Source organism: Silanimonas sp. (assembly GCF_027531545.1).
In the GTDB taxonomy this organism is placed as follows: Bacteria; Pseudomonadota; Gammaproteobacteria; order Xanthomonadales; family Xanthomonadaceae; genus Silanimonas.
Window position 1 is genome coordinate 56,512 of sequence record NZ_JAPZSC010000007.1, and the last position, 41,045, is coordinate 97,556.

The 41,045-nt window shown below is 68.7% G+C and carries 40 protein-coding genes and 1 pseudogene (1 of these 41 running past the window's edge); 22 read left to right on the top strand and 19 right to left on the bottom strand.

The window, feature by feature from the left end:
- The 3 genes in view from O9280_RS07380 to O9280_RS07390 are tightly spaced (at most 7 nt apart) and all read right to left on the bottom strand, a layout consistent with a single transcriptional unit that may run on beyond the window.
- A protein-coding gene (locus O9280_RS07380; RefSeq protein ID WP_298340725.1) for a DUF2189 domain-containing protein crosses the window boundary here: on the bottom strand, positions 1 to 95 show its 5' portion. Its footprint begins 697 nt before the window's first position; the window shows 95 of its 792 coding nt (coding positions 1-95); its start codon is at positions 93 to 95; the stop codon falls past the left edge of the window.
- A complete protein-coding gene (locus O9280_RS07385) occupies positions 92 to 385 on the bottom strand; it encodes a GNAT family N-acetyltransferase (RefSeq protein ID WP_298340727.1) in 294 nt (97 codons plus the stop codon). Before O9280_RS07385 ends, O9280_RS07380 begins: the two co-directional genes overlap by 4 nt.
- Positions 386 to 392: 7 nt before the next feature.
- Positions 393 to 899: a hypothetical protein gene (locus tag O9280_RS07390; protein ID WP_298340729.1), complete on the bottom strand. Its 507-nt coding sequence runs from the start codon at positions 897 to 899 to the stop codon at positions 393 to 395.
- A gap of 168 nt (positions 900 to 1,067) precedes the next feature.
- Between O9280_RS07390 and O9280_RS07395 the strand changes: the two genes are divergently transcribed.
- A complete protein-coding gene (locus O9280_RS07395) occupies positions 1,068 to 1,463 on the top strand; it encodes a hypothetical protein (RefSeq protein WP_298340731.1) in 396 nt (131 codons plus the stop codon).
- Here the strand turns inward: O9280_RS07395 and O9280_RS07400 are convergent.
- The 4 genes from O9280_RS07400 to O9280_RS07415 form a co-directional block, all read right to left on the bottom strand.
- Entirely contained in the window at positions 1,428 to 2,063 is a 636-nt protein-coding gene (locus tag O9280_RS07400; protein ID WP_298340734.1) for a hypothetical protein, read from the bottom strand. The two genes, O9280_RS07395 and O9280_RS07400, sit on opposite strands and share 36 nt — an antisense overlap.
- 53 nt (positions 2,064 to 2,116) lie before the next feature.
- Positions 2,117 to 2,830 carry a fused MFS/spermidine synthase gene (locus O9280_RS07405; RefSeq protein ID WP_298340736.1) on the bottom strand — a complete coding sequence of 238 codons (714 nt, stop codon included), beginning with the start codon at positions 2,828 to 2,830 and terminating at the stop codon, positions 2,117 to 2,119.
- A complete protein-coding gene (locus tag O9280_RS07410) occupies positions 2,823 to 3,326 on the bottom strand; it encodes a hypothetical protein (protein WP_298340738.1) in 504 nt (167 codons plus the stop codon). Before O9280_RS07410 ends, O9280_RS07405 begins: the two co-directional genes overlap by 8 nt.
- An 80-nt stretch (positions 3,327 to 3,406) precedes the next feature.
- Positions 3,407 to 3,682: a SemiSWEET transporter gene (locus O9280_RS07415; RefSeq protein WP_298340740.1), complete on the bottom strand. Its 276-nt coding sequence runs from the start codon at positions 3,680 to 3,682 to the stop codon at positions 3,407 to 3,409.
- A 110-nt stretch (positions 3,683 to 3,792) separates the two neighbouring features.
- Here O9280_RS07415 and O9280_RS07420 point away from each other — a divergent pair, with 110 nt between their 5' ends.
- Entirely contained in the window at positions 3,793 to 4,386 is a 594-nt protein-coding gene (locus tag O9280_RS07420; RefSeq protein WP_298340742.1) for a lipocalin family protein, read from the top strand.
- On the opposite strand, the gene O9280_RS07425 is transcribed toward O9280_RS07420, so the two are convergent.
- Complete coding sequence (locus O9280_RS07425) at positions 4,326 to 5,207, bottom strand: DUF4105 domain-containing protein (protein ID WP_298340744.1); 882 nt, start codon at positions 5,205 to 5,207, stop codon at positions 4,326 to 4,328. The two genes, O9280_RS07420 and O9280_RS07425, sit on opposite strands and share 61 nt — an antisense overlap.
- Before the next feature lie 57 nt (positions 5,208 to 5,264).
- Between O9280_RS07425 and O9280_RS07430 the strand changes: the two genes are divergently transcribed.
- The gene (locus O9280_RS07430) at positions 5,265 to 7,322 is read left to right on the top strand and encodes an amidohydrolase family protein (RefSeq protein WP_298340746.1); all 2,058 of its coding nucleotides are present in this window, start codon (positions 5,265 to 5,267) and stop codon (positions 7,320 to 7,322) included.
- Between the two features lie 70 nt (positions 7,323 to 7,392).
- On the opposite strand, the gene O9280_RS07435 is transcribed toward O9280_RS07430, so the two are convergent.
- Positions 7,393 to 8,310 (bottom strand): nuclear transport factor 2 family protein, encoded by a 918-nt coding sequence (locus tag O9280_RS07435; protein ID WP_298340750.1) that lies wholly within the window; start codon positions 8,308 to 8,310, stop codon positions 7,393 to 7,395.
- A gap of 94 nt (positions 8,311 to 8,404) precedes the next feature.
- Between O9280_RS07435 and O9280_RS07440 the strand changes: the two genes are divergently transcribed.
- Entirely contained in the window at positions 8,405 to 9,355 is a 951-nt protein-coding gene (locus O9280_RS07440; RefSeq protein WP_298340752.1) for a LysR family transcriptional regulator, read from the top strand.
- 22 nt (positions 9,356 to 9,377) lie between these two features.
- Here O9280_RS07440 and O9280_RS07445 read toward each other — a convergent pair whose 3' ends face one another.
- From O9280_RS07445 to O9280_RS07455, 3 genes are read right to left on the bottom strand one after another with little or no spacing between them, the layout of a single operon-like run.
- Positions 9,378 to 9,896: a YciI family protein gene (locus tag O9280_RS07445; RefSeq protein ID WP_298340754.1), complete on the bottom strand. Its 519-nt coding sequence runs from the start codon at positions 9,894 to 9,896 to the stop codon at positions 9,378 to 9,380.
- An 11-nt stretch (positions 9,897 to 9,907) separates the two neighbouring features.
- Positions 9,908 to 10,738: an S-formylglutathione hydrolase gene (gene fghA / locus O9280_RS07450; protein WP_298340807.1), complete on the bottom strand. Its 831-nt coding sequence runs from the start codon at positions 10,736 to 10,738 to the stop codon at positions 9,908 to 9,910.
- A gap of 38 nt (positions 10,739 to 10,776) precedes the next feature.
- Positions 10,777 to 11,898, bottom strand: a complete 1,122-nt coding sequence (locus tag O9280_RS07455) for an S-(hydroxymethyl)glutathione dehydrogenase/class III alcohol dehydrogenase (protein ID WP_298340756.1) — start codon at positions 11,896 to 11,898, stop codon at positions 10,777 to 10,779.
- 276 nt (positions 11,899 to 12,174) lie between these two features.
- Between O9280_RS07455 and O9280_RS07460 the strand changes: the two genes are divergently transcribed.
- The 3 genes from O9280_RS07460 to O9280_RS07470 are packed head-to-tail and all read left to right on the top strand — an operon-like array spanning position 12,175 to position 13,761.
- Positions 12,175 to 12,516, top strand: coding sequence for a zinc ribbon domain-containing protein YjdM (locus O9280_RS07460; RefSeq protein WP_298340758.1), 342 nt, complete (start codon positions 12,175 to 12,177; stop codon positions 12,514 to 12,516).
- Between the two features lie 59 nt (positions 12,517 to 12,575).
- A complete protein-coding gene (locus O9280_RS07465) occupies positions 12,576 to 12,812 on the top strand; it encodes a DUF3297 family protein (protein WP_297866445.1) in 237 nt (78 codons plus the stop codon).
- A gap of 40 nt (positions 12,813 to 12,852) precedes the next feature.
- Positions 12,853 to 13,761: an SAM-dependent methyltransferase gene (locus tag O9280_RS07470; RefSeq protein ID WP_298340760.1), complete on the top strand. Its 909-nt coding sequence runs from the start codon at positions 12,853 to 12,855 to the stop codon at positions 13,759 to 13,761.
- Positions 13,762 to 13,791: 30 nt separating this feature from the next.
- On the opposite strand, the gene O9280_RS07475 is transcribed toward O9280_RS07470, so the two are convergent.
- Positions 13,792 to 16,827, bottom strand: coding sequence for a hypothetical protein (locus O9280_RS07475; RefSeq protein ID WP_298340762.1), 3,036 nt, complete (start codon positions 16,825 to 16,827; stop codon positions 13,792 to 13,794).
- A 149-nt stretch (positions 16,828 to 16,976) separates the two neighbouring features.
- Here O9280_RS07475 and O9280_RS07480 point away from each other — a divergent pair, with 149 nt between their 5' ends.
- Positions 16,977 to 18,905, top strand: coding sequence for a TonB-dependent receptor (locus tag O9280_RS07480; protein WP_298340764.1), 1,929 nt, complete (start codon positions 16,977 to 16,979; stop codon positions 18,903 to 18,905).
- A 15-nt stretch (positions 18,906 to 18,920) separates the two neighbouring features.
- Here O9280_RS07480 and O9280_RS07485 read toward each other — a convergent pair whose 3' ends face one another.
- Positions 18,921 to 19,694 (bottom strand): TSUP family transporter, encoded by a 774-nt coding sequence (locus O9280_RS07485; protein WP_298340766.1) that lies wholly within the window; start codon positions 19,692 to 19,694, stop codon positions 18,921 to 18,923.
- Positions 19,695 to 19,843: 149 nt separating this feature from the next.
- On the opposite strand from O9280_RS07485, the gene O9280_RS07490 reads away from it, so the two are divergent.
- From O9280_RS07490 to O9280_RS07500, 3 genes are read left to right on the top strand one after another with little or no spacing between them, the layout of a single operon-like run.
- The gene (locus tag O9280_RS07490; protein ID WP_298340768.1) at positions 19,844 to 20,584 is read left to right on the top strand and encodes a hypothetical protein; all 741 of its coding nucleotides are present in this window, start codon (positions 19,844 to 19,846) and stop codon (positions 20,582 to 20,584) included.
- 14 nt (positions 20,585 to 20,598) lie between these two features.
- The gene (locus O9280_RS07495; RefSeq protein WP_298340770.1) at positions 20,599 to 23,805 is read left to right on the top strand and encodes a hypothetical protein; all 3,207 of its coding nucleotides are present in this window, start codon (positions 20,599 to 20,601) and stop codon (positions 23,803 to 23,805) included.
- Positions 23,806 to 23,856: 51 nt separating this feature from the next.
- The gene (locus O9280_RS07500) at positions 23,857 to 24,537 is read left to right on the top strand and encodes an SOS response-associated peptidase (protein ID WP_298340772.1); all 681 of its coding nucleotides are present in this window, start codon (positions 23,857 to 23,859) and stop codon (positions 24,535 to 24,537) included.
- Positions 24,538 to 24,571: 34 nt separating this feature from the next.
- Here the strand turns inward: O9280_RS07500 and O9280_RS07505 are convergent, their stop codons facing one another.
- From O9280_RS07505 to O9280_RS07515, 3 genes are read right to left on the bottom strand one after another with little or no spacing between them, the layout of a single operon-like run.
- Positions 24,572 to 25,168: a hypothetical protein gene (locus O9280_RS07505; RefSeq protein WP_298340774.1), complete on the bottom strand. Its 597-nt coding sequence runs from the start codon at positions 25,166 to 25,168 to the stop codon at positions 24,572 to 24,574.
- A 60-nt stretch (positions 25,169 to 25,228) separates the two neighbouring features.
- Entirely contained in the window at positions 25,229 to 26,152 is a 924-nt protein-coding gene (locus tag O9280_RS07510) for a M14 family metallocarboxypeptidase (RefSeq protein ID WP_298340776.1), read from the bottom strand.
- Positions 26,153 to 26,206: 54 nt separating this feature from the next.
- Positions 26,207 to 27,064: a PA4780 family RIO1-like protein kinase gene (locus O9280_RS07515; RefSeq protein WP_298340778.1), complete on the bottom strand. Its 858-nt coding sequence runs from the start codon at positions 27,062 to 27,064 to the stop codon at positions 26,207 to 26,209.
- Positions 27,065 to 27,157: 93 nt separating this feature from the next.
- Here O9280_RS07515 and O9280_RS07520 point away from each other — a divergent pair, with 93 nt between their 5' ends.
- Positions 27,158 to 27,895 (top strand): rRNA pseudouridine synthase, encoded by a 738-nt coding sequence (locus O9280_RS07520; protein WP_298340780.1) that lies wholly within the window; start codon positions 27,158 to 27,160, stop codon positions 27,893 to 27,895.
- On the opposite strand, the gene O9280_RS07525 is transcribed toward O9280_RS07520, so the two are convergent.
- The gene (locus O9280_RS07525; RefSeq protein WP_298340782.1) at positions 27,892 to 28,725 is read right to left on the bottom strand and encodes an AraC family transcriptional regulator; all 834 of its coding nucleotides are present in this window, start codon (positions 28,723 to 28,725) and stop codon (positions 27,892 to 27,894) included. The two genes, O9280_RS07520 and O9280_RS07525, sit on opposite strands and share 4 nt — an antisense overlap.
- Before the next feature lie 104 nt (positions 28,726 to 28,829).
- On the opposite strand from O9280_RS07525, the gene O9280_RS07530 reads away from it, so the two are divergent.
- From O9280_RS07530 to O9280_RS07555, 6 genes are read left to right on the top strand one after another with little or no spacing between them, the layout of a single operon-like run.
- A complete protein-coding gene (locus O9280_RS07530; RefSeq protein ID WP_298340784.1) occupies positions 28,830 to 30,497 on the top strand; it encodes an alpha-amylase family glycosyl hydrolase in 1,668 nt (555 codons plus the stop codon).
- On the top strand, positions 30,497 to 31,303 hold the full coding sequence (locus tag O9280_RS07535; RefSeq protein ID WP_298340786.1) for a phytanoyl-CoA dioxygenase family protein: 807 nt from the start codon (positions 30,497 to 30,499) through the stop codon (positions 31,301 to 31,303). Before O9280_RS07530 ends, O9280_RS07535 begins: the two co-directional genes overlap by 1 nt.
- Complete coding sequence (locus tag O9280_RS07540) at positions 31,300 to 32,166, top strand: hypothetical protein (protein WP_298340788.1); 867 nt, start codon at positions 31,300 to 31,302, stop codon at positions 32,164 to 32,166. The genes O9280_RS07535 and O9280_RS07540 overlap by 4 nt, the downstream gene beginning before the upstream one ends.
- Complete coding sequence (locus tag O9280_RS07545; RefSeq protein WP_298340791.1) at positions 32,163 to 34,340, top strand: GH92 family glycosyl hydrolase; 2,178 nt, start codon at positions 32,163 to 32,165, stop codon at positions 34,338 to 34,340. Before O9280_RS07540 ends, O9280_RS07545 begins: the two co-directional genes overlap by 4 nt.
- 9 nt (positions 34,341 to 34,349) lie before the next feature.
- Positions 34,350 to 35,843 carry an MFS transporter gene (locus O9280_RS07550; RefSeq protein WP_298340793.1) on the top strand — a complete coding sequence of 498 codons (1,494 nt, stop codon included), beginning with the start codon at positions 34,350 to 34,352 and terminating at the stop codon, positions 35,841 to 35,843.
- Positions 35,843 to 37,708 (top strand): alpha-amylase family glycosyl hydrolase, encoded by a 1,866-nt coding sequence (locus tag O9280_RS07555; RefSeq protein ID WP_298340795.1) that lies wholly within the window; start codon positions 35,843 to 35,845, stop codon positions 37,706 to 37,708. The genes O9280_RS07550 and O9280_RS07555 overlap by 1 nt, the downstream gene beginning before the upstream one ends.
- Positions 37,709 to 37,723: 15 nt before the next feature.
- Here the strand turns inward: O9280_RS07555 and O9280_RS07560 are convergent.
- A pseudogene (locus tag O9280_RS07560) lies at positions 37,724 to 37,954 on the bottom strand (DUF3228 family protein); the annotation flags it as partial.
- Between the two features lie 234 nt (positions 37,955 to 38,188).
- Between O9280_RS07560 and O9280_RS07565 the strand changes: the two are divergent.
- From O9280_RS07565 to O9280_RS07580, 4 genes are all read left to right on the top strand, one after another.
- Positions 38,189 to 39,289: a methylated-DNA--[protein]-cysteine S-methyltransferase gene (locus O9280_RS07565; RefSeq protein ID WP_298340797.1), complete on the top strand. Its 1,101-nt coding sequence runs from the start codon at positions 38,189 to 38,191 to the stop codon at positions 39,287 to 39,289.
- A complete protein-coding gene (locus O9280_RS07570) occupies positions 39,286 to 40,068 on the top strand; it encodes an isocitrate lyase/phosphoenolpyruvate mutase family protein (RefSeq protein ID WP_298340799.1) in 783 nt (260 codons plus the stop codon). The genes O9280_RS07565 and O9280_RS07570 overlap by 4 nt, the downstream gene beginning before the upstream one ends.
- Before the next feature lie 95 nt (positions 40,069 to 40,163).
- A complete protein-coding gene (locus O9280_RS07575) occupies positions 40,164 to 40,505 on the top strand; it encodes a hypothetical protein (RefSeq protein WP_298340801.1) in 342 nt (113 codons plus the stop codon).
- Positions 40,498 to 40,911 (top strand): hypothetical protein, encoded by a 414-nt coding sequence (locus O9280_RS07580; protein WP_298340804.1) that lies wholly within the window; start codon positions 40,498 to 40,500, stop codon positions 40,909 to 40,911. The genes O9280_RS07575 and O9280_RS07580 overlap by 8 nt, the downstream gene beginning before the upstream one ends.
- Positions 40,912 to 41,045: the final 134 nt, after the last annotated feature.

The window sequence follows — 41,045 nt, forward strand, 5'->3', positions numbered from 1 at the left end:
CGCACGAGATCGCGCCAGCCTGCGGCCAGCCAACGCAGCGGCGCGGACAGCGGCAGGTCGCGGCAAGGCACGACGAAAGGCGCGGCCTCGTTCATGCGCGCAGTCCGTTGAACTCGGGATGGCGGCGCATCCACGCGTCGACGTAGGGGCAGACCGGCTCGACGCGCAGTCCTTGCGCCCCGGCCCACTCGAGGGCCGCCCGCGTGAGCGCGCTGGCCACGCCGCGGCCCTCGATCGCGCGTTCGACGACCACCGAAGGAATCACCATCACCGACCGGCCCTCGACTTCGCGACGCATGTAGCGCAGTTCGCCGCGATGCCCCTCGAGCCGGGCTTCGAAGCGACCTTCGGCATCCCGGTGGAGGATTTCCGGCGGCGCAGCCATGGGCGCCTCAGTACTCGACCGAGACGGACATCAGCCGCAGCCGGCCGGGAAAGCCGCCCTGCTCGCCCCCGAGACGCTGTGCTTCGATGTACCACCACGCTCCGTCGCTCCAGCCGTTGCCCGGAGGGATCGTCACCGACGAAGCCAGCACGGTGCTGGTGTTCTCCGGCGCCGCTCGCGTGGCCGTGCCGCGGGCGCCGTAGGTCTCGAAGCTGTTGCCGCTGTTGAAGGTCATCGGCGTCACGCTGAAGCCCAAGGTGCCACTCTCGTCCGAGACGACCTGGTAGGCGTAGGTCACGCGAACCCGCCCACCGGCGTAGTCCTTCGGCTTGCGCAGGGTGAACGTGACCGTGCCGTTGGCCCCCAGCCAGTCGAGCCCGCGCGCATGCATGGCGAATGCCGATTCCGGGCTGCGCGACAGCGCATTCGCCGGGATGCTGATCTGGTGGGCGTAGCGCGCGAGGCCCGGTGCGATCGCCGCGGCCGAGGGGCGGGCACCGGACACGGTTGCCATCGATGGAACGGAAACGATGGCCAAGACCACCGCAACGACAACGCGCACGAACGACGGGGATGTCCTGACCATGTCGGCACTCCGGGGGAAGGCTGCGACACCGCAGCCCGGCTATTGAACACCCATCCTCGCGCTTATGCTGCCGGCCTGCCCTGAACCCTACCGTCCATGCCGCCACGCCGTCGCGCCGCCCCGCTCGTCCTCGCCCTCGCCGCGCTCGGCATGGCGCTGTGCAGCCTGCCCCATGCCCTCGGGGCGTGGCCGCATTTCCGCGAGGGTTTGGTGGCGCTTGGGGCGGAGCCGCACCTCATCGGCGCCATCGGCAGCGCCTGGGCCTTCGGCACGGTGATGATGCTGGCCAGTGGCGCCATCGTCGGCGCGCAGGCTTGGCGGGCGTGGCGCGACCAGCCGCTGCACGCGGCGACACTGCTACCCCTCAGCCTCGCTTGGGCGAGCTACGGCCTCGTGGCCTTCGCGCTCCGCGACTTCAACACCCACTACCTCGCCTTCGTGGCCTGCGGTGCGGCCTTACTCGTCGCGCTCGCCCTGCCGCGGGTCCGCTGAGGGGCTCTGCGCCATCAAATCGATCTGCAGCAGGCGCGCCGAGACCTCGTGGTCGTCGAGCGAGCCCTGCCGCTGCAGCCACAGCACGCGATGGCGCTGCTGCTCGGGGCTTTCGTCCGGGCTGAGGTAGTCGAAGCGATCGCGCAGCTGGGCCGCACGCCGCCGGTCGATCTCGGCCAGGATGCCGCCCGCCGAGGCGTCGTCGATCACCAGCACGTTCGCGCGCGGCGACGGCACGACAATGTAGCGGCGGATGCGCAGCGCATACCAGGCGAGGCAGGCCGCACCCAGCGGCAGCCAGATCGACAATCCGAACACCTGGGTCTTCGCCCAGTCCATCGACGTGAGCACCGCGCCAAGCACGACCCAGATCGCGCCGACGTTGCGCCACCAGGTGTTGCGCTCGACGAAGCGCTCGCGATCCACGGCGAGTTCGGCGTACTCGATCGTCCAGGTCCGCGAGGCGTTGCCGTCATCCAAGCCGTAGCGCAGCGACTCCTCGCCGAAATCGAAGAACGTCTTCGCACCCGCGCGCTTCTGTTCCAGCCGCAGGGCTTCGGGCTTCGGGGGTTCGGGCTGGGGCACCAGGGGCGTGTTCACGGCGGTTCCTCGATTCGACCCTCCGCCGGGGAACCCGGCGGCGGGCGCGCAGTTTAGCGCCCTTGAACCCGGACCCGCACCGCGGCGAGCGCCTCGCGAAGCTCGCGCTGCCCGGCCGACGACAGCGCGGACACCACGCCGGTGGCCGCGAGGGGCCCCATCCACGCGAAGGCCACGCGGTTGCTCTGCCGGGCCTCCTCGACCACCGCCACGTTGGCGGCGCCGAACGCCACCTGCAGCCGGTGCCGATGCTCGGCGTGCGCGGTGTCGTACAGGTTGAACGCGGCCACGCCGCCAGGTCGGAGGGCGGCGCGGCAGTCGTTGTAGAAGCGCTGGGTCGACAGCGCGGCCGGGATGCCACTGGTGTCGTAGCCGTCGACGAGCAGCAGGTCGATCGACGCCGGCTGCGTCTTCAGCCACTCGGCGGCGTCCGCTTCGACCACGCGGAACCGGGCGTCGTCGTCAGGGATGCGGAACTGGCGCCGCAGGGCGATGACCGCCGGATTGATCTCGATGGCCTCGAGCGCCGCGGCCGGCAGGTGGCGGTGCAGGAACTTCGCCTGCGAGCCGCCGCCCAAGCCGACCATCGCGATGCGCGCGGGTGCCGGCACCAGGGCCAGCGCGCCGAGCATCGTCCGCGTGTAGTCGACGACGAGGCGGTCCGGCGCCCAGCGCGACATGCGGCTCTGGGCGGTGCCCTTGGCGAAACGCAGTTCCCGAGTGCGCCAGCCTTGCAGGATGAACGGGGTGCCTGCCTTCTCAGCCACGCTGCAGGAAGACCACGCCCTTGCCGTCGACCTGGTTGAACAGCAGGCGGAACGTGAGGCTGGTGGCCTGCGGCTGCTCGCGACCGCCCTGACAGCTCATGCCAGCGGCTTCCTTCGCGGTCTTGCTGCGGAAAGTGCAGACGATGGCCGGCTCGAAGCGCCAGGTCGACAGCGCCGCCACCGAAACGTCGACGAACTGCTTGCTCAGTTCCGTCACCGCCGGGCACTCGGGCTCGCGGACCAGCGGGCCGGTGTAGCTGACCGCGCCTTCCTCATCGATGTCGACGCGCATGCAGATGGCGCGCGACGGCACCTGCTGCTGCGCCAGGACCTCGGCCGGGTACTCCGGCAGGCGGTTGCCCGGTTCGTCGATCGGCAGCAGGAAGGTCTGCTTGTCGGTGAGCTGCAGCGTTCCCTCGGCAGCCTCTTCGGCGAAAGCGGCGGCCGGCAGCACGGCGAGCAGGGCGGCGGCAAGGGCAAGACGGGTGATGCGCATCGAAGGCTCCTCCAGGGGACTCAGGGTGCGGAGCGTACCGCCTGCGGGCGACTTTCGTCGTGCGCGGTGTCGCTGTGGCGTCAAGTCGCTGAAAGGGCCGGCTTGCGGTAGGCCCACATCTGCCAGAGGTTCAGGCCGTTCACCCCGAGGGTGAAGACGTTCGCGAGGATGATCGGCAGGCTGTCGATCATCAGGCCGTACACCAGCCAGAGCAGCACGCCGAGCGTGAAGGTGCCGAAGGTCGAGAACGACAGGTCGTCGACGTGCTTGCGGCGGAAGTTCCGGATCACCTGAGGCACGAAGGCGACGCTGGTGAGGAAGGCGGCGCCGAGGCCGAAGGCGGTGGGAGTGTCCATGGGCGAACGATGCCCGAAGCCCCCGCCCCGGCTCAATCACCCGCCACGCCTGCACGGCATTTGAACGCGCGCAAGCGCAGGCTCGAACCTCCGCCCCAAGGCCGCGCCCGATGCTCCGACGCCCTGTTCTCCCGGCCGCGATCCTCGCGCTGGGCCTGACTTTTGCCGCGCATGCCGAGGCCGCGGCGGAGGCCCTGCCCGCCGCCCTGCCCGACGGCACCCCGAACACGCCGGTGCCGGCGCTGGACCTCGACCGCTACACCGGCCACTGGCACGAGGTGGCGCGGTTGCCGATGTTCTTCCAGCGGAACTGCATTGGCGACACCACCGCCACGTACACGTCGCTCGATGACGGCAGCATCGAAGTCCGCAACGCCTGCCGCACCGACGACGGAATGATCGAATCGACCGGCGCCGCGCGTCGGGCCGGCGATGGAGGGGCGCTGGAAGTGCGCTTTGCCCCCGGTTGGCTGGGCTGGGTGCCGATGGTCTGGGCCGACTACTGGGTGGTGGACCTCGACCCGGGCTACGGCTGGGCGGTCGTGGGCGGGCCGAAGCAGGGCGCGATGTGGATCCTCGCGCGCGAAACCACGCTCGATCCCGCCCTGTTCGAACGCATCCGCCAACGGGCCGAAGCCCGCGGCTACCGGCTGGCCGAACTCGTGGTCGATCCCGCCCAGCGCGACCGGATCGCCGCGGAGTAGGCCTTGCCCTCGAGGCCCGCGGCCTCGGCGTCGCGGGCGAGGCCGTCGATGCGGTGCACCTCGCGGTAGCCGTCGCGCGGCAGGTCGGTGTCGATGAGGCCGAGGTCGAAAGCGAGGTCGTCGCTGTAGCCGGGCAGACGCGTCCGCCAGCTCATCGGGATCGTGCCGGGCGCCAGCGCATCGACGGCATCGACGATGGTCGTGGTGCAGTTCGCCGACAGCGTGTTGTAGAACGCCGGTCGCTCGGCGAGCGCATTGGCTTTCTCCAGCAGCGCCAGCAGCAACGCCCGCGCCTGCGCCGGCGTGGCCCGCAGGCGGTACAGGTGGACCGGGTCGCGTCGATGCGCCGCCCGCAAGCCGATCAGGTCGCGCTCGTCGCCCAGCACGAGCATCAGTTCGTACTGCCGGAACAGCCCGGCCAGCGGGGAATAGGTTTCGCCCACTTCCTTGCGTACTTCGGCGGAGATCGCGAGATGGCGGCCGTCGCGGAAGCCGAAGCTCACGAAGGTGTGCGCCGGGCCGCGCCAATCCGCGAAGGGCTCGACGATGAACCAGGCGCTGTCCACCTCGTCGAGGCGGTACTCGCGGCTCTCCCAGCGAAGGTCGAAATCGGACGTGCTGCGGTAGCGGGCGTTGCGGACGTTCACCAGCCGCAGGCCATCGCCCGCCATCGTGGCGACCGGCATGCGGGCCTGCTCGGGCACCCAGTCGCGGTCACCCGAGGGCCGCACGAGGAGCACCAAGGCGCCCCATCCCATCGCGACGACGGCCATGATCAGGAGACCGACGCGCAGCGCGGGGAAGCTCGTTGGAATGGGCATGGCGCGCGTCATCGGCGGCAAGGGTACAGTGCGGCCTCCACGGGAGGACACCACGCCATGCGATCGACCCTGCTGTTCGCCGCGCTCGCCGCAGCACTCGGCACCGCCGAAGCCGCCGAGACCCAGCGCTACGTCGTGCTGACGCCGGAGGCCACCATCGGCCACCTGCACGCCACGGTGGACGGCGACACGGTCAGCGTCGACTACGACGTCAAGGACAACGGCCGCGGCCCGACGATGAAGGAAACGCTGCGCCTCTCCGAGGCCGGGCTTCCGGTCGAATGGTCGATCACCGGCGCGACGACGTTTGGCAGCAAGGTCGATGAGCGCTTCGCCGTCGCCGACGGCAAGGCCACGTGGAAGGACGCCGTGGGCACCGGCGAGGCGGCCAACGCCACCGGCGCGCTGTACATCGGGCAGAGCGGCACGCCCTGGGCCCTGGGCGTCTATGCCCGCGCGCTGATGGCCGATGCCGACGGCCGCATCGCCACCCTCCCCGGCGGCGAACTGCGCTTGGAGAAGGGCGACACGCTGGAAGTGGGCAGCGGCGATGACAAGCAGACCGTCCAGCGCGTCACGCTCTCGGGCCTCGACCTCGATCCGACGAACCTGCTGGTCGAAGCCGACGGCGACCTGTTCGCCGTGCTGTCCGGCGGCCGCAACCTCGTGCTCCGCGAAGGCTACGAGGCCGATGCCGAACGCCTGCGCCAGCTGGCCATCGAACTCGGTGAACAGCGCTTCATCGCGATGCAGGCCGAGGTGGCCCATCGCTACGAGCACCCCGTGCGCATCCGCAACGTGCGCGTGTTCGATCCGAAGACCGGCACGCGCTCCGAGCCGGTCAGCGTGGTCGTCTACCGCAACCGCATCAGCGGCATCCAGCCGCTCGACGCCACCGGCACCGGCCCGGAAGTCGTCGTCGAGGGCGAAGGCGGCACGCTGGTGCCCGGCATGTACGAGATGCACGGCCACATCGGCCAGAACCGCACCGTGCTCAACCTCGCCGCCGGCATCACCTCGGTGCGCGACATGGGCAACGATAACGACGTCCTCGATCGCCTGATCCAGAGCATCGAGTCCGGCAAGCTCGCCGGCCCGCGCATCACCCGCGCCGGGTTCATCGAGGGCCGCAGCCCGTTCAATTCCAACAACGGCTACCTCGTCAGCAGCCAGGCGCAGGCGCTCGAGGCGGTGCGCTGGTACGCGGCGCGCGGCTTCCCGCAGATCAAGCTCTACAACAGCATGAACCCGGCTTGGTCGGCCGCCGCCGCGGCCGAAGCGCATCGCCTCGGCCTGCGCGTTTCCGGCCACATCCCGGCCTTCACCAATGCCGACGCGATGATCGAGGCCGGATACGATGAGCTCACCCACATCAACCAGGTGATGCTGGGCTGGGTGCTGACGCCGGAAGAAGACACCCGCACCCTCCTCCGCCTGACCGCGCTGAAGCGCCTCGACCAGCTGGACCTCGCTTCGCCGCGCGTTCGCAAGACCATGGACGCGATCGTCGAGAATAAGGTTGCCGTCGAGCCCACGCTCGCCATCCACGAGAACCTGCTGCTCAACCAGGACGGCCAGGTGCCCAGCGGCCAGGCCGAATGGATCGCGAACCTGCCGATCGGCGCCCAGCGCAACGCCAAGCGCGCGTGGAGCGACATGAGCGCGCCCGGCGACCGCGAGGCCTACGCCGGCGCCTACCGCAAGATCATCGAAGGTGTGCGCGAGATGCACGAGCGCGGCGTGTTCCTGATCCCCGGCACCGACCTCGGCGGCGGCCTCGCCTTCCATCGCGAGCTGCAGCTGTTCCAGGCCGTCGGCTTCACGCCGGCGCAAGCCCTGCGCCGCGCGACGATCGACATGGCCGAATACCTCGGCGAGGACCAGCAGCTCGGAAGCATCGAGCGCGGCAAGCTGGCCGACTTCTTCCTCGTTCCCGGTGACCCGACGGAATCCTTGAGCGAGCTGAAGAACGCCCGCATGGTGATGAAGGACGGCGTCGTCTACTTCCCGAGCGAACTCTACCCGCGCTTCGGCATCCAGCCGTTCTCGACGGCGCCCGCGGTGCAGGTGCCGCAGGCGGTGGAGACGCCGATCGGCGCCACGCCCTCAAGGTGAAGTTGCCGCCATCGCGCATCCCGGGTGGACTCCGACGACCTTCAGACGAAGCGGTACGCACGATGAAGCCCTAGCGTGAGGGTGTGTACGACTTGTAGGCGATCTTCCATAGGCCGTCGATGCGCAACAGCAGGAGCTGCTCATCAAGCGCTTGTGCGGGGCTGAACCGTAGTCTCAACTGTACCGTGGCGCTGTCGCCGTGCGTCAGAACGCGGATGATCGTTCGTTCGACCTGATCTGCGCCTGATGCAGGCGTGCCGTTGAAGAACCGGATGTACTCGTCGAATGACCAGGTGCCGAGTCGTCCTCCCCTCAAGCCCTCGATTCTTGCCGTCGGAAGAAAGGCTTCGCGGATCAACTCCGGGCTTCCGGTGATGCCCGCTTCGAAGTACTTGCCAACGACTTCCCGGATCGCGGATTCATCGCGGGAATCGGCATCCGATGCGGCGCCTTCAGCCGGGTTGCCTGCGGCGACGACGTTGACGAAAGGCGCACGCTCGAAGAACTCGCGACTCTCGACCACGCGACCGAGATCGGCTTGCTTGGCGCCATCGATGAGCACTTCACGATGGGCGGCCTTGATCCCGGCCCATTCCTGCTCGATGCCGGCGAACCCCTGCGCGTCGCGGTACGTCACCATCACGACGGCATTCCATGGGCCGTCGTCCGAACCCGTGTCGAGCCACAGGTAGCTGACGAAGAGTCCCCGTTCGACGGCGATCTTGTCCATCGCGAACCAGTTGGCACGGACATAGCGCTCAAGCTGTCCCAGTTTCCCGGGAGCGGACTTCAGGTAGGTCATCGTCACGACACGCGCGTCGGGGCCCTCGGTCGTGGGGCCGAGGGTGGCCGGATCCGATGCCGCCAGCGTCACGGTGGGCCATGCCAGGAGACACAACGACGCGCAAAACACCTGCTTGCGCCACAATCTTCCGATCGCAGCCATAGCCAGTGCCGCGACAACTGTTGTTCCGATCTTGCACGTCATGGGTTCACCTCTTGGAAAGTCCCGGAACCATAGGAGCGTGCATTCGCATTGAAAAGCGAGCCGAATTGAACACCGCCCCCAAATTCCTTGAACCATGAGCCCACGCCCCCACCTCTCGCTCGACGCGATCTACGTCGTCGATGCCATTGCGCGGCACGGATCGTTCGCGAAGGCGGCGGCCGAGCTCCACAAAGTGCCATCAGCCTTGAGCTACACGGTCGGGCAGCTTGAGAGAGAACTGGGCATCAAGCTGTTCGAGCGGACCAAGCAGCAGACGCGGTTGACGCCTGGAGGCAAGGACCTGCTCGAGGAAGGGCGACGGCTGCTGCAGCTGGCCGCCGCTGCGGAGCGCCGACTTGGTCGAATCGCCACCGGCTGGGAGACCGATCTGTGCATCGTCGTCGACTCGCTGCTTGGAACGCAGCGGATCTTCCCCGCACTCGAAGGCTTTTATGCGCTGGGTTCCGGCACGCGGGTCCGCGTTGCCGAGGAGTCGTTGGAAGGCTGCTGGGAAGCGCTGGTCGAGCATCGCGCTGACCTCGTCATCGCCGGGCTGGGCGCCGGCGGCATTCCCTCCGGCGGCGGGTATGCCGTCGCACCGCTGGGGGCCGTGGCGTTTGACTTTGCCGTCGCGCCCGGCCACCCCCTGGCGATCCACGCCGAGGCGCTTGGTGCGCCGTTGCCCGAGTCGGCTGTGCTGCCGCATCGCGCGGTGCGAGTCGCCGACAGCTCGCGTGCCCGTCCTGCGAAAACATATGGATTGCTGGCCGGCCAGGAGACGCTGACGGTTGCAAGCATGGCGGCGAAGCTCGACGCGCAGCGCGCCGGCCTCGGCGTCGGCTTCCTTCCCCGCTTCCTAGCGACGCCTGAGTTCGAGCGGGGCACCCTTCTTCGACTGGACGTGCAGCAGCCGCGCCCGGACGCCGTGTTCGCACTCGCGTATCGCTCCAATGAACTGGGTCGGGCGGGGCAGTGGTTCGCCGAACGTTTGACGCGCGAGCCTCTGCTGGATGGATGGGCCGCGCCACCCGCCTCGGCGCCCTGAGCCTCCCGGCGCGAGGGCGGACTCAGTCCGCCTTCGCTGCCGTAGGCGGCACCATCCGCTCATGCAGCTCGGCAGTGGCCATCAGCGCCGCCGAGCCGTACCAGGGGTGGTACTCGGCGACCATCTCGCCGTTGACGATCACGGGATCGGTTTCGGTGAGCGCCTTCGCTTCCTCGACGCTCTCGACCGCGAAGATGAAGAGGCCGCGCCACCCGGAGTCGCTGGGCATGAAGGGGCCGGCGACCGCGAGTTTTCCCTCCTTCGCCAAGCGCTGGATGTTGGCCATGTGCCCCGCGAACATCGCCGTGCGCGCCTCGCCGTCCGGCATGCGCGTGGGGCCGGTCTTCAGCACCACCAATACGTAGCGGCGCATGCCGAGTTCGTCCGCACCGTGCCGTTTGGCGAGATCGGCATCGAAAGCCACGGCCGGCGCGGCGGATGCATCGGTCGAGGCTGGCGTGTCCGATGCCAGCACAGCACCGGACGCCAGTCCGAACCAAGCCGTCATCGCGATGAGGGTCGGCAAGCGAATCAGGCGCATGGCGGGCTCCTTCAGGCCTTCAGTGCCGACGCATGGTATGCCACGTGTTCGCCGATGAAGCTGGCGACGAAGTAGTAGCTGTGGTCGTAGCCGGCACGCAGGCGCAGGTCGAGCGGATGCCCGGCCTTTTCGCAAGCGGCCTTCAGCCGATCCGGGCGCAGGCTGCGGTCGATGAACTCGTCGTCGAGGCCCTGGTCCACGCGAAACGGCAGGCGCTCGGCGGCGCGGGCGATCAGCTCGCAGGCGTCGTAGGCCTTCCACGCCTCCTGGTCGTCGCCGAGGTACGCACCCAGCGCTTCCTGCCCCCATGGCACCTGCGTCGGCGACGAAATCGGCGCGAACGCCGACACGCTGCGGTAGCGGCCCGGGTGGCGCAGCGCCGTCACCAGCGCGCCGTGCCCGCCCATCGAGTGGCCGCTGATGGCGCGGCGGTCGTTGGCGGGGAACGCGGATTCGACGAGCGCCGGCAACTCCTGCGCGACGTAGGTCTGCATGCGGTAGTGCGGCGCCCACGGCGCCTGCGTGGCATCCACATAGAAGCCGGCGCCCTGCCCGAGATCGTAGCGGTCGGCATCGGCCACGCCCTCGCCGCGCGGGCTGGTATCGGGCGCGACCACGATCAGCCCGTGCTCGGCGGCGTAGCGCTGCACGCCGGCCTTGGTGATGAAGTTCTGCTCGGTGCAGGTGAGGCCCGAGAGCCAGTAGAGCACCGGGCAAGGGCCATGCGCGGCCTGCGGTGGCAAGTAAATGCCGAAACGCATCGGCGTGCCGGTGGCCGTCGACTCATGTTGGTAGACGTCCTGCCAGCCGCCGAAGCAGGCGCGGTGTTCGAGGCGCTGCAGCCCGGCGGGCACGGCGAACTCGAAAGGCGCGGCGGCCGTCATGCGCGCGCTCCGTAATGGATCACGCTGCGGATCGACTTGCCTTCGTGCATCAGGTCGAAGGCCTCGTTGATGCGCTCCAGCGGCATCGTGTGCGTCACGAAGGGCGCGAGGTCGATGCGGCCGGCCATCGCGTCCTCGACCATGCCCGGCAGCTGCGTGCGGCCCTTCACGCCGCCGAAGGCCGTGCCCAGCCAGCGGCGACCGGTGACGAGCTGGAACGGCCGCGTGCTGATCTCCTGCCCCGAGCCGGCCACGCCGATGATCACGCTCTGGCCCCAGCCGCGGTGCGCGCATTCCAGCGCCGCGCGCATCACCTGCACGTTGCCGATGCACTCGAAGCTGTGGTCCACGCCCCAGCCGGTCATCTCGACGATCACCTGCTGGATCGGCGTGTCGAAGTCCTTCGGGTTCACGCAGTCGGTGGCACCGAAGCGCTTCGCGAGCGCGAACTTCGAGGGATTGGTGTCGATGGCGATGATTCGGCCGGCCTGCGCCTGCTTGACGCCCTGCACCACCGCGAGGCCGATGCCGCCGAGGCCGAACACGGCCACCGTGTCGCCGGGCTGCACCTTGGCGGTGTTTTTCACCGCGCCCAAGCCCGTGGTGACACCGCAGCCGAGCAGGCAGACCTGCTCCGGGTTCGCCTCGGGGTTCACCTTGGCGAGCGAGACCTCGGCCACCACGGTGTACTCGCTGAAGGTGCTGCAGCCCATGTAGTGGAAGATCGGCTGGCCCTCGTAGCTGAAGCGCGAGGTGCCGTCCGGCATCACGCCCTTGCCCTGCGTGGCGCGCACGGCCACGCACAGATTGGTCTTGCCGCTCGTGCAGAACAGGCACTCGCGGCATTCGGCGGTGTAGAGCGGGATGACGTGGTCGCCGGGCTTCAGGCTCGAAACACCCTCCCCCACTTCAACCACGATGCCAGCACCCTCGTGGCCCAGCACCGCCGGGAACAGGCCTTCCGGGTCATCACCCGACAGCGTGTAGGCGTCGGTGTGGCAGACGCCGGTGTGGGTGATGCGCACCAGCACCTCGCCCTTGCGCGGCGGGGCGACGTCGATCTCGACGACTTTCAGGGGTTCGCCCGCGGCGAAGGCGACGGCGGCACGGCTTTTCATGGGGGGCTCCTCGGACAAGGCCGGCAGGATAACCCCTGCGTCCGGCGCCCCCGGGCACCGGGGCGGCCGATGTGGGAGAATGCGCGCCCTTTCCCGCCACCAGGCCACCGCCATGAAGAAGTCCGTCAGCAAGAAGTCCCGTTCGCGTCGTCGCGCCGCCCGCCTGCGCAGCGCGCGCTGAGCCGCACCGATCCGCGTCGTCTCGGGGCCGCATTGCGGCCCCGTTTCGCTTTGGGGGACTAACCTAGGGCACCCCCCCGCCGACCGGAGCCCGCCATGTCCGCCCTGCCGCCCTGCCCGAGCTGCGGCTCGACGTATGCCTACGAAGACCGTGGCCAGTTCATCTGTCCCGAGTGCGGCCACGAGTGGACAGTCGATCCGTCCGTCGCCGATCTCCCCGAGGAGCGCGTCTGGAAGGACGCCAACGGCAACCTGCTGCAGGACGGTGACACGGTCACCCTGATCAAGGACCTGAAGGTCAAGGGGTCCTCGTCGGTGATCAAGGTCGGCACCAAGGTCCGCGGGATCCGGCTGGTCGATGGCGACCACGACATCGACTGCAAGATCGAGGGCTTCGGGGCGATGCAGCTGAAGTCCGAATTCGTCCGGAAAGCCTGAGGGTCCGCGGCGCGTAGAATGCGCGCCGTTCCGTCCCTTACTTCCGTCCGGATTCCACCATGACCGACACCGCCCCCGACCGCCTCTCGAACGACCCGCGCTCGAAGTTCCATGACGCCGCCGCCCTCGAACGTGGCATCGGCATCCGCTTCAACGGCAACGAGCGCACCGACGTCGAGGAGTACTGCGTCAGCGAGGGTTGGGTGCTGGTACCGGCCGGCAAGGCGCTCGACCGCCGCGGCCGTCCGATGACGATCAAGCTCAAGGGCACGGTCGAAGCGCGCTTCCTGACCTGAAGCACCGGCCTCGCCCCGCGCCAGCGGACGCCCACCCCGGATGAGCCGCCTGCTCTCGCCCCTGCTCACGCGCGACGCCATCGACGCGCTGCGTGCTGCCCGCGCGCGCGGCGACGCGGCCTGGCGCGGCTCGCTCGATGCCGGCCGCACCGAGAGCGATATCGCGCTCGACGCCGAAGGCTTCCACTGGGGCGGCGCGCGCTGGCCTTGGCCCGCGCCCGAAGACGCGTTCAAGGACCGCACGCTCTACGCCGCGTTGCCCACGGGCAGCGGCAGCACCGACTGGCAGCCGGTGCAGCGCTTCGGCCGCGCGCTGATCAAGCTCATCCCGACCGACTGGGGCCCACCCACCTTCGAGATCGACGGCATCAAGATGCTGCCGACCGCGCAGGTCTCCCCGTGGGACGACGCGGCCACCAAGGTCGGGCTGGTGCAGCCACGCGGCAGGCGCCTGCTCGATTGCTGCGGCGGCCTCGGCTACTACGCCGCGCACGCATTGGCGAACGGCGCGGCCCACGTGCAGAGCTTCGAGAAGAACCCCGGCGTGGTGTGGCTGCGGCGCCTGAACCCATGGTCGCCGGACGTCGACGACCCCGCGAACACGGGGCGCTTCACGCTCACCGAAGGCGACGTGTCGATGGCGATCACCGCCCTGCCCGACGCGCACTTCGACGCGGCGCTGCACGACCCGCCGCGCTTCGGCATCGCCGGCGAGCTGTACTCGCAAGCCTTCTACGACCAGCTGGCGCGCGTGCTGAAACCCGGCGCGCCACTCTTCCACTACACCGGCACGCCGAACGCCAAGACCAGCGGCCGTGACGTGCCTGGCGAGGTCATCAAGCGGCTGGAAAAAGCCGGCTTCCGCGCGGAGCGGAAGCTCGACGGCGTCTTCGCGACGAAAGGCCGAGGCACCGCCCCGGCCCGCTCGGGCCCGCGCCCACCGCGCTGATCGCGCGGCGGGCGGCTCGGTCTCGGGCGATTACTTCCCCGGCATCGCAAACGGCCGGCCGCGCGCACCGGCGCGGGGATGCGGACGCTCGTCGTTCTGCGTGCGACCACCCTCGTCGTCGCCACGCAGCTTGAAGGGCGGCGTCCAGCGCGGCGTCGGGGCCTTCGGCGCCTCGATGTCGAACGCGCTGCGGTGCGTCGCGCCGGCATGGGCCACCTCCAGCGTGTAGCGGCCCGGCACCGGATACAGGCGATGGCCGAGGCGGATCGATTCCGCGTAGGGCTGGTTCTGGCGCAGCCCGCGCTGGTCGGCGGCGAGGGCCTCGAGGGCCTGCTTCTCCGCGGCGGCGACGAGGCCCGCGTCGAGCTGCAGGCCCCAGGCGAAGCTGTTGAGCCCGTCGATGGCCGCGCGCTCGAACTGCGCCAACGGGCGGTCCTTGGCATCCAGCAGGCGGAATTGCACGGTGCCAGCCTGCTTCGCCCAGAAGGTGCCGCGCAGCTCGGGCAGGTGCTCCGGACGGTCGAACCACGGGTCGGGGCGACGGCGCCAGTCGCGCGAAGCCTGCAGGCCGTCGATGTGGAACAGGTGCACCGCCGAGGCCCGCACCGTGGCGTCGAGCTGCTGCACCGGCAGCACGTCGACCACCCAGGCGCTGCGGCCGTGCGTGCCGGCAATGAGTTCGCGATCCCGCGGGTGCACGAACAGGTCGTGCACCGGCACGTTCGGCAAGCCGCCGTCGAGGGCCTGCCAGGCTTGCCCGCGATCGAGGCTCACGTAGACGCCGCGGTCGGTGCCGACGTAGAGCACGTCCGGATTCACCGTGTCCTCGCGGATCACGTTCACCGGCTCCGACGGCAAGCCTGCCGCGATGGACGTCCAGCTCTTGCCGAAGTCGTCGCTGCGGTACAGGTAGACGCGGTCGTCGTCCTGCCGGTAGCCGTTGAGGGCGAGGTAGAGGCGCTCCTCGGCGTGGCGCGAGAGTTCCACGCGGCTCACCCAACGATCCGCCGGGAGACGCGCGTCGACCTGCTGCCAGCGCGCGCCGCCATCGCGGGTCACGTGGACGTGGCCGTCGTCGGTGCCGACGCCGATGCGGCCGAAGTGCAGCGGAGATTCGGAAACGCTGGTGATCGTCGCGAACGGCACGTTGCCGCGACGCGTGGAGCGGGTGAGATCAGGGCTGATCGCGGTCCAGCTGCGGCCGCGGTCGAACGAGCGGTACAAGCGGTTCGCCGCCATGTAGACCGTGCGCGCATCGTGCGGCGAAAGGATGACCGGCGTGCTCCAGTTGAAGCGCAGCACCGGCTCGGCTAGCGGCGCGCGCGGACGCACGTCGTGGCGACGGCCCTCGCGGTCGATGCGCGTGTAGTAGCCGAACTGGTAGCCGGTGTAGGTGTCGCCGGACTCGTCGTCCACCGCCACCCACATGCCGTCGCCGCCGTTGAGGAAGGACCAGTCCTCGCCGAGCTCCCAACGCGTGCGGCTGCTGCCCTTCCACGTGCCGTTGTCCTGCAGGCCGCCGTAGACGTTGTACGGCTCGGCCATGTCGGCGTAGATCGTGTAGAACTGGCCCACGGGCTGCGCATCGAGCTTGCGCCAGGTCACGCCGCGGTCGTGGCTCACGTCCAGGCCACCGTCGTTGCCGAGCAGCAGGCGCTGGGGATGATTCGGGTCGATCCACAGCGAGTGGTGGTCGACGTGCACGCTGGGGTGGTTGGTATAGCCCTCCCAGGTCTTGCCGCCATCCGAAGAGACGATCAGCGGCACGCCCATCGTGTAGACGCGCTCGGCGTCGCTCGGATCGACGGCGATTTCGGCGAAGTAGTAGCCGTAGGAATAGGTGACCTCGCGGATCGGCGTGTCGTGGGTGCGACGCCACGTGCTGCCGCCGTCATCGGTGCGCCACACGGTGTGGCCCCAGGTCGGGTTGTCGAACAGCGCGGCGTTGCCGTCTTCGAGGCGGCTGATCAGCATCGGCAGCGTGATCGATCCGTCGCGCACGCCGTCGAGGAGGGTCTTGGCATCGAGTTCCACCGGCAGGTCGGCGCCGCGGATGAAGCCCTCGATCTCCGCGGGGTCCTGGGCGAGGAATTCCTCGCGGCTCATGGCCTTCAGGCGCTGCGGCGAGAGCGGCCGATCACCGAGGTCCTGAAGCGCCTCGGGCAAGGGCGCCCAATGGTCGATCGTCGCGTACACCGTGTCGGGCTGGCTGCGCGCCACCGCGAGGCCGATGCGCCCCACCGTGTCGCCCTGCGGCAGGCCACCGTCGAGCCGGCGCCACGTGCGGCCGCCGTCGTTCGATTTGTGGATGCCCGAACCGTCGCCGGCTTCGGTGAACTGCCATGGCGCGCGCTGGCGGTCCCAGAGCGCCGCGTACAGCACGTCGGGGCGGCTCGGATCGATCACGAGGTCGCTGGCCCCCGTCCAATCGTTCGACGGCACGAGAACGTGGGTCCACGTCTCGCCGCCGTCTTCGGTGAGGAACACGCCACGCTGGCCACCGGGCGAATAGAGCTTGCCCGCGGCGGCAACCAGCACGCGACGCCCGTCTCGGGGGTCGACGACGATCGACGCGATGCGATCGGTGCCGGCCAGCCCTTTGGGCGCAAAGGTCTTGCCGCCGTCGCGGCTGACGAACATGCCATGGCCGCCATAGTTCGAGCGCGCTGCGCTCGGTTCGCCGCTGCCGATCCAGAGCGTCTCGGGCGCGGACGGATCGACGGCGATCGCGCCGACGACAGTGTTCGGCAGGCGGTCGGTCAGCGGCTCGAACGAACCGCCGTCATTGGTGGTCTTCCACACACCGCCCGTCGCGTAGGCAACGTAGTAGGTGTACGGCTGGCCCGGAACGGAGGCGAAATCCATCACGCGGCCGCCCTGCTCCGTGGGGCCGATGCTGCGCCAGCCGAGGCCGCGGAACGGCGACGCCGCTTCCATGCGCTGGTGCTGCTGCCACGCCGCCGCACGCTGTTCGGGCGTGCTCGGCACGCCCGGCGTCGGTCGGGCCGCCGCCGTCGTGGCGAGGCCGAACACCAGCAGGGCGCCGATCCATGTCGCGGTTCTCATGCAAGGTCTCCGAAGTGTGGCGGTCGAGGCGCCGAGGGATGCGCCGCCAGTGTGTGCCATGCACTGCGCGCCGGGTAGGTGCCGGCACCCGGCTCGGCTATCCTCGCCGCGCCCCGAAGGCCGGCGACGTCGGCCATGGAGACCGGTACGTGGTCCACGCTGTACAACGCCGTGCGCTGGTCGCTGCGATGCTCGCCGCCTTGCTCGCCGCCCCGCAGGCCCAGGCCCAACCGGAAGACGAGGAGGCTCCGCTTCCCCCGCCGCCCGCCGAGGCACCGCCGACGCGGCTCGGTCCGGTCGAGGTGACCGCACGAGGGACCGCGGCCGACTGGCCGAGCGCGCTGGCCACCGACACGCTCGACTACCGCGAGGCCGTCGCCGCGCCCGTCGACGTGCAGGACTGGGTGCTCCGCACGCCCGGCGTGGCCGCCACCGGACAGAACGGTCTGTTCGAAACGTTCTCGATCCGCGGCAACGGCGGCAACGCCATCCTGACCTTGGTGGGCGGCATGCCGATCACCGCCCAACGGCGCGCCGGCGTTCCGCTGTCCTTCGTCGACCCGCTGCTGCTCGGCGACGTCTCGGTGACGCGCGGCCCGGCGGTCACGCATTTCGGACCGGGCGCCCTCGGCGGCGCGGTGTCGGTCGAGCCGCGTTGGTTCGAAGGCCCGACGCTGGGCGCCCGCCTCGCCAGCGGCGGCGACGAGCAGTTGCTCATGGCGGCGACCGGCAGCGATGCCTTCTCGCTGGCCGTGGCACGCCACGAGGCCGGCAATACCGAGGCCCCCGACGGCACGCCACTGAACACGGCCTACCAGCGTGACTCGGCGGTGCTGCAGGTCCGCACGCGCGTCGGCGATCTCGACGTGGATGCCCTGCTGATGCCCTCGCGCAGCACCGACATCGGCAAGTCGAACAGCCGTTTCCCCGCGCGCAGCACAACCTACCCGATCGACCGCCACAGCATCGGCCGCATCCGCCTGCGCCACGCCAACGGCCTCGAACTCGGCCTGCGCGGGCATGCGCAGCGCCTCGACACGCTCAACCAGCGCCCGGGCTCGCCCGACACCTTCGCTTCGATCGAAAGCACGGACCTCGGCCTCACGCTGCAGCGCCGCTTCCAGGCCGGCGCGCTGGATTACAACCTCGGGCTCGAATACCTCGGCCGCCGCGACGTCGACGGCTTCGACGCCCGCGGCACGCTCGCCAACCGCACGTACAGCCTGCAGGACGCGCGCGAAGCCAACCTCTCGGTGTTCGCGATCGCCAATTGGGCGCTGTCCACAACGCTCGACCTCGAACTGGGCGCGCGTGGCACGCGCGTCACGCAGCGCCAGCGCGGCGCCGAGGCCGACGATGCCGATGCCGCCTTCACCGCCGGAGCCGTGTGGCGGCCGACCGCGGGCACGCGTTGGACGCTCAACCTGTCCTCCGGCTACCGCTTCCCGACACTGGAGGAACGCTACTTCAGCGGCGTGACCGCGCAGGGCGACATCGCCGGCAATCCGGACCTCGGCTCGGAGCACTCGCTGGGCATCGACCTCGGCTTCGGCTGGAACACCGGCCCGTGGTCCGGCTCGACGCACGTGTGGCGGATGGGCGTCGACGACCTCATCCAGCTGGCCCGCCTGCAGGGCGACCTCAACGGCTACGTGAACATCGGCGAGGCGCGGCTCTACGGCGCGGAGACCGAGGTCGACCTCCGCCTCGACGAACGATGGTCGCTGCGCGCCAGCGGGGCGTGGACGCGGGGCGAGGATCGGCGCACCGGCCTAGCGCTCTACGGCATCGGCCCGCCCGATCTGGCGCTCGAAGCGCGCCACGAGGGCGTTCGCCACGCCTTCGCCGTGCGTTATGCGCATCGCTCGCGGATGCAGCGGCCCGGCTTCGAGGAAGTGGCGCGGAGCGCCGTCGACACCCTCGACCTCGATGCGGGTTTCCGGCTGCGCGACGACCTCGAGCTGCGCGTGTTCGTGCGCAACGCGCTCGACCAGCGCTACTTCGCCACCGCCGACGTGCTCTCCGCCCTGGCGCCGGAACGTTCGATCGGCCTGCAGTTGCTCTGGCAAGGGCGCTAGGCCCTCCGCGCGGCCTCACAGCAGGCCGCTGACGAGCCCCAGCCCGACCACGAACAGCAGCGCGGCAACGAGGCGCTGCACCCCGACCAGCGTGACCTTGTGCATCAAGCGGGTGCCGGCGAAGGCCCCGGCGAACGCGGCCACCGAGGCGCTCGCCGCCAAGCCCCAATCGATCGAGGCCGCCTGTTCGGCCATGGCGGTGGCGTAGACGCCGAGGCGGCTCAGGTCGACCGCGAGGGCCACCAGCACGCCCGTGCCAAGGTAGGCCTCCTTGCCGAGGCCAGCCTTGACGAGGAACAGGCTGCGCAGCGCGCCCTGGTGGCCGGACAGGCCGCCGAAAAAGCCGCTCAGCAGGCCGCCCAGCGGGAGGAAGCGCTTCGGCACACTCAGGCGCGCGAAGCGGGGCGACATCTCCAGCACGGCGAAGACGAGGATCAGGCTGCCGATGGCCAGCTTCACCGGATGCACGGACTGCTCGGCATCGAACAGCGGGTAGCGGAGGATCGGCGGCAGGTCCGCGAGCGCGGTCAGGACCCAGGCGCCGACGAACGCGGCGAGCAGCGACGGCAGGCCGAAGGCCAGCAGCACCGAGCGGTCCGCGTGCCTTCCGAGCATCGCCGCCTTGAAGACGTTGTTGGCGAGGTGCACGACAGCGGTGAGGGCGATGGCCACCTCCAGCGGGAAGAACAGCGCCACCACGGGCATCAGCAGGGTGCCGAGCCCGAATCCCGAGAACAGCGTGAGCATCGAGGCCAGCAGTGCGCAGGCCGAGACGATGATCCATTCCACGGCCTTCCCCCTCTCGCTGTTCCGCCGTCCCGATGCCCCGCGGCGCGACGTGACTTCCGGCCTATGGGCCCACCCCCAACGGCGCCTAGACTGCCATCGGTGAAGAGCAAGTCAATTGCGGCCACCGCGCCGCGTCCTGGGGAGGACACATGGTGAAGATCCTGAATGCGCTGGCCGCAGGCCTGTGCCTGGCGGCGGCATCCACCGCTTCGGCCATGAGCGCCGAAGAGCTCATTGCGAAGAACATCGAAGCCCGCGGCGGACTCGAGAAGATCCAGGCGATCGACGCGCTTCGCGCCACGGGTCGGCTGGTGTTCGCCCAAGGCGACTTCTCGATCGAGATGAGCTACCTCAACCTCGTTCGCGCCGGGGCCGGCTGCCGCACCGAGATCTCGCTGCAGGGCCTGACCGCCATCACGGCCTACGGCGGCGGCACGGGCTGGAACGTCTCGCCCTTCCAGGGCCGCCGCGATCCGGAGCGCATGTCCGCTGACGACGCCAAGTCGCTCGAGTACTGCGCCGACCTCGACGGCCCGCTGGTGGACTGGCAGGCCAAGGGCCACCAGGTCGAGTACCAGGGCACCGAGGACGTCGACGGCACCGAGGCGCACAAGCTCAAGGTGACGTTGAAGAACGGCGACGTGCAGACGATGTACTTCGACCCGGACTACTTCCTCGAAATCCGCTCGCTCATGCAGACGACGGTCCGCGGCGTGAAGCAGGAGCAGGAGACCGACGTCGGCAACTACGAGCGGATCAATGGCGTGTACCTGCCGTTCTCGATCGAGTCCGGCCCCAAGGGCGGTCCGAAATCGCAGAAGGTCGAGATCGAGAAGATCGAAGCCGGCGTCGAGATCGACCCCGCCCAGTTCGCCTTCCCCACCCGCTGACCGAGGACACGATCATGAAGACCCATTCCCTGGTCGCGGCCATCGTCCTCGCCGCCAGCGGCACCGCCCTGGCCGCCGACGCCCCCGCCGTGCGCTTCGACAGCGCCACCATTTCCGGCCTCGGCGCCCGCAACATCGGCTCGGCCACCATGAGCGGCCGCATCTCGGCGATCGCGGCGCATACCGACGCCGGCAAGGTGACCATCTACGCCGGCGCCGCCTCGGGCGGCATCTGGAAATCCGAAGACAGCGGCACGACCTACGAGCCCATCTTCGACAAGCAGCCCGTGCAGTCGATCGGCGCGCTCGCGCTCGATCCCAATGATCCCGAGACGCTCTGGGTGGGCACCGGCGAAAGCTGGACGCGCAACTCGGTCTCGATCGGCAACGGCGTGTACCGCACGCGCGACGGCGGCAGCACCTGGGAGTACCTGGGCCTGCCGAACAGCGAGCGCATCACCAAGATCCTCGTGCATCCGAAGGACGGCAACACCGTCTACGTCTGCGCGCCCGGCAAGCTCTGGAGCGATTCCCCGGACCGCGGCCTCTACCGCACCCGCGACGGCGGCGCGACCTGGCAGCTGGTGCTGAAGGGCCCGAACCTTTCCACGGGCTGCTCCGGCCTCACGATGGACCCAAGCAACCCCGACGTGATGTTCGCCGGCACCTGGGATTTCCGTCGCCAAGGCTGGACCTTCCGCTCCGGCGGCGAGGGCCCGACGGCCAACTCGGGTAGCGGTCTCTTCCGCTCCACCGACGGCGGCAGCACGTGGCGCGAACTGGCCGCGGGCAGCAACGGCCTGCCGGCCAAGCCTTTCGGCCGCGTCGAGGTCGAGATCGCGCCCTCCGATCCGAAGCGCGTCTATGCCTTCATCGAGGGCGTGGATTCGGCGCTGTACGCCTCGGAGGACGGCGGCGCGACGTGGGAGCAGCGCGACAAGAGCCAGATGATGGTCTGGCGCCCGTTCTACTTCGCCAACCTCATCGTCGATCCCACCAACGCCGATCGCGTCTTCAAGACCAACCTGCGGCTGATCGTCAGCACCGACGGCGGCAAGAGCTTCGCCGACACCGCCGGCGCCACCCACGCCGACTCGCACGACGTCTGGGTGAACCCGACCAACCCGCAGCACATCGTCATGGGTGACGACGGCGGCATGTGGTACAGCTACGACGGCGGCTCGCGCTGGTGGAAGGCCGACAACCTGCCGATCTCGCAGTTCTACCGCGTGGCGGTCGACCAGCAGGATCCGTACCAGGTGTACGGCGGCCTGCAGGACAACAGCTCGTGGATTGGCGACTCGAGCTACCCGGGCGGCGTCACCAACGACCGCTGGAACAACATCTACGGCGGCGACGGCTTCTGGGTGCTGCCCGACAACGCCGACCCGCGCTACGTCTACGCCGAGTACCAGGGCGGCAACATCACCGTGTTCGACCGCGAGACGCGCCTGGCCCGCGACATCCAGCCGAAGGCCAACGCCGGCGAGAAGCTGCGCTTCAACTGGAACTCGCCGATGCACCTCTCGGCGACCAACAAGGGCTCGCTCTACCTCGGCGCGCAGTTCCTGTTCCGCACCCGTGACCGCGGCCAGAGCTGGCAGCGCATTTCGCCGGACCTGACCACCAACGACCCGAAGAAGCAGCAGCAGGAGCTGTCGGGCGGCATCACCGTCGACAACTCGTCGGCCGAGATGCACACCACGATCTTCTCGATCAGCGAATCGCCGCGCGACGCGAACACCATCTGGGTGGGCACCGACGACGGCAACGTCCAGGTCACGCGCGACGACGGCAAGACCTGGACCAACGTCACGCGAAACCTGCGCGGCCTGCCGAGCGGGAACTGGATCTCGTGGGTCGAGGCCAGCCGCCACGACGCCGCCACCGCTTACGTCACCGTGGACCGCCACATGTGGGGCGACATGGACGCCCATGTGTTCGTCACCCGCGACCACGGCCGCACCTGGGCACGGATCGGCGGCGCCGATGACGGCATCCGCGGCTATGCCCACGTGATCAAGGAAGACCCGGTCGATCCTGATCTGCTGTTCCTCGGCACCGAAAAGGGCCTGTGGATCAGCAACGACGGCGGCCAGCGCTGGGCCGAGTTCAAGGGCGGCGATTTCCCGAGCGTGGCGGTGCGTGACATCGCCGTGCAGGACCGCGAAAACGACATCGTGTTGGGCACGCACGGCCGCGGCCTGTGGATCATTGACGACGTTTCGCCGCTGCGCTCGCTGGACGCGACCACGCTGGCGAGCCGCGGCGCCTTCCTCGCCTCGCGCCCGGTGCAGCAGCGCATGGCCGGCGTGGGCGGCTGGTCCTCGGGCGATGCCGTGTTCACCGGGCCGAGCGCGCCCTCCGGTGCAGTCATCACCTACTACCAGCCGACACGCCACCTGTTCGGCCCGATCAAGCTCGAAATCCTCGATGCGGCCGGCAATGTCGTCGACACCATCCCCGCCAGCAAGCGGCGCGGCATCAACCGCGTGACCTGGTCGATGCGCGTGCCGCCGCCGCGCGTGCCGAAGGGCGCGCAGGCCGCGTTCAACGCCTCGCAGGGCCCGCGCGTGCTGCCGGGCACCTACACCGTGCGCCTCACCAAGGGCGAGGACGTGTACGAAGCGCCCCTGCAGATCGGCCTCGACCGTCGCGCCAGCTACACGGCGGAGGATCGTCGCGTGCAGTTCGACGCGGCCATGCGCGTGCACGGCCTGTTCGGCGACATGAGCGGCCTGATGGATCGCATCGCCGGCACGGCCGGCATGGCGGGCCAGATCGGCGGCTCGCTGCCGGAAGGTGATGCCCTTCGTACCGACCTCGAGGCCTACGTCGCCGCGGCGGAGGTGATCCGCAAGCGCATCGTCGCGACCACCGAGGGCGGCGCCATCACCGGCGAGATCCGCCTGCGCGAGCACACCGACGAGCTCTACGGCGCCCTGATGGGCTACGAAGGCCGCCCGGGTGAGAACCAGCTCGCGCGCATCGAGGTGCTGCTCGCCGACTACACCGCGATCGACGCCGACTTCGCCAAGCTGATGGCGGACCGCCTGCCGGCCCTCAACGAGGCCCTCAAGGCCAAGGGCCTGCCGGCCATCGCCGCCCCGCCCGCCGGCCCGCGAACCGCAGGCGTCCGCAGCGCCGACCTCGGCCAGAACCGCGTGGCACGCACCGCCCGCAATCTGATCCAAGGCGCGCACCGCTCGCTCTCGCAGTAAGCCCCAAGCGCCCGGCAGTCCGCTGCCGGGCGCGATCCCACGCCATCGACCATGTGCGGTCGCTTCACCCAGCTAGCGCCGTGGTCGGAGGTCTGGGCCTTCAGCCAGCCGCTCGTCCTTGCCGTGCCCGACGCGGCCGTCGAGCCGCGCTGGAACATCGCGCCGTCCACCGCGGCGTGGGTGATCGCCAGCGACGGCCACGGCGGCGCCAAGGCCGGCGCCATGCGCTGGGGCCTGGTGCCGCACTGGGCGCCGGACGCAAAGGGCGGCTTTTCGACGATCAATGCGCGGATCGAAACCGCGGCGGAGAAGCCCGCCTTCCGCGAGCCCTGGCAACGTCGCCGCTGCCTCGTGCCCGCCAACGGCTACTACGAGTGGGTGACGGATGCGCAGGGACACAAGCAGCCGTTCTACCTGCAAGCGGACGACGCCCCGCTGCTCATATTCGCGGGGCTGTGGGACCGCTGGAACGGCCCGGATGGTTCGCCGCTGTTGAGCTTCAGCATCGTCACCGAAGCGGCCGAGGGCGCGATCGCCGCCCTGCACCACCGCCGCCCGCTGATGCTGCAGGCCTCGCAGTTCGCCGATTGGCTCACCGCACCGTCGCCGGCGCTGGAGCCCCTGCTCGCTTCGGCGCCGCGACCGGCCCTGCGCTGGCACGCCGTGGGCCCCGCGGTCGGGAATCCGCGCAACGAGGGGCCGTCGCTGGTGGCGCCCGTCGTGTCGCCCTGACGAGTCGCCTTCGACAAAGCGTCGGGCGAACGGCCTACCGCGACAGCATGATCCCGCAGGTGACGCCGATGCAGCTCCCGGACGGCACATCAAGAACGAGGGAGTGGCCGAGGTCGCCGCGGGGAAAGGGCCGGCCGGCATCGAGCACGAAGATCACCGCGTGCGCCCCGGTGAGTCGCCCGGGAACCATGAAGTCCTTCTCGATGACGAAGACATCCATCGCGCCCCCGGTCAGGCGCTCCGTTTCGATGGATTGTCCCGAAGCTCGTGCCGCCGTGGCCCAACGGGCGATGTCGGCCTGCGATCCAGGCCGCAGCTCGCCGCGGCGCAACGCCTCGATGAGGCCCGCACGACCTTCGGGAACAACGAACTCAGGGATAGCGGCCTCAGGAACAACCGCTTCGGCAACCGTGGCCTGGGGCGCAGGACGTTCGGGTTCAACGGTGACAGACTCGACGGGCAACTGCGGCTGGGGAACCGAGGGCGCCTCGACGACGTCGGGAGGTTGGATCGCCTCCGGAACCGCCTCGGCAACTGGCGCCGGCGGAGGATCGGAATCCGCCGAAAACCGCAGCGACGCCGCGGCACCCAGGATGAGTGTCAGCACGAGCACCGCGGCAGGCAACAGCATCGACGAGCGCGGGCTTCGTCCGGACTCGATGGTCTTTCTCTGTCGTTCCATCGCGCGACCTCAGCCCAATGCCTCGACGGCCACGTCGATCGCCGCCACCACGGCAACCACCTGCGCATCCACGCACTGCTCGGGCGTGGCGCGCGGGCTGTCCGGATACACCTCGGTGGTCGTGGTGTACGGGGCGTCCGTGAGCCCGGCGCACAGGCCCAGCGCCTTGAACGGGTAAAGGATCACGCCGGGCGAGACCACGTCCGAGCCGATGATCTGGCCCTTGGCATCCGCTGGCGCGATGTGGGTCACCTTCGCGACCGCCTCGATCACGTGGCGCTGGAAATCGAGCTGCGGATTCGGCGTGTCACCGACGAGGTAGAAGCCGTCCGGGATCTCGCCGGGAGAGAACGGCTTGCCGTCCCGCGCGGCCAGCGCCGGGCGGAACTCGTTCTCGTCGCTGTCGGTGGTTTCGTGCAGGTCGATGTGCAGGCGGATGCGTCCCTGCAGCGGTGCCACCAGCGCCACCATCGCCGCCGACTCGGCGCAGGGGCTACCACTGCGGAAATTCCGATTGGGGTCGATCGCTTCGGCATTCCAGCGCTGCACGCGCTCGTAGGCCCAGGGGCTGATGCAGGGCGCCACCAGCAGGTTCACGCGGCCGGCGTAATCGAGGCCATGACGTTCGAGGAAGGCCAGCGCCCCGTGCACGCCGCTGGTCTCGTATCCGTGCACGCCACCCGTGACCAGCACGGTCGGCAGCGCGTCGTTCCAATCGCGGTTGCGCACGGCGAACAGCGGGAAGGTCTCGCCTTCGGACACCACCCGCCCGTACTCGGCCACGTCGAACGTGGCACGCAGGGCCTCGATGCGCGGCAGCACGTCGTCGGCATAGCGGCGCTGCACGCGCTGGCGCTCACGCCACGCGGCGCGTTCGGCGTCGCCCCAAGGCTGGCCGGGGGTTCCAATCGGATAAGGCGAGGTGGCGGTCATGGCGGCATCGTGGCGGAACGGAAGACGGCCGATGATACCGATGCCTTCCCCCAATCAGTCCTCGGCTTCCGCCGCCTCGCGACCCTGCTGGCGGATGATGGCTTCCTCGCGGGCGTCGTTGATGGCCTGCCGCAGCCCGTCGAGATCCACTTCGGACTCGTCCGGGGTCCACTCACCGGTTAGCGGGCTGTCGGGCAAGAGCTCGCCGGCTTCGAACAGGGCCCACATCTCCTCGCCGTACCAGGTGTCCAGCAGCTCCGAGGCGAAACGGCCCAGCGTGGCGGTGAGGTTGTTGACGTCGCGCAGCAGCATGGTGCGCGCGTTGTTGTTGCCGGCCGCGCTCACCACCTGCGGGAAGTCGATCACCACCGGGCCTTCCGGCCCGACGAGCACGTTGTAGGCCGAGAGGTCGCCGTGGATCAGGCCGCAGCAGAGCATCCGCACCACCTCGCGCACGAGGGCGGTGTGGTAGGCGCGGGCGGTGTCGGCATCGAGTTCCACTTCGCCGAGGCGCGGCGCGCTGAAGCCTTCCGCATCCGTCACCAGCTCCATGACGAGCACGCCGTGGAAGAAACCGTAAGGCTCGGGCACGCGTACGCCGGCATCGCGCAGCTGGTACAGCGCGTCGACCTCGGCGTTCTTCCAGGCCTCCTCCTGCTGCTTGCGGCCGAAGTTCGTCGCCTTGCCCATGGCACGCGCCTCGCGGCTGCCTCGGCTCTTGCGGCCTTCCTGGTACTGCACGCGCTTCTGGAAACTGCGCTGCGCCATGTCCTTGTAGACCTTCGCGCAGCGCACGTCGTCACCGCTGCGCACCACGTACACGGCCGCTTCCTTGCCGCTCTTCAGCGGGCGCAGCACCTCGTCGATGACGCCGTCATCGATCAGCACCTGCAGGGCTTCGGGGGTTCTCACTCGGCGATGGGCCTCGAACGCGCGGCGGACCGCGCAAGGCCGCCATTGTCGCCGCTTTGGGCCGGCGCGGGGCGGGCCCGCTACACTGCCCGCATGAGCGAACCGATCCGTCTGGCACGCCGCGTGGCCGAACTCACCGGCTGCACCCGTGCCGAAGCCGAGGCCTACATCCGCAATGGCTGGGTCAGCGTGGATGGCGCGCTGGTGGAAACGCCGCAGTTGCGCATCACCGACGAGGTCGTGGCCCTCGACCCCGAGGCCCGCAAGAAGCCGGTCGAGCCGGCCACCCTGCTCTTCCACAAGCCGGCCGGCTTCGATGCGTTCAACGGCATCGGCAGCGCGGCCATGGGCATCGCGCCCGACACCCGCTGGGCCGACGATCCGCACGAGCAGCGCGTGCTGCAACGGCATTTCGAGCGCCTCACCCCGATGGTGCCGCTCGAAGCGGAGGCCAGCGGGCTGATCGTGCTGACGCAGGACGGCCGCGTGTGGCGCCGCCTCACCGAAGACCTCGCGACGATCGAGCAGGAGCTGCTGGTGGGCGTGGAAGGCCGCCTCGCGCCCTACGGCCTGCACAAGCTGGCGCAGGGCCTCTCGTTCGAGGGCCGCGAGCTGGCGCCCTGCAAGGTGAGCTGGCAGAACGAAACCACGCTGCGCTTCGCCATCAAGGGCGTCGTGCCCGGCCAGCTGCGCGCGATGTGCGCGCAGGTGGGCCTGGACGTCACCGCGATCCGCCGCCAGCGCATCGGCCGCATCGCCATCGGCAAGGGACCGGAGGGCGCGATGCCGCCCGGCCAGTGGCGCTATTTGCCGGTCGGTGAACGCTTCTAGGCGAAAGTCTTCCGGTACTCCCGCGGCCCCAAACCCGTGCGCCGCACCAGCTGCCGATGAAAGTGGCCCAAGGTCGGGAAACCGCATCGCCGCGCGACCTCGGTGATCGACCGGGACGACTGCCGCAGCAGCAGGCAGGCCTCGGCGATGCGGACATCGTTGACGTAGACGGAGAACGGCCGACCAACGCGCCGCTGGAAGGCGCGACTGAATGAGGCCGGCGCAACGCTGAGGCGGCGTGCGCCTTCCTCGACGCTCAAGGGTTGCGCGAAGTCGCGGTGGATCCACGCCAGAACACGACCCAGCCGTGCATCTTCGTCCGGCGACGACGGTGTCCGACCACTGGGCGCGAGTCGCACCACGCCCTCCGGTGACGCCGCGATGCGGCCGAGCAAAGACAGCGCCCGCCCGAGCCGCTCCAGCCCCTCAATCGCCGACAAGGCCTGCAGCTCGGCGATGACGGTTTCTCGCAGCGCACCGTCGAGCACGGCAGGACGTGCGCCTTCCGCCAACCAGCCGGACAGGCCGCGCAGCTCGGGAAGCGCGCCCAAGGCCAGCGGCACCAGCAGGTGAAGCACGCAGGCCGAAGCCGTCTCGCCCTCGCCGCGGCTCCACCAGACGTGCGGAACCTGCGGCGGAACGAGCACCACATCGCCTGCGGCGAAGGGCATCACCTGGCCGTCGATCACGCGAACCCCGGCCCCTTCGCGAATCCAGGTGAGTTCGAGCGCGGCGTGGTGGTGGTAGGGCCCGTCGAAGCGCGTGCGGGCCACATCCAGCAGGTGCGCCGTCGCGATGTCATGCGCAATGGGTTCCCGTGAAGGCCGCATGATCGGTCCCGGATGCCTGAATCGGCACAGTATGGGTCATCCCACGCAGCAGAGGGGCAGCGGGCCACCGCCATCCTGTGGCGGTCTTTCTGATGCCCTCGCCGATGCCGCCCTCCTCTGCCGCCCCGCCTGCCGACCCCAGCGCTGCCGCGTGGTGGCGCGGCGCCGTGATGTACCAGGTCTACCTGCGCAGCTATGCGGACGGGAATGGCGACGGCATCGGCGATCTGCCCGGGTTGATCGCCCGCCTCGACCACATCGCGTCGCTGGGCGTGGATGGCCTGTGGCTGGGCCCGTTCTATCCGACGCCCGACCGCGATTTCGGCTACGACGTGAGCGACTACCGCGCGGTCGACCCGCGCTTCGGCACCCTCGAGGACCTCGACACCCTGCTTCGCGAAGCCCATGCGCGCGGGCTCAAGGTGATCGTCGACCAGGTGTGGAGCCACACCGCGGCGGAACACGCGTGGTTCCAGGAAAGCCGGGCCTCGCGCGACAACCCGAAGGCCGACTGGTACGTGTGGGCCGACGCCCGCCCCGACGGCAGCCCGCCGAACAACTGGCAGAGCTGGATGGGCGGCCCGGCGTGGCGCTGGGAACCGCGTCGCAGCCAGTACCACCTGCACAACTTCCTGCCGACGATGCCCGACCTCAACCTGCACCACCCCGAGGTGCAGGCGGCCATCCTCGATGTCGCCGACTTCTGGTTGGCGCGCGGCGTGGACGGCTTCCGGCTCGACACGGCGAATCTCTATTTCCACGACCGGCAACTGCGCGATAACCCACCGCTGCCGCCCGAACGGCGCGGCAGCAGCCCGGTGACGATGCAGGAGCATCGCTACAACGCCGACCAGCCCGAGACCCTGCCCTTCCTCGAAGCCCTGCGCCGTCGGATGGACGCGCACGGCGCGCGCATGGCCGTTGGCGAAATCGGCGGCGCGGCCTGGGACGCGCGCATGGCCGAGTACACCGACGGCGATCAACGCCTGCACACGGCCTATTCCTTCGCCTTCCTCGGCCCACGCCCGGCACCACGTGAGATCGCCGAACGTCTGCAGGCCTGGACCCACCGCAGCGGCTGGCCGAGCTGGGCTTTCTCGAACCACGACGTGCCGCGCGTGGCCACGCGTTGGTCCGGTCGCCACGGCAAGGCCTTCGACTTTGGCTTGGGCGGCGGCGACGACCGCGCCCTCGGCGACATCCCACCCGCGACGTGGATGGCCCTGCTGCTGGCGCTGCGCGGCACGGTCTTCATCTACCAGGGCGAGGAGCTCGGGCTGGACGAAGCGGTCGTGCCCTTCGAGCAGATGCAGGACCCGTTCGGCATCGCGCATTGGCCGCTGGTGACGGGCCGCGATGGCTGCCGAACGCCGATACCTTGGGCCGGCGACGCGCCGAACGCCGGATTCAGCACACACGCGCCGTGGCTGCCCGTGTGGCCCGCGCATCGGGAGCGCGCGGTCGATCGCCAGTCCGCCGACACGACTTCGATGCTGGCCACCACGCGCCAGCTCATCCGTCTGCGCCAAAAACATCCCGCGCTTCGCGTGGGCGAGCTCGAGGTCGCGCATGTCGATGACGATCTGCTGCACCTCGTGCGCCGGTCGGGCCAGACCGAGATGCATGCCGTGTTCAACCTCGGCGCCACTGAGCGAACGCTGGCGATGCCTCAGGCCGACGCCCGCATGCAATGGTGCGGCGGCGCTCGCCCCTCACCCACCACCCTCGACCTGCCGCCGGGCGCGGCGTGGTTTGGCCTTGGAGACTCCTGATGCACTGGCTCGATCAACCCGCAACGATTTCCGACACCGACCGCGTCGCTTTCGAGCGCGATGGCCACGTGACCCTTCGCGGGCTGATGCCCCCGCAGGAGCTGGCCGCGATCGGTCGCGAAATCACGCGCCTGACCTTGCACCTCAACACCGAGCAGCGTTCGCTCGACGAGCGCGACACCTATGGCCGCGCTTTTCTGCAGGTGATGAATCTGTGGGAGAAAAGCCCACTGGTCGGGCGCTTCGTGATGGGGCAGAGGCTGGCGCGCGTCGCTGCGCAGCTGCTCGGCGTCAAGGGCGTGCGGCTGTATCACGACCAATCGCTGTACAAGGAACCGAACGGCGGCCACACGCCGGCGCATGCCGACCAGTATTACTGGCCGCTGGCGAGCGACCGCACCGTCACGGCGTGGATTCCGCTGCAGGACGTGCCGATGGCGATGGGCCCGCTGGGTTTCTACAGCGGCAGCCACGTGGTGCCGGAAGGTCGAGACATCGGCATTTCCGACGCCAGCGAAGAGGACATCCCCGCGCACATGGCCGCACTCGGCCACCCCTACCGTTGCGCGCCCTTCGCGCTCGGCGACGTGAGCTTCCACCTGGGCTGGACCTTCCACCGCGCCGAGCCGAACAGTTCGGATCGGCCACGCTCGGTGATGACGGTGATCTTCATGGCCGACGACATCCACCTGCTCGATGCCCTCAACCCGATCCAGCAGAACGACCGCGACCAGTGGTGCCCCGGCGTGGCCAGCGGCGCGCTCGCTGATTCACCAAAGAACCCCGTGATTTGGTCGGCCGCGTGACGCCAGTCCGCCTAATCGCGCAGGCCACGCTCGAAGGATTGCCGCGCGGCAGCCTTGGCGCCCGCGAGACGCGCGAGGCGCAATGGGCGATGTTGCCCGCGCACGGCATCAGTGGCGTGCTCGCGTGGTCCGACTGGGCGGCGATCCGCGCCGCAGGCCTCGTGCCGCACGCGATGGGCCGCCTCGATTCGCCCGATGACGCCGAGTCTTTGCTGGCCGCGCACGTCGATGCCGGCGTGGCCAGCACCACCCTGCATGTGGGCACGGCCTTCGATGAGGACGACACCCTCGACCGCTTCGCTGGCGCCCTGCTCGAAGCTTCGGTGCGCCGTGGCCACAGAGTGCTGCTGGAAACGCATCGCGCCACCGTGACGCAGGACCCGTGGCGCACGCTGCGCTGGGTCGAACGTTTCCCCGATTTGCGCTTCTCGCTCGATGCCTCGCACTGGGTGGTGGGCGGCGAGCTGGACTACGGCGGCGGATTTTCGGATCGCTTGCCTCTGTTCGACCCGGTGCTGCGCCGCAGCCCGATGGTGCAAGGCCGCATCGCCAGCGGCGGCGCGATCCAAGTGGCCGTGAATGATCCCGGCCCCTGGCAGGCGCACGCCACCGCCTTGTGGACGCGTGCGTTCGCACTGCGTCGCCACGAGGCCCCGAATCAAGCGATCGCGTTTTGCCCCGAACTGCTACCGCACGTGGCCGGGGACGCGTGGTTTGGCTACGCCCCGGTGTGCCGTCGCGACGATGCTCCGCATGGCCTCGAGGAAACCACCGACCGCTTCGCCGAAGCCCTGCGTCTTTTCGATCTTGCCGACGCTTGTGCGGTGTCCGCCGTTGATTCCCCCTTGGAGCCCAGTCGATGAAGTGCCTTGCCGCGTTCTGCTTCGGCCTGTTCGCCATGGTCGCGTCGGCCAGCGATGTCCGCCCCGGCAGCATCGACGACGTCGATCCGCGCATCGGCACGAAGGGCACGGGCCACGTGTTTCCCGGCGCGCTGGTGCCCTTCGGCATGGTGCAACCCGGCCCCGACAACGCCGACGAAGGTTGGAGCTTCAGCAGCGGCTACCAGTACGACGCGCCGCGCATCCTCGGATTCTCCAACACGCACATCAGCGGCGCCGGCATCCCGGAACTCGGTGATGTGCTCTTGATGCCCAATGGCGCGACGCCGTGGACAACGGCGAGCACGAGCTTCGACAGCGGCTACCACAAGGCGACCGAAGTCGCGCGGCCGGGCTTCTACGCCGTGCGCGTGGATGAGCGCGCGGCCCTGGTCGAACTGACCGCCACCGAGCGCGTAGCGCTGCAGCGCTATACCTTCGATCGCGGCGGGCGCGTGCAGGTGCTGGTCGATCTGCAGCATCGCCTGCGCTTCCAACCCGGACCGCGCGTCACGGCGGCGGACTACACGATGCGCCCGGATGGCTTGCGCGCCACCGTGCATTCGTCGAATTGGGTCGAGCGCCAGGCCAGCGTGGCCCTGCGCTTCGATCACCCCATCGCCGATTCGCAGGTGTTGCCCGCCCGCGAAGGCGAGAAAGCGCCGCGCCTGCTGCTTTCTTTCGACCTCGGTGAGCGCCGCACGCTCGAAGCGCGCATCGCGCTGTCCACCGTCGACGAAGACGGTGCGGCCGCGAATCTCGCCACCGCCGACGGAATCGACTTCGACGCCGTGCAAGGCAACGCGCAGGCCGCATGGAACACGTTGCTCTCTCGCGTTGCTATCGATGCTCCGGCCGAGCATCGGCGCATCTTCTACTCGGCGCTTTACCGCAGCCTGATGCACCCCTCGCAGATCGCCGACGTCGATGGGCGCGTGCGCGGGCCGAAGGGCGAAGTGATCGATGCGCCGGGCGGCGTGTACTACTCGACGATGAGCCTGTGGGACACCTTCCGCGCCTCGCACCCGCTGTTCACGCTGGTGGTGCCGGAACGCGTGCCCGGCTTCGTGAACACCCTGCTCGCGCATGAGCGGCAGATGGGCTACCTGCCGCTGTGGACGGCCTGGGGCCGCGAGACGCACACGATGATCGGCAACCCTGCGCTGCCGGTGATCAGCGATGCGATCGCGAAGGGCTTCCCCGGCATCGATGCGGAAGCGGCCTTCGCGGCCATGCTTCGCACCAGCACGGCGGAGCGTCCCAACGCCCCGGCATGGGCGCAACGCAGCTGGGCTTTGCTCGACCAGTATGGCTACCTGCCCTTCGACCGCGCGCCCGGCGAGTCGGTCAGCAAGACCGCCGAGTACGGCTACGGCGATGCCGCGGTGTCCGAAGTAGCGCGTCACCTCGGGCGGATCGACGAAGCAGCGCGCTTCGAACGCCGCGCCGCGTCTTGGACGGCGCTCTTCGACTCGGAAACGCGCACCCTGCGCGGCCGCGACAGCACCGGCGCGTGGCGCACGCCCTTCGATCCGACCGAAGCCACCAGCCCGATGAACAATCCGGGCGACTACACCGAAGCCAATGCGTGGCAGTACACGGCGACGCCGGCCCTGCACGACCCGGACGGCTTCCGCGAAAAGCTCGGCGGCCGCGCGGCGCTCGAGGCGTGGCTGGACACCTTCTTCTCGCTGCCCATGCCGAACCCGAACAAGCACCTCGGGCAGGAGGCGATGATCGGGCAGTACGCCCACGGCAACGAGCCCAGCCACCACATCGCTTGGCTCTACGCGTGGACGGATGCGCCGACCAAGGGCGAGCAGCACGTGGCCGACATCGCGCGGCGCTTCTATCGCAATGCACCCGAAGGCATCGTCGGCAACGACGACGCCGGACAGATGAGCGCGTGGTACGTGCTGGCGACGCTCGGCATCTATCCCAGCCGCCCCGGCCACGCCGAATGGACGCTGGGCGCACCACTGGTTCCAAGGGCGCGCATCGATGCGGGCAGCGACGGCCCGGCCTTCGACATCGCCACGGCGCGCATCGACACCCCCCGCATCGACAGACAAACCGTGCCGCGCACGGGCGTTCCCGATGCACGCCTGCGCCATGCACGCCAACTCGAATTGCCCGACCGGAACCTCGCCCGATGAGCCGCCGCCATGCGTGAGTCACAGCGCCGCTTGTCCAACGGCTTCCTGATCCTGCTGAGCTTGCCGACCGCAGCAATTGGCTTTTGCCTCTCGTCCGCGGTGGCCTCGACCACGTGGCTGCTGAGCACGCGCTACGACCTGCACCTCGAAAACATCGCGCTCATCTGGTTGATGGGGCCGCTGATGGGCCTGTTCGTGCAGCCCATCGTCGGCTGGCTGAGCGACCGCACCTGGTGGATGGGCGGGCAGCGGCGTCCGTACCTCATCGCGGGCGGTACGGCCGGGGCGCTGGGCACCTTCGCCCTGCTCCATCTCGATGCCCTGGCCGCCGCGTCCGGCTTGGGCCTGATAACCGTCGCCGTGTTCGTCGTGCTGGTGAATGACCTCGCCACCAATGTCACCTTCAACCCCGCGCGATCCCTCGTGGCCGATCTCACGCCCGAAGGGCCGCATCGCGTGCGCGGCTATGCGTGGATGCAGGTGGTGTCAGGGGTGTTCGGCATCAGCGCGTACCTGGTCTCCATCGTGTTCGGAAACGAAGTGCTGCTGCTCACGACGGTGGCGGTGACCTTCCTCCTCACGGTGGTGCCGGCCTTCTTCATCGAGGAAGCCCGCCCCGCCGCGCCGACGGCGCTCGCGCCGGACGTGGACGATCGCGGTGGCCTGTCGCCTTTCAAAGCCCTGTGGCCCATGGCCGGCTTCGCGCTCTACGGCGCCTACGTGGCGGTGGACCGCAGCCTGCTGGATCACGCGCTATCGGCTGTGGCGCTGCCCCTGTTCGTCGGGGTGCTCGTGCTCGGCATCGTGTGGGGCGTGACGCGCGTGTGGCGGGGACGCATCCGCCCCTCCGCGAAGCATCGGCTGGGCACCCTGCTGCTCGCCCATGGCTTCGCATGGCTCGGCGTGCAGGCCCTGTTCGTGATGACCTTCTTCTACGTTCGCGATGTCGTGGTGGCGGGCGCCGAAGGCCCGCTGATGGCCGATGCCTTCTATGCGATGTGGAGCGACACCGCACCGGTCGCCACCGACAGCGCCGGGCGCGTTCTGTCCGTGGGCTTCCTGCTGATGAACGTCGTCGGCGCCCTGCTCCCGGTGCTGGTGCTGAAGCCGCTTTGCGAACGCTGGGGCAAGGTCGCCGTGCACCGTGCCGCGATGGGAAGCATGGCCCTCGCCTTCGCGGCCATCGCGCTGGCGCCGCCCACCGAGGCCTTCTACTACCTCGGCATGCTGCTGTGTGGCATCGGCTGGTCGTCGCTGATTTCCATCGTCTTCGCGATCTTTTCCGAGTCGGTCGACAGTCGGCAGATGGGCATTAGCATGGGGGTCTTCAACTCCAGCCTCGTGCTGCCGGCGCTTGCCGTTCCCGGGCTGGTGAAGGTCACCGAAGCCCTCGACCTCGACCGTGGCGTGTTCCTGCTGTTTGCCACCAGCCTGCTGCTGTCTTTCGTGTTCTGGATGTTCGTCTCCGAACGCCCGCCCCACCACCCCACGGAATCTCCCTGATGAACGTCGCGCTTCGAGTGTTGCTGCTGGTCACGCTCCTGCTGCCCGGCTTGGCCATGGCGGCCCAGAACGATGCGGTGCGCGCCTTCCCGCCTTCGTGGTGGGTGGGCATGAAGAACCCCGACCTGCAGCTGCTGGTCAGCGGCCCCGGCATCGGTGCCGATGCGCTGACGGTTGAACTGCCGGTAGGCGTCGTTCGCATCGGGGATCGCGCGCTGGCGAGTCCGAACTATCGCGTCGTCGATCTGCGCATCGACGCCGCCGCAAAGACCGGCGACATCGTGCTGCGCTTCACTGGCAGCAACGGCGAACGCCGCGTGCTGGTGCCGCTGGCCACACGCCGCCCTGGCAGCGCCGAACGCGAGGGCTTCGGCCCGAAAGACGCCATCCTCAACCTGATGCCGGACCGTTTCGCGAACGGCGACCCGTCGAACGACCGCGTGCCCGGCATGCTGGAAGCCGCCGAGCTCGGCAACGGTGCCGCGCGACAAGGCGGCGACATCGCCGGCTTGGTGAACTCGCTCGACTACATCGCCGGCATGGGCTTCACCATGGTCTGGCCGACGCCGGTGGTGGAGAACAACCAGCCCGCATTCTCGTACCACGGCTACGCCATCACCGACCTCTACCGCGTCGACCCGCGATTCGGCAGCAACGAGGACTACCGCGACTTCGTCGCGAAGGCCCGCGCCAAGGGCGTCGGCGTGATCCAGGACATCGTCCCGAACCACATCGGCCACCACCACCCCTGGGGCAATGACCCGCCCACGCCGACGTGGATCAGCAACGGCAACCGCTTCATCGAAACGCAGCACGGGCGCACCGCCGTCACCGACCCTTACGCGCCGAAGGTCGACCTCGAGAACTTCCAGCACGGCTGGTTCCACACCACCATGCCCGACCTCGACCAGCGCGATCCGGTGCTGGCGCGCTATCTGAACCAGAACGCCATCTGGTGGATCGAGTACGCCGATCTTTCCGGCCTGCGCGTCGACACGTATGGCTATTCGGACACGGCGTTCCTGCAGGGCTGGATCGGCGCCATCCTCCGCGAGTACCCGCGCTTCACCATCGTCGGCGAGGAATGGAGCAACAACCCGGCGGTCGTCGCGCACTGGCAGTTGCCCGGCATGGATTGGGCGGGCGAAGTTCCAGGCACACCGAGCCTGATGGACTTCCCCTTGAGCGAAGGCATCCGCAAGGCGCTCACCGAGCCGGAGGGCTTCACCACCGGCATGGGTCGCATCCACGAAATGCTCGGCAACGACCGGCTCTACGCCGACCCGTCGCGCCTGGTCGTGTTCGAAGGCAACCACGACAAGCCGCGCATCTTCAGCGTGCTGCGCGAGGATCCGGCCGCGCTGCGCGTCGCCCTGGGCCTCGTCGCCACCCTGCCCCGCGTCGCGCAGTTCTACTACGGCACCGAAGTGCTGATGACCAGCACCATCGAGCGCGACGACATCGCCGCCCGCCGCAACTTCCCCGGCGGTTGGCCTGGCGATGCCGCGTCCGCCTTCACCGGCAAAGGCCTCACGGCCGAACAGCGGGCCCTGCAGGACTGGATGCGCCGCCTGCTGCGCTGGCGCGCGGAGTCGAAGGCAATCGCCGAGGGCCGCTTCCTGCACTACCAGCCGCGGCAGGGGGCGTATGTGTACTTCCGTCGCGCGGACGACGAGGCCGTGATGGTGGTGGTGAACCGCGGCAGCGCGCCCTTCGTGTTCGAGCGCGAGCGCTTCGAGCAAGGCCTCGAAGGCGCACGACAGGCGACGGACGTGCTGGAAGGCACGGCCATAGACCTCGATGGGAAGCCGAGTTTCGCGCCCGGCAGCAGTACCATCCTGCGGCTGTCACCGACCGCCGAGTGAACGCGGCGGGCCGCCCTAGCCCCGCCAATTCGCGTGGCGTTCCCAGAACGCCACGCTCTTCGCATACGCCTCGCGGTCGATGGGTACGCCGCTGCCGCCTTCGTCCACGCCCAGCGCGTTGCGCATCATCGTGATCGGCACCACCAGGCAGCGCGTGCTTGTCCATTTGCGGTGCACGTGCAGCTTGCAGAACGGCGCATAGCCGTCGAGCACGGCCAGCTTCGGCACCGTGTTCAGATGCTCGACGATCGCGGGAGCGATGCCGCCCGCCCATTGGCGCTACCTTCCCGTGGGCGAGCGGTTCCGATGACAATCCCTCAGCCTAGGGCGGACCCCGACAAAGCAGAGCAATCCTGCGCATCGGCTTCAGGAGGGCTATCGAGCAAGGCGCCAGCATCCGAGAACGCCACGATGCGAACTCGCGAGTTCGAACGTGCATTTCCGGTGGAGACACTTTGAAATGCCGTCTAGGCTTACTGCATGAACGCCATGCTTCAGCTCCTGCCGCCTCGCGACGAAATGATTGCAGCAATGCTCGCATGCGACGCGGCTTATGAAGGCGTTTTCTTCACGGCTGTCGTTACGACGCGGATCTTCTGCCGACCGACCTGCTCTGCCCGCAAGCCGTTGCCGAAAAACGTCATCTTCTATGCCAGCGCGAGTGAGGCCCAAGAAGCAGGATTCAGGCCCTGCCTCCGCTGCCGCCCGCTCGAGTTTGACGGCGAATCCCCAGATTGGCTTCGCCCGCTGATGGATGCGGTGGAGGCGGAGCCCGACCGCCGGTGGACGTTTGCTGATGTCGAGACCTATGGCATCGCTCCAGCGCGAGTGCGCGCTTGGTTCAAGCAGCGATTCGGGACCACATTCTCCGAGTACACGCGGGCTCGACGCCTTGGAATCGCCTTGGATCGCCTGAAATCCGGCGCTGGCATCGATGACGTTGCAATGGATTCGGGTTTCGAATCGGTCAGCGGATTCCGCGATGCGTTTCAGAAGACGTTCGGTGTCTCCCCGGGGAAAGCCGATGAACGCAAGGCGCTCTACTACCGTTATCTCACCACACCCTTAGGCCCAATGCTCGCGATGACGGAGGCATCGGGTGTCGTGCTCCTTGAGTTCTGCGATCGCCCGGCACTGCCGAGGGAGTTGGAAGACCTCCGCCATAACCACGGCTATGCCGCGGTTCCAGGCGAACACCCCAATCTTCAAAAGCTTGAGGGCGAACTTTCGCGCTACTTCAACGGACGCCTCTTCGAGTTCAGCGTTCCCATCTATTCTCCAGGAACGGCATTCGACAGAACCGTGTGGGAGGCATTGAGCCGAATTCCCTATGGCGCGACCAGTTCCTATGCCCAGCTTGCTCATGCTGTCGGCCATCCGAGGGCGGTGCGCGCCGTCGCGGGCGCTAACGGTAGGAATCGCCTCGCCATTCTTCTTCCCTGTCATCGAGTAATAGCGTCCGACGGAGGACTCGGCGGCTACGGAGGAGGAATGGCAAGGAAAGCGTTCCTGCTCAAGCTCGAGCGACAGCAAGCGGCGTCTGAGCACGACCAATCCACCAAACGAGAGCCCAAGACATGAACGCAACGCCACTCGCAAGCACCATCCTGAGCAAGCCCGGCCTGTTACGCATTCCCAACGCATGGGACGCTGCGAGCGCGCGACGCGTGGTTTCGGCGGGTGCGCCGCTTCTCGCGACCACCAGCGCAGGTGTGTCTTGGTCTCTGGGCCTTTCCGACGGCGAAGCGCTCACGGCTACGCAAATCATTCAGCGTGCCATCGAGATCCGACGCGTTTGTCCCGGCACACCGCTTTCGGTCGACATCGAGCGTGGCTACTCGAGCTCGCCTGGCGACGTTGCAGATCTTGTCGACGCACTCGTAGTTGCCGGCGTCTCTTCGATCAATATCGAGGATGGCCATGACACACCTGCCGCGTTTGCCTCGAAGATTGCGGCAATTCGATCGAGGCACGATCGCAGCAGTTTGTTCATCAACGCGCGCACGGACGTCTATCTGTTCGGGCTCGTTGCAAGTGAAGGCCGGCCCTCTGAAGTGATCTCGCGCGCCTTGACTTATACCAATGCTGGCTGTGATGGCCTGTTCGTTCCCGGCGCGACGGACGCCGGCGAGATCGAAGCCATAGCGAAATCCATCGCAGTCCCCCTGAATGTCATGGCGCTTCCTGGCCTGCCCGGCGTCAACGAACTGGAGAGACTTGGCGCGCGAAGACTGACGGCCGGCCCCGGTCTAGCGATCGCCGCCTACGCGCGATGCGAGGAGCTGGCTGGAGAATTCATGTCCGGAAACTCGAACGGGATTTGGGCCGCACGCGTCGATTTCTCAACGATGAATGCTTGATCAATGTGCGGCCACGCACGTTCTTGCAAAGGACCAAATCGAGGCGCGCAGGAGCTATGTCGAACGCTCGACCACACCACACGACCCGCATGAGTATGGAACGCCTGATCGAGCTCCGCTTCCACAAACTGAAGTCAGGCAGTGGCGCGACTTTTCACTCGCTCGTCTCGGAGACGAGCGTTCCCCTGATGCAGGCCGCGGGCATGGTCGTCGTCGCCTATGGGCAGTCACTGCACGACCCCTACCACGATTACCTCATGCGTACCTTCGACAATCTGGAACAACTTCCAGCATCGCAGGAAGTGTTTTGCTCAAGTTCAGCTTTGCGGATGGAGCCACGCGAACAGATCGTTGCCTTGATCGAGAGCGACTCGAACACAACGCTGTCGCTCCCCAATGCAGCATTGAGCCGCGACGGGGAATTCCGCCGTGATTGAAAATCTGGCTGGAGGTTTGCTGGCCCTAGATGTTGGGCTTTCAGCAAGCTCGTTCGGCTTCGATAAAGACCGAAGCTTCTACCCGGTCATCCTTATCGTCGTAGCGTCCTACTACGTGCTGGCGGCTGCAATTGCTGGCTCCAACATCGCGTTCTCTTCAGAACTAGCAGTCTTTCTGGTCTTTCTGGGCGTGGCCGTGATTGGGAGCAAGCGGCGGCCGCTTTTGGTTGCCGCAGGGCTGATTGCGCAAGGAATCTACGAAATCTTCCACAGTCACATTGTCGACAATCCAGGCGTTCCGATCTGGTCGCAAGGCTTCCGCCTCTCATTCGACTTCACGGCTGGTACGTATCTCATCGGGCTTTTTGCTTGGCGCCGAAGGCGCAAGTCAGCCAATGTGGCCTAGGGAAGGTCTGAACAACTCCTCCACTTTCGGCGAGAATCGGTCATCGCTTCAAGGGTGAGTTCGATGCAGCTTTCGTTTGGTGATGCTGAGGATCTTGGAGGCCGCAAGCGCACGCGGCGCGAGGTGTTCTTGGC

Coding starts and splice junctions, on each gene's coding strand:
- O9280_RS07410 (WP_298340738.1), bottom strand. CDS start 3,326: ATGCGCATCACCCGTCTTGCCCTTGCCGCCGCCCTGCTCGCCGTGCTG.
- O9280_RS07570 (WP_298340799.1), top strand. CDS start 39,286: ATGAACGCAACGCCACTCGCAAGCACCATCCTGAGCAAGCCCGGCCTG.
- O9280_RS07415 (WP_298340740.1), bottom strand. CDS start 3,682: ATGGACACTCCCACCGCCTTCGGCCTCGGCGCCGCCTTCCTCACCAGC.
- O9280_RS07510 (WP_298340776.1), bottom strand. CDS start 26,152: ATGACCGCCACCTCGCCTTATCCGATTGGAACCCCCGGCCAGCCTTGG.
- O9280_RS07395 (WP_298340731.1), top strand. CDS start 1,068: ATGCCGCCACGCCGTCGCGCCGCCCCGCTCGTCCTCGCCCTCGCCGCG.
- O9280_RS07495 (WP_298340770.1), top strand. CDS start 20,599: ATGAAGACCCATTCCCTGGTCGCGGCCATCGTCCTCGCCGCCAGCGGC.
- O9280_RS07535 (WP_298340786.1), top strand. CDS start 30,497: ATGCACTGGCTCGATCAACCCGCAACGATTTCCGACACCGACCGCGTC.
- O9280_RS07550 (WP_298340793.1), top strand. CDS start 34,350: ATGCGTGAGTCACAGCGCCGCTTGTCCAACGGCTTCCTGATCCTGCTG.
- O9280_RS07465 (WP_297866445.1), top strand. CDS start 12,576: ATGACCGACACCGCCCCCGACCGCCTCTCGAACGACCCGCGCTCGAAG.
- O9280_RS07565 (WP_298340797.1), top strand. CDS start 38,189: ATGAACGCCATGCTTCAGCTCCTGCCGCCTCGCGACGAAATGATTGCA.
- O9280_RS07430 (WP_298340746.1), top strand. CDS start 5,265: ATGCGATCGACCCTGCTGTTCGCCGCGCTCGCCGCAGCACTCGGCACC.
- O9280_RS07520 (WP_298340780.1), top strand. CDS start 27,158: ATGAGCGAACCGATCCGTCTGGCACGCCGCGTGGCCGAACTCACCGGC.
- O9280_RS07420 (WP_298340742.1), top strand. CDS start 3,793: ATGCTCCGACGCCCTGTTCTCCCGGCCGCGATCCTCGCGCTGGGCCTG.
- O9280_RS07445 (WP_298340754.1), bottom strand. CDS start 9,896: ATGCGCCTGATTCGCTTGCCGACCCTCATCGCGATGACGGCTTGGTTC.
- O9280_RS07505 (WP_298340774.1), bottom strand. CDS start 25,168: ATGCTGTTGCCTGCCGCGGTGCTCGTGCTGACACTCATCCTGGGTGCC.
- O9280_RS07555 (WP_298340795.1), top strand. CDS start 35,843: ATGAACGTCGCGCTTCGAGTGTTGCTGCTGGTCACGCTCCTGCTGCCC.
- O9280_RS07390 (WP_298340729.1), bottom strand. CDS start 899: ATGGCAACCGTGTCCGGTGCCCGCCCCTCGGCCGCGGCGATCGCACCG.
- O9280_RS07525 (WP_298340782.1), bottom strand. CDS start 28,725: ATGCGGCCTTCACGGGAACCCATTGCGCATGACATCGCGACGGCGCAC.
- O9280_RS07490 (WP_298340768.1), top strand. CDS start 19,844: ATGGTGAAGATCCTGAATGCGCTGGCCGCAGGCCTGTGCCTGGCGGCG.
- O9280_RS07435 (WP_298340750.1), bottom strand. CDS start 8,310: ATGACGTGCAAGATCGGAACAACAGTTGTCGCGGCACTGGCTATGGCT.
- O9280_RS07470 (WP_298340760.1), top strand. CDS start 12,853: ATGAGCCGCCTGCTCTCGCCCCTGCTCACGCGCGACGCCATCGACGCG.
- O9280_RS07385 (WP_298340727.1), bottom strand. CDS start 385: ATGGCTGCGCCGCCGGAAATCCTCCACCGGGATGCCGAAGGTCGCTTC.
- O9280_RS07530 (WP_298340784.1), top strand. CDS start 28,830: ATGCCGCCCTCCTCTGCCGCCCCGCCTGCCGACCCCAGCGCTGCCGCG.
- O9280_RS07440 (WP_298340752.1), top strand. CDS start 8,405: ATGAGCCCACGCCCCCACCTCTCGCTCGACGCGATCTACGTCGTCGAT.
- O9280_RS07460 (WP_298340758.1), top strand. CDS start 12,175: ATGTCCGCCCTGCCGCCCTGCCCGAGCTGCGGCTCGACGTATGCCTAC.
- O9280_RS07475 (WP_298340762.1), bottom strand. CDS start 16,827: ATGAGAACCGCGACATGGATCGGCGCCCTGCTGGTGTTCGGCCTCGCC.
- O9280_RS07500 (WP_298340772.1), top strand. CDS start 23,857: ATGTGCGGTCGCTTCACCCAGCTAGCGCCGTGGTCGGAGGTCTGGGCC.
- O9280_RS07455 (WP_298340756.1), bottom strand. CDS start 11,898: ATGAAAAGCCGTGCCGCCGTCGCCTTCGCCGCGGGCGAACCCCTGAAA.
- O9280_RS07425 (WP_298340744.1), bottom strand. CDS start 5,207: ATGCCCATTCCAACGAGCTTCCCCGCGCTGCGCGTCGGTCTCCTGATC.
- O9280_RS07545 (WP_298340791.1), top strand. CDS start 32,163: ATGAAGTGCCTTGCCGCGTTCTGCTTCGGCCTGTTCGCCATGGTCGCG.
- O9280_RS07575 (WP_298340801.1), top strand. CDS start 40,164: ATGGAACGCCTGATCGAGCTCCGCTTCCACAAACTGAAGTCAGGCAGT.